Source organism: Pseudoduganella rhizocola (genome assembly GCF_045984285.3).
Taxonomy (GTDB): domain Bacteria; phylum Pseudomonadota; class Gammaproteobacteria; order Burkholderiales; family Burkholderiaceae_D; genus Rugamonas.
Genome location: NZ_JBJQIK030000013.1, coordinates 1 through 56780 on the forward strand (window position 1 = coordinate 1; position 56780 = coordinate 56780).

At 63.9% G+C, this 56780-nt stretch carries 49 protein-coding genes and 2 tRNA genes (1 of these 51 running past the window's edge); 29 read left to right on the top strand and 22 right to left on the bottom strand.

What is annotated here, in order from left to right:
- Positions 1 to 128: 128 nt before the first annotated feature.
- Positions 129 to 905 carry an enoyl-CoA hydratase gene (locus ACJRPG_RS22025; RefSeq protein WP_408002252.1) on the bottom strand — a complete coding sequence of 259 codons (777 nt, stop codon included), beginning with the start codon at positions 903 to 905 and terminating at the stop codon, positions 129 to 131.
- A 75-nt stretch (positions 906 to 980) separates the two neighbouring features.
- Here ACJRPG_RS22025 and ACJRPG_RS22030 point away from each other — a divergent pair, with 75 nt between their 5' ends.
- Both ACJRPG_RS22030 and ACJRPG_RS22035 read left to right on the top strand, forming a co-directional pair.
- A complete protein-coding gene (locus ACJRPG_RS22030) occupies positions 981 to 2252 on the top strand; it encodes an MFS transporter (RefSeq protein WP_408002253.1) in 1272 nt (423 codons plus the stop codon).
- Between the two features lie 52 nt (positions 2253 to 2304).
- On the top strand, positions 2305 to 2742 hold the full coding sequence (locus ACJRPG_RS22035; protein WP_408002254.1) for a universal stress protein: 438 nt from the start codon (positions 2305 to 2307) through the stop codon (positions 2740 to 2742).
- On the opposite strand, the gene mltA is transcribed toward ACJRPG_RS22035, so the two are convergent.
- Entirely contained in the window at positions 2739 to 3974 is a 1236-nt protein-coding gene (gene mltA / locus ACJRPG_RS22040) for a murein transglycosylase A (protein ID WP_408002255.1), read from the bottom strand. The two genes, ACJRPG_RS22035 and mltA, sit on opposite strands and share 4 nt — an antisense overlap.
- Positions 3975 to 4120: 146 nt before the next feature.
- The gene (gene apaG / locus ACJRPG_RS22045) at positions 4121 to 4495 is read right to left on the bottom strand and encodes a Co2+/Mg2+ efflux facilitator ApaG/CorD (RefSeq protein WP_408002256.1); all 375 of its coding nucleotides are present in this window, start codon (positions 4493 to 4495) and stop codon (positions 4121 to 4123) included.
- A 114-nt stretch (positions 4496 to 4609) separates the two neighbouring features.
- Between apaG and rpe the strand changes: the two genes are divergently transcribed.
- The 7 genes from rpe (at position 4610) to trpC (ending at position 10735) form a co-directional block, all read left to right on the top strand.
- Positions 4610 to 5275: a ribulose-phosphate 3-epimerase gene (gene rpe / locus ACJRPG_RS22050; RefSeq protein WP_408002257.1), complete on the top strand. Its 666-nt coding sequence runs from the start codon at positions 4610 to 4612 to the stop codon at positions 5273 to 5275.
- A gap of 2 nt (positions 5276 to 5277) precedes the next feature.
- The gene (locus ACJRPG_RS22055; RefSeq protein ID WP_408002258.1) at positions 5278 to 5973 is read left to right on the top strand and encodes a phosphoglycolate phosphatase; all 696 of its coding nucleotides are present in this window, start codon (positions 5278 to 5280) and stop codon (positions 5971 to 5973) included.
- 190 nt (positions 5974 to 6163) lie between these two features.
- Complete coding sequence (gene trpE, locus ACJRPG_RS22060; protein ID WP_408002259.1) at positions 6164 to 7660, top strand: anthranilate synthase component I; 1497 nt, start codon at positions 6164 to 6166, stop codon at positions 7658 to 7660.
- Between the two features lies 1 nt (position 7661).
- On the top strand, positions 7662 to 8225 hold the full coding sequence (locus ACJRPG_RS22065) for an anthranilate synthase component II (protein WP_408002358.1): 564 nt from the start codon (positions 7662 to 7664) through the stop codon (positions 8223 to 8225).
- 15 nt (positions 8226 to 8240) lie between these two features.
- Positions 8241 to 9278, top strand: coding sequence for an anthranilate phosphoribosyltransferase (gene trpD / locus ACJRPG_RS22070; protein ID WP_408002260.1), 1038 nt, complete (start codon positions 8241 to 8243; stop codon positions 9276 to 9278).
- 9 nt (positions 9279 to 9287) lie between these two features.
- The gene (locus ACJRPG_RS22075; protein ID WP_408002261.1) at positions 9288 to 9932 is read left to right on the top strand and encodes a LysE family translocator; all 645 of its coding nucleotides are present in this window, start codon (positions 9288 to 9290) and stop codon (positions 9930 to 9932) included.
- Between the two features lie 2 nt (positions 9933 to 9934).
- The gene (gene trpC, locus ACJRPG_RS22080) at positions 9935 to 10735 is read left to right on the top strand and encodes an indole-3-glycerol phosphate synthase TrpC (protein ID WP_408002262.1); all 801 of its coding nucleotides are present in this window, start codon (positions 9935 to 9937) and stop codon (positions 10733 to 10735) included.
- A gap of 4 nt (positions 10736 to 10739) precedes the next feature.
- On the opposite strand, the gene ACJRPG_RS22085 is transcribed toward trpC, so the two are convergent.
- The 7 genes from ACJRPG_RS22085 to ACJRPG_RS22115 form a co-directional block, all read right to left on the bottom strand.
- Positions 10740 to 11888, bottom strand: coding sequence for a GGDEF domain-containing protein (locus ACJRPG_RS22085; protein ID WP_408002263.1), 1149 nt, complete (start codon positions 11886 to 11888; stop codon positions 10740 to 10742).
- Positions 11889 to 11907: 19 nt separating this feature from the next.
- Entirely contained in the window at positions 11908 to 13707 is a 1800-nt protein-coding gene (locus ACJRPG_RS22090) for a M61 family metallopeptidase (RefSeq protein WP_408002264.1), read from the bottom strand.
- Complete coding sequence (locus tag ACJRPG_RS22095; protein WP_408002265.1) at positions 13704 to 14282, bottom strand: nucleotidyltransferase family protein; 579 nt, start codon at positions 14280 to 14282, stop codon at positions 13704 to 13706. The genes ACJRPG_RS22090 and ACJRPG_RS22095 overlap by 4 nt, the downstream gene beginning before the upstream one ends.
- A 1-nt stretch (position 14283) precedes the next feature.
- A complete protein-coding gene (locus ACJRPG_RS22100) occupies positions 14284 to 16482 on the bottom strand; it encodes a xanthine dehydrogenase family protein molybdopterin-binding subunit (protein ID WP_408002266.1) in 2199 nt (732 codons plus the stop codon).
- A 10-nt stretch (positions 16483 to 16492) separates the two neighbouring features.
- Positions 16493 to 16951: a (2Fe-2S)-binding protein gene (locus tag ACJRPG_RS22105; RefSeq protein ID WP_408002267.1), complete on the bottom strand. Its 459-nt coding sequence runs from the start codon at positions 16949 to 16951 to the stop codon at positions 16493 to 16495.
- Positions 16952 to 17055: 104 nt separating this feature from the next.
- Positions 17056 to 17781, bottom strand: a complete 726-nt coding sequence (locus tag ACJRPG_RS22110) for a DsbC family protein (protein WP_408002268.1) — start codon at positions 17779 to 17781, stop codon at positions 17056 to 17058.
- An 11-nt stretch (positions 17782 to 17792) separates the two neighbouring features.
- The gene (locus ACJRPG_RS22115; RefSeq protein ID WP_408002269.1) at positions 17793 to 19013 is read right to left on the bottom strand and encodes an FAD-dependent monooxygenase; all 1221 of its coding nucleotides are present in this window, start codon (positions 19011 to 19013) and stop codon (positions 17793 to 17795) included.
- Positions 19014 to 19101: 88 nt separating this feature from the next.
- On the opposite strand from ACJRPG_RS22115, the gene ACJRPG_RS22120 reads away from it, so the two are divergent.
- Positions 19102 to 19177, top strand: a tRNA-Phe gene (locus tag ACJRPG_RS22120).
- A gap of 183 nt (positions 19178 to 19360) precedes the next feature.
- Here ACJRPG_RS22120 and ACJRPG_RS22125 read toward each other — a convergent pair.
- The 4 genes from ACJRPG_RS22125 to ACJRPG_RS22140 form a co-directional block, all read right to left on the bottom strand.
- On the bottom strand, positions 19361 to 19666 hold the full coding sequence (locus ACJRPG_RS22125; protein WP_408002270.1) for a hypothetical protein: 306 nt from the start codon (positions 19664 to 19666) through the stop codon (positions 19361 to 19363).
- A gap of 540 nt (positions 19667 to 20206) precedes the next feature.
- Positions 20207 to 20701 carry a hypothetical protein gene (locus ACJRPG_RS22130; RefSeq protein ID WP_408002271.1) on the bottom strand — a complete coding sequence of 165 codons (495 nt, stop codon included), beginning with the start codon at positions 20699 to 20701 and terminating at the stop codon, positions 20207 to 20209.
- Positions 20702 to 20704: 3 nt separating this feature from the next.
- Positions 20705 to 21754: an AAA family ATPase gene (locus tag ACJRPG_RS22135; RefSeq protein ID WP_408002272.1), complete on the bottom strand. Its 1050-nt coding sequence runs from the start codon at positions 21752 to 21754 to the stop codon at positions 20705 to 20707.
- Positions 21755 to 22118: 364 nt separating this feature from the next.
- Positions 22119 to 23486 (bottom strand): amino acid permease, encoded by a 1368-nt coding sequence (locus ACJRPG_RS22140; protein ID WP_408002273.1) that lies wholly within the window; start codon positions 23484 to 23486, stop codon positions 22119 to 22121.
- Between the two features lie 159 nt (positions 23487 to 23645).
- On the opposite strand from ACJRPG_RS22140, the gene ACJRPG_RS22145 reads away from it, so the two are divergent.
- Positions 23646 to 24473, top strand: coding sequence for a type 1 glutamine amidotransferase domain-containing protein (locus tag ACJRPG_RS22145; RefSeq protein WP_408002274.1), 828 nt, complete (start codon positions 23646 to 23648; stop codon positions 24471 to 24473).
- A gap of 26 nt (positions 24474 to 24499) precedes the next feature.
- Here ACJRPG_RS22145 and ACJRPG_RS22150 read toward each other — a convergent pair whose 3' ends face one another.
- Positions 24500 to 25441 (bottom strand): bile acid:sodium symporter family protein, encoded by a 942-nt coding sequence (locus ACJRPG_RS22150; RefSeq protein ID WP_408002275.1) that lies wholly within the window; start codon positions 25439 to 25441, stop codon positions 24500 to 24502.
- A gap of 104 nt (positions 25442 to 25545) precedes the next feature.
- Here ACJRPG_RS22150 and ACJRPG_RS22155 point away from each other — a divergent pair, with 104 nt between their 5' ends.
- Positions 25546 to 26295: a hypothetical protein gene (locus ACJRPG_RS22155; RefSeq protein ID WP_408002276.1), complete on the top strand. Its 750-nt coding sequence runs from the start codon at positions 25546 to 25548 to the stop codon at positions 26293 to 26295.
- Positions 26296 to 26302: 7 nt separating this feature from the next.
- On the opposite strand, the gene ACJRPG_RS22160 is transcribed toward ACJRPG_RS22155, so the two are convergent.
- Positions 26303 to 26836 carry a DUF2058 domain-containing protein gene (locus ACJRPG_RS22160; protein WP_408002277.1) on the bottom strand — a complete coding sequence of 178 codons (534 nt, stop codon included), beginning with the start codon at positions 26834 to 26836 and terminating at the stop codon, positions 26303 to 26305.
- 141 nt (positions 26837 to 26977) lie between these two features.
- Between ACJRPG_RS22160 and ACJRPG_RS22165 the strand changes: the two genes are divergently transcribed.
- Positions 26978 to 28588 carry a methyl-accepting chemotaxis protein gene (locus ACJRPG_RS22165; RefSeq protein WP_408002278.1) on the top strand — a complete coding sequence of 537 codons (1611 nt, stop codon included), beginning with the start codon at positions 26978 to 26980 and terminating at the stop codon, positions 28586 to 28588.
- A gap of 7 nt (positions 28589 to 28595) precedes the next feature.
- Positions 28596 to 29870: an acetamidase/formamidase family protein gene (locus ACJRPG_RS22170; protein WP_408002279.1), complete on the top strand. Its 1275-nt coding sequence runs from the start codon at positions 28596 to 28598 to the stop codon at positions 29868 to 29870.
- On the opposite strand, the gene ACJRPG_RS22175 is transcribed toward ACJRPG_RS22170, so the two are convergent.
- Complete coding sequence (locus tag ACJRPG_RS22175; protein ID WP_408002280.1) at positions 29871 to 30674, bottom strand: polysaccharide deacetylase family protein; 804 nt, start codon at positions 30672 to 30674, stop codon at positions 29871 to 29873.
- A 158-nt stretch (positions 30675 to 30832) separates the two neighbouring features.
- Between ACJRPG_RS22175 and ACJRPG_RS22180 the strand changes: the two genes are divergently transcribed.
- The 9 genes from ACJRPG_RS22180 to cphA all read left to right on the top strand — a co-directional run bounded on the left by ACJRPG_RS22180 (position 30833) and on the right by cphA (position 43705).
- The gene (locus tag ACJRPG_RS22180; protein ID WP_408002281.1) at positions 30833 to 31654 is read left to right on the top strand and encodes a glycoside hydrolase family 16 protein; all 822 of its coding nucleotides are present in this window, start codon (positions 30833 to 30835) and stop codon (positions 31652 to 31654) included.
- Positions 31655 to 31902: 248 nt separating this feature from the next.
- Positions 31903 to 34830 carry a TonB-dependent receptor gene (locus ACJRPG_RS22185; protein ID WP_408002282.1) on the top strand — a complete coding sequence of 976 codons (2928 nt, stop codon included), beginning with the start codon at positions 31903 to 31905 and terminating at the stop codon, positions 34828 to 34830.
- Positions 34831 to 34904: 74 nt separating this feature from the next.
- Complete coding sequence (locus ACJRPG_RS22190) at positions 34905 to 36440, top strand: tryptophan halogenase family protein (protein WP_408002283.1); 1536 nt, start codon at positions 34905 to 34907, stop codon at positions 36438 to 36440.
- 18 nt (positions 36441 to 36458) lie between these two features.
- Positions 36459 to 37169 (top strand): SapC family protein, encoded by a 711-nt coding sequence (locus ACJRPG_RS22195; protein ID WP_408002284.1) that lies wholly within the window; start codon positions 36459 to 36461, stop codon positions 37167 to 37169.
- On the top strand, positions 37147 to 38166 hold the full coding sequence (locus ACJRPG_RS22200; protein WP_408002285.1) for a cupin-like domain-containing protein: 1020 nt from the start codon (positions 37147 to 37149) through the stop codon (positions 38164 to 38166). Before ACJRPG_RS22195 ends, ACJRPG_RS22200 begins: the two co-directional genes overlap by 23 nt.
- A 13-nt stretch (positions 38167 to 38179) precedes the next feature.
- Positions 38180 to 39688: a tryptophan halogenase family protein gene (locus ACJRPG_RS22205; RefSeq protein WP_408002286.1), complete on the top strand. Its 1509-nt coding sequence runs from the start codon at positions 38180 to 38182 to the stop codon at positions 39686 to 39688.
- Positions 39689 to 39711: 23 nt separating this feature from the next.
- Entirely contained in the window at positions 39712 to 39999 is a 288-nt protein-coding gene (locus tag ACJRPG_RS22210) for a PsiF family protein (RefSeq protein WP_408002287.1), read from the top strand.
- A 176-nt stretch (positions 40000 to 40175) separates the two neighbouring features.
- On the top strand, positions 40176 to 41066 hold the full coding sequence (locus tag ACJRPG_RS22215) for a cyanophycinase (RefSeq protein ID WP_408002288.1): 891 nt from the start codon (positions 40176 to 40178) through the stop codon (positions 41064 to 41066).
- The gene (cphA, locus tag ACJRPG_RS22220) at positions 41063 to 43705 is read left to right on the top strand and encodes a cyanophycin synthetase (RefSeq protein WP_408002289.1); all 2643 of its coding nucleotides are present in this window, start codon (positions 41063 to 41065) and stop codon (positions 43703 to 43705) included. The genes ACJRPG_RS22215 and cphA overlap by 4 nt, the downstream gene beginning before the upstream one ends.
- Here the strand turns inward: cphA and ACJRPG_RS22225 are convergent.
- On the bottom strand, positions 43702 to 45231 hold the full coding sequence (locus ACJRPG_RS22225; RefSeq protein ID WP_408002290.1) for a hypothetical protein: 1530 nt from the start codon (positions 45229 to 45231) through the stop codon (positions 43702 to 43704). The genes cphA and ACJRPG_RS22225 overlap by 4 nt on opposite strands.
- A 70-nt stretch (positions 45232 to 45301) precedes the next feature.
- Positions 45302 to 46408 (bottom strand): mechanosensitive ion channel family protein, encoded by a 1107-nt coding sequence (locus ACJRPG_RS22230; RefSeq protein ID WP_408002291.1) that lies wholly within the window; start codon positions 46406 to 46408, stop codon positions 45302 to 45304.
- Positions 46409 to 46552: 144 nt separating this feature from the next.
- Between ACJRPG_RS22230 and ACJRPG_RS22235 the strand changes: the two genes are divergently transcribed.
- Positions 46553 to 48808, top strand: coding sequence for an SDR family oxidoreductase (locus tag ACJRPG_RS22235; RefSeq protein ID WP_408002292.1), 2256 nt, complete (start codon positions 46553 to 46555; stop codon positions 48806 to 48808).
- A gap of 6 nt (positions 48809 to 48814) precedes the next feature.
- Here the strand turns inward: ACJRPG_RS22235 and ACJRPG_RS22240 are convergent, their stop codons facing one another.
- Positions 48815 to 50770, bottom strand: coding sequence for a hybrid sensor histidine kinase/response regulator (locus ACJRPG_RS22240; protein ID WP_408002293.1), 1956 nt, complete (start codon positions 50768 to 50770; stop codon positions 48815 to 48817).
- Between the two features lie 106 nt (positions 50771 to 50876).
- Here ACJRPG_RS22240 and ACJRPG_RS22245 point away from each other — a divergent pair, with 106 nt between their 5' ends.
- Both ACJRPG_RS22245 and ACJRPG_RS22250 read left to right on the top strand, forming a co-directional pair.
- Positions 50877 to 51860, top strand: coding sequence for a hypothetical protein (locus tag ACJRPG_RS22245; RefSeq protein WP_408002294.1), 984 nt, complete (start codon positions 50877 to 50879; stop codon positions 51858 to 51860).
- Positions 51861 to 51945: 85 nt separating this feature from the next.
- Positions 51946 to 52623, top strand: a complete 678-nt coding sequence (locus ACJRPG_RS22250) for a hemerythrin domain-containing protein (protein ID WP_408002295.1) — start codon at positions 51946 to 51948, stop codon at positions 52621 to 52623.
- On the opposite strand, the gene ACJRPG_RS22255 is transcribed toward ACJRPG_RS22250, so the two are convergent.
- A complete protein-coding gene (locus tag ACJRPG_RS22255) occupies positions 52620 to 53957 on the bottom strand; it encodes a GAF domain-containing protein (protein WP_408002296.1) in 1338 nt (445 codons plus the stop codon). The genes ACJRPG_RS22250 and ACJRPG_RS22255 overlap by 4 nt on opposite strands.
- Positions 53954 to 54457, bottom strand: a complete 504-nt coding sequence (locus ACJRPG_RS22260) for a hypothetical protein (RefSeq protein ID WP_408002297.1) — start codon at positions 54455 to 54457, stop codon at positions 53954 to 53956. Before ACJRPG_RS22260 ends, ACJRPG_RS22255 begins: the two co-directional genes overlap by 4 nt.
- 75 nt (positions 54458 to 54532) lie before the next feature.
- Between ACJRPG_RS22260 and ACJRPG_RS22265 the strand changes: the two genes are divergently transcribed.
- From ACJRPG_RS22265 to ACJRPG_RS22275, 3 genes are all read left to right on the top strand, one after another.
- Positions 54533 to 54608 (top strand) — tRNA-Phe (locus ACJRPG_RS22265).
- Between the two features lie 154 nt (positions 54609 to 54762).
- Complete coding sequence (locus ACJRPG_RS22270; RefSeq protein ID WP_408002298.1) at positions 54763 to 55674, top strand: helix-turn-helix transcriptional regulator; 912 nt, start codon at positions 54763 to 54765, stop codon at positions 55672 to 55674.
- 93 nt (positions 55675 to 55767) lie between these two features.
- Positions 55768 to 56780, top strand: partial view of an NAD(P)/FAD-dependent oxidoreductase gene (locus ACJRPG_RS22275; RefSeq protein ID WP_408002299.1) — the 5' portion only. Its footprint extends 193 nt past the window's final position; the window shows 1013 of its 1206 coding nt (coding positions 1-1013); its start codon is at positions 55768 to 55770; the stop codon falls past the right edge of the window.

The following is a 56780-nucleotide window of genomic DNA, read 5'->3' on the forward strand; positions in this document are numbered from 1 at the left end:
TTCTTCAAACGCCCACACTTATCGACTGTTAATTTTTAAAGATCCTGCTGTGGTCACGAAGCGTTGTGTTCGTGAAGCAGAGAAACGAGATTATGGGGCGTCCCCAGAATCTCGTCAAGGGTCACTTTTCAAAGACCCTCAAAATTTGCGGGTCTTTTTTCGAGGAAGGCATGCATGCCCTCGCGCTGGGCCGGCGTGCCGAAGGCAGCCTGGAACAGGCGGCGCTCATAATTGACGCCTTCCGTCAGCGTAGTTTCGAAGGCGCGGTTCACCGCGTCCTTGATCTGCATGGCGACGGACAGCGACATCGACGCGATCTGCGTGGCCGCGGCCAGCGTCTCTTCGATCAGCTTGTCGGCCGGGACCACGCGCGAGACGAGGCCGATGCGCTCCGCCTCGGCGGCGTCGATGGTGCGGGCCGTCAGCAGCAGGTCCATGGCTTTTGCCTTGCCGATGGCGCGCGGCAGGCGCTGGGTGCCGCCGGCGCCCGGCGTGACGCCGACCTTGATTTCCGGCTGGCCGAACTTGGCGTTATCGCCGGCAATCAGGAAATCGCACATCATGGCCAGTTCGCAGCCGCCGCCCAGCGCGTAGCCGGCCACAGCGCCGATTACCGGCTTGCGCACCTTGAGGATGTGCTCCCAGTTGCGGGTGATGTAGTTGTCGCGGTAGGTGTCCTGATAGGTGTAGTCGGCCATGGCGGCGATGTCGGCGCCCGCGGCAAATGCTTTCTCACTGCCGGTCAGCACGATACAGCCGATGCCGGGGTCCTTGTCGAATGCGGCGAAGGCTTCGCCCAGTTCATTCATCATGCTGTCGTTCAGCGAATTCAGCGACTTCGGGCGGTGCAGGCGGATCAGCGCCACGCGGCCGTGGACTTCCACAATCAGTTCCTGGTATTGCATCAGTGTCTCCTCAAAGGGGAAAGATATCCGCCGATTGTAGCCGCTCGCACACGCGGCTGCTATGATTTGGCATTCATGCTTACCGTTTTCCGCACCCGCTTTTCCGCCTGGCTTTCGCAGGACAACCTGCTGAAGAGCCGGGATTTCAGGAATTACTGGGCCAGCGGCGTGATGGCCCAGGTGGGCAACGTCGTCGGCACCCTCGCCCTGCCGCTCTGCGCGGTGCTGATCCTGCACGCCACGCCCGCCCAGATGGGCATTCTCACCGCCTGCTCGGCCATTCCGTTTGCAGTGTTTGCATTGCCGGCCGGCGTGTGGCTGGACCGTCACTACAAATTGCCTATCCTGCTCGCCAGCAAACTGGTGCAGGCGGCCGCGCTGCTGGTGATTCCGCTTGCTTATTGGCTGGGCATCCTGAGCATGCCCTGGCTGTACGCGCTTGCCGCCCTGCAGGGCACCTGCGCCATCGTGGGCGGCGGCGCGGAACAGGTGCTGCTGAACCTGCTGGTCGGACGCGGCAATATGGTGGAAGCGCAGTCGCGCTTTGCCACCAGCGATTCGGTGGTCAAGCTGACGGCGCCCGGCCTGGCAGGCCTGCTGATCCAGTGGCTGTCCGCGCCGATTGCCCTGATTATCAATGCCGCGGGCTATATATTCTCTTTGCTGCTCATGCGCCGCGTGAAGCTGGAGGAACCCGCGCCGGAACCGAGCGACAAGCATCCGCTGGCCGACATTGCGGACGGTTTCCGCTTCATCTTTACCCAGCGCCTGCTCTGCGTGCTAGTTACCTGCGCCGGTTTCTGGCACCTGATCTATTTCGGCTACGCGGCGATGGCCGTGATTTTCGCCACGCGCGACCTGGGCATGACCGCCGGCCAACTGGGCGCCGCGCAGATTCTGGGCGGCCTGGGCGTAATGTTCAGCGCTTTCGTCATGCGCCCGCTGGACCGCAACTATGGTCCGGGCGTGACTATCCTGATCGGCACCGTCATGAGCTGCGCGGTCTTTATCCTGATGGCGCTGCTGCCTGCGAAACTGTTCGGCAGCTCTACTGCGACCTTTTTCGCCTATGCGAGCCTGACCTTCCTGTTCGACTGCGGAGTGCTGCTGTTCTTCGTGCCCTATGTAGCGCTGCGCCAGAAAGTGACGCCGGATGCCATGATGGGCCGCATGATCTCCACCACGCGCTTCCTTACCACGGCGATTGCGCCGCTGGGGGCGCTCACCACCGGCTATATCGCCAGCCATTCCAGCACGCGCACCGCGCTGGCCTGCGTTTCGGTGGGCGGCCTGGCCCTGCTGGCGGGCATGATGATGTCGAAACAGATCCGAAGCGTGCGCTCCTGAACATGCAGCCGTTCTACACTGGGGCATTGCCAACTTTGCAAGGGCATGCGCCATGTTCGCGAACATCCTGTTTCCCACCGACGGCTCGCCGCAGTCCGAGAAGGCAACCAATACCGCGCTGCGGCTGGCGCAGCTGCACGGGGCGCGCCTGATCGCGCTCTCCGTCGCGCAGCCCTTCCCTTTCGTGCCGCTGGCCGATGGCGGCATCGTGCCCGACACCCAGGTATTCGAGAACCAGATCAATGCCGCCGCGCGCGGCAACCTGGACAAGGTGTCAGCCGCTGCCGCTGCTGCGGGCGTGCCCTGCGAAACGATCCTGTCGACTTCGCACAGCCCGTATGAGGAAATCGTGTCGGTGGCGGAGAAGCACAACTGCGACCTGATCCTGATGGCCTCGCACGGCCGCAAGGGACTGAACAAACTGTTCCTCGGCAGTGAAACGCAGAAGGTGCTGGCGCATACGCACCTTCCGGTTCTCGTACTGCGTTAGGGCTGCGCTTTCGGCAGCAGCACCCACACCTGGCCGCGCTGCTTCATGCGGCCGGCATTCTCCATCGCTTCCGTTCCGAACCCGAAAAAGAAATCGACCCGGATGGCGCCCTTGATGGCGCCGCCGGTGTCCTGCGCCATCAGCAGGCGCTGCAGCGGCACATCGCTGGCCGGCAGCGTGGTGGACAGATAGACCGGCGCACCCAGCACGATCTGGGACGGATCGACCGCCGCCGAGCGCCCGCCGGTCAGCGGCACACCCAGCGAGCCTTTCGGGCCGACGGAAGGGTCGGGCAGCTTCTCTTCGCGGAAGAAGATGTAGCTGGCGTTCGCATTGAACAGCTCCTGCATGCGCGAGGGGTTGGCGGCGATCCAGGCCTTGATGCCTTGCGCGCTGGCCTGTTCCGGGGTCAGCTCGCCCTGTTCGATCAGCCAGCGCCCGATGGCCTTGTAGGGATGGCCGTTCTGGTCGGCGTAAGCCGCGCGTACGGTTTCGCCGGTATCCAGCTGCACGCGGCCGGAACCCTGCACTTCCAGGAAGAAGGCTTCCACCGGATCGTTCACCCACAGCAGCTCCTTGCCCTTGAAGTCGGCGCTCGCGATTTCGGCGCGGCTGTTGTACGGGATGACGCGCTTGCCCTGCAGGCGGCCGCGGAAGCGCTTGCCCTTCAGGTCGGGATAGACGCTGCCCAGGTCGATGGTCAGCAGGTCGTCCGGCACTTTATAGAGGGGCGTCTGGTAGGCGCCTTTTTTCTGGCGCGAGCCGTACAGCAGCGGCTCGTAGTAGCCGGTAATGAGGCCGGAATCGGCGCCGTCAGGCGCGATGATGCGGTGCGGCTGGAACCAGCGCTCGAAATAGCTGCGGATTGCGCCGCCGTCGGCGCTGTCGACCGCCGCAGCCGCACTGCACGGCGCCTGCCAGTCCGCGCGTTTAACGAGCACCCGGCAGGACGCCTGGAAGGCCGGCCAGGCGGCGCGCAGGTCGTCCGTTTCCCAGCCCGGCAAGGCACTGAACGGGGCCGGCAGGTATTCCGTTTTCGACGGAGGCGCGGGCGCCGGTGCAGGCGGCTGCGCCGGCTGTGGAGCGGGTGGCGGCGGTACCGGCTGCGGCGCGGGCTGCACCGGCGCGGGAGGCCGGACCGGGGGCGCGGGCTGCTGGGTGCCGCAGGCGCTCAGCGCGAAGGCGATGACGGAAGCGGCGGCGGCGGGTAAACTACGGCGTGCAAATAACATGGGAGCTGTCTATGTGGTATCTGATGCTTGAGGCGCTGGTGGCGCTCTTCCTGCTGGTGTTCATCGTCTGGTGGACGATGCCCGGCAAGAAAAAAACACCGCCGAAACAGAAGGACAGCGCCGAGTAAATGACTCAACTCATGCGCTCAGTGCAGCGTGCGCGGCAGCGAGAGCACGAATTCGGGAATCTTCGCTTCGAACTGATGGCCGTCTTCCGCCACGCAGAAGTATTCGCCCACCATGGAGCCCTGCGGCGTCTGCAGCGCGGTGCCGCTGGTGTATTCGAACTGCTCGCCCGGCTGCAGCAAGGGCTGGTGGCCTACCACGCCCAGGCCGCGCACCTCTTCCTTGTGATTGTTGGCGTCCACAATCACCCAATGCCGCGAGATCAGCTGCGCGGCTACCGTGCCCGTGTTCTTGATCGTGATCGAATAGGTGAACACGTAATTGGTGCGTTCCGGGTCTGACTGTTCAGGCAGATACTGCGTGCGCACGGACACAGTGAACTCGTATCGGGACATCGACTTTCCTTAGTATTCAATAAGCATTGGCAGTTTAGCATTCCAGGCCAATTCTGACGCGCGCACAAGGTGCGCGTAAAATAGCGCATCTTTTTTATGCAGCCCCATCCCACCATGACTACTTTCCGTATCGCTCCCAGCATCCTGTCCGCCGACTTCGCCCGCCTGGGCGAGGAAGTGCGCAATGTCGTCACCGCCGGCGCCGACATCATCCACTTCGACGTGATGGACAACCACTACGTACCGAACCTGACCATCGGCCCGCTGGTGTGCCAGGCCATCCGTCCGCATGTGCAGGTGCCGATCGACGTGCACCTGATGGTAAAGCCGGTCGACCGCATCATTCCGGACTTTGCGAAAGCGGGCGCGAACATCATTACCTTCCACCCGGAAGCGTCGGACCATATCGACCGTTCGCTGCAGCTGATCCGCGACCACGGCTGCAAGGCCGGCCTGGTGTTCAACCCGGCCACGCCGCTGAGCTACCTGGAGCATGTGATGGACAAGATCGACATGATCCTCATCATGTCCGTGAACCCCGGCTTCGGCGGCCAGTCCTTCATTCCACAGGCGCTGAAGAAAATCGCCGAAGCGCGCCGCCTTATCGATGAATCCGGCCGCGACATCCTGCTGGAAGTGGACGGCGGCATCAAGATCGACAATATCGCCGCGGCAGCGAAAGCAGGCGCCGACACCTTCGTGGCCGGCTCCGCCATCTTCGGCCAGCCCGACTACAAGGCTGTGATCGACGCGATGCGCACCCAGCTCGCAACGGTGTAAGCATGACGGCGGCCCACCCACTGCGCGGCGTACGGGCCGCCATCATTGACCTCGACGGCACTATGCTGGACACGATGCCGGACTTCCACGTCGCCATCAACAATATGCGCAGCGAGCTGTCGCTGCCGCCCATCAGCACGGACCAGATCCGCGTGATGGTAGGCAAAGGCTCGGAGAACCTGATCCGCAGCGTGCTCGCGCTGGACCATCCGTCCGACCAGATCGAGCTGCATTTCCCGAAGGCGATGGATGCCTACCAGCGGCACTACCTCAGCATCAACGGCCTGCACAGCGTGCACTATCCCGACGTGGCGGCCGGCCTGCAGGCGCTGAAGGACGCGGGCCTGCGCCTGGCCTGCGTGACCAACAAGCCGATCGCCTTCGCCCTGCCGCTGCTGAAGCTGAAGGGCCTGGACCATTACTTCGACGTGATCTACGGCGGCGACTCGCTGCCGAAGAAAAAGCCCGATCCCCTGCCCCTGCTGACCGTGTGCGAGGACTTCGGCCTGGCGCCCTCGCAAGTGGTGGCCATCGGCGACTCCTCGAACGATGCCGCGGCGGCGCGCGCGGCGGGCTGCCCGGTGCTGACCGTGCCGTATGGGTACAACCACGGCGAGTCTATACACGAAACGGATTCCGATGGTATAGTTGACACGCTGCTCCACGCGGCTAACCTGATTGGCTTGCACAACCACTAACCATGTTTCTCAACAAAAGACACAATGTCACTCACCAGGGCTCGATTGAGGCCTGGCTATGGCGACGCTGGCAATCCTGGGCTGAATAAACCCTTTCTGATTGCTGCCGTCGGAGCTCGTCTATACATCTCCCCGGCAGGTTTTTTGTAACCCCACCGCCACCACTTCGACCGGCGGAATGGAGAGAAGCATGACCGAACTCGAATTCAAATCCCTCGCGCAGCAAGGCTATAACCGTATTCCCCTGATCGCGGAAGCTTTCGCTGATCTCGAAACGCCCCTCACGCTCTACCTGAAACTGGCCCAGACCCAGAACACCGGCAAGAATACCTTTCTGCTGGAGTCGGTGGTGGGCGGCGAGCGTTTCGGCCGCTACTCCTTCATCGGCCTGCCTGCCAGCACCGTGCTGCGCACCTTCGGCAGCCGCACCGAGATCGTGAAGAACGGCGCGGTGATCGAGACGCACGAAGGCAATCCGCTGGAATTCATCGAACAGTACCAGGCACGCTTCAAGGTCGCGCTGCGTCCCGGCATGCCGCGCTTCTGCGGCGGCCTGGCGGGCTACTTCGGCTATGACACGGTGCGCCATATCGAGAAGAAGCTGGCGAACTCGCAGCCGAAGGACGACCTGGGGCTGCCCGATATCCAGCTGATGGTGACGGAAGAGCTGGCGGTGATCGACAACCTGTCCGGCAAGCTGTACCTGATCGTGTATGCCGACACGGCGCAGCCTGAGTCCTTCTCCAAGGCGCGCCAGCGCCTGAAAGACCTGCGCGCCCTGCTGCGCCGCGGTGTCGATGCGCCGGTCACCAGCGCTTCGGTACGCACCGAAATCATCCGCGACTTCAAGAAGGAAGACTACCTGGCGGCGGTGGCCAAAGCCCATGAGTATGTAATGGCCGGCGACCTGATGCAGGTGCAGATCGGCCAGCGCATCCGCAAGCCGTATGTGGATTCGCCGCTCACGCTGTACCGTGCGCTGCGTTCGCTGAATCCCTCGCCGTACATGTACTTCTATAACTTCGGCGATATGCAGATCGTTGGCGCGTCGCCGGAGATCCTGGTGCGCAACGAGACGCTGCCGGACGGCGACAAGAAAGTGACGCTGCGCCCGATCGCCGGCACCCGTCCGCGCGGCGCCACGCCGGAACGCGATGCGGAACTGGCGAAGGAACTGCTGAACGATCCGAAGGAAATCGCGGAACACGTGATGCTCATCGACCTGGCGCGCAATGACCTGGGCCGCATCTCGGAAACCGGCAGCGTCAAGGTCACCGACCAGATGATCATCGAGAAGTACTCGCATGTGCAGCACATCGTGTCGAACGTGGAGGGCAAGCTGAAAGCCGGCATGTCCAACCTCGACGTGCTGCGCGCCACCTTCCCGGCCGGCACCCTGACCGGCGCCCCGAAAGTGCGCGCGATGGAAGTGATCGACGAGCTGGAAATCTCCAAGCGCGGCATCTACGGCGGCGCCTGCGGCTATCTCTCCTTCGGCGGCGAGATGGACGTGGCGATCGCGATCCGCACCGGCGTGATCAAGGAAGGCATGCTTTACGTGCAGGCCGCGGCCGGCATCGTGGCCGATTCCATCGCCGAGATGGAATGGCAGGAAACCGAGAACAAGGCACGCGCCGTGCTGCGCGCCGCCGAGCAAGTGCAAGATGGCCTGGATGGGGAGTTCTGAAATGCTGCTGATGATCGACAACTACGACTCCTTCACCTACAACATCGTGCAGTATTTCGGCGAGCTGGGCGAAGACGTGCGCACCTTCCGCAATGACGAAATCACGATTGCGGAAATCGAGGCGCTGAATCCCGACCATATCTGCATCTCTCCCGGCCCGAAAGCGCCGGCGCAGGCAGGCATTTCCGTGGAAGTGCTCAAACACTTCGCGGGCAAGAAACCTATCCTGGGTGTCTGCCTCGGCCACCAGGCCATCGGCGAAGCCTTCGGCGGCAAGGTGATCCGCGCCAAGCAGGTCATGCATGGCAAAACCTCCCTCATCGCGCATACGGGCGTGGGCGTGTTCAAGAACCTGCCCAGCCCCTTCACGGTAATCCGTTACCACTCTCTGGCAATCGAACGTTCCTCGCTGCCTTCCTGCCTGGAAGTGACCGCATGGACCGACGACGGCGAAATCATGGGCGTGCGGCACAAGGAATTCGACATCGAGGGTGTGCAGTTCCACCCCGAGTCCATCCTGTCCGAACACGGCCACGCGCTGTTGAAGAATTTCCTCGAACGCTAAGAGAAGGAACAGATCATGCCTATCACCCACCAGGAAGCCCTGCTGCGCTGCATCGAGCACCGCGAGATTTTCCACGACGAGATGCTGCACCTGTTCCGCCAGATCATGAGCGGCGAAATGTCGCCTGTCATGGTCGCGGCGCTGACCATGGGCCTGCGCGTCAAGAAGGAAACCATCGGCGAGATCACCGCCGCCGCGCAGGTCATGCGCGAGTTTTCGACCAAGGTGCCGATGGCCGACACCACCAACCTGCTCGACATCGTGGGCACAGGCGGCGACGGCGCGCATACCTTCAATATCTCCACCGCCTCCATGTTCGTGGCGGCAGCAGCCGGCGCGCGCGTGGCCAAACATGGCGGGCGCAGCGTGTCCTCCTCTTCCGGCAGCGCGGACCTGATCGAATCGCTGGGCGCCAATATCAACCTGAAGCCGGAACAGATCGCGCAGTCCATCGCGCAGACCGGCATCGGCTTCATGTTCGCACCCAACCACCACGCCGCCATGAAGCATGTGGCGCCGGTGCGCAAGGAACTGGGCGTGCGCTCCATCTTCAATATCCTCGGCCCGCTGACCAACCCGGCCGGTGCGCCGAATATCCTGATGGGCGTGTTCCACCAGGACCTGGTCGGTATCCAGGTGCGTGTGCTGCAGCGCCTCGGCGCCCAGCATGCCATGGTGGTCTATGGCCGCGACAATATGGATGAAGTGTCGCTGGGCGCGGGCACCATGGTCGGCGAACTGGTGAATGGCGAGATCCGCGAATACGAAATCCACCCGGAAGACTTCGGCCTGCAAATGACGGCCAGCCGCAACCTGAAAGTGGCCGATGCGGCCGACTCGAAGCGCGTGGTGCTGGAAGCACTGAACGGCGCACCGGGCGCCGCCACCGATATCGTTGCGCTGAATGCGGGCACCGCGCTGTATGCGGCCGGCGTGGCGCCGTCCATCGCCGACGGCATCGACCGTGCGCGCAAGGCCATCGGCTCCGGCGCCGCCATGGCAAAACTGGAGCAGTTCGTGCAGGTGACGCAGGCGCTCGGCGCCGGCAATTAAGGAGCGGCCATGCTGGGTATCCACGACCTCACGCTGTTCATCATCTCCGGCCTGCTGCTGAACATCATGCCGGGACCGGATTCGCTGCTGATCATGACGCGCAGCGCCCAGCAGGGCTGGCGCGCCGGTTCATCGGCGGCGATGGGCATTGCCGCCGGCACCATGGTGCACGTGTTCGCCGCCGCTGTCGGCCTGTCGGCACTGCTGGCCACCTCCGCCACCGCATTCAATGTGGTGAAGTGGGTGGGCGCCGCCTACATCGTCTGGTGCGGCATCGGCATGCTGCGCACGCGTATCAAGGCCACGCCGGACGACGCCGGCGCCACGCCGCCACCGGCGCCGCTGCCTTACCGCCGCATCTTCGCGCAGGGTTTTCTCACCAATGTGCTGAACCCGAAGGTGGCGCTGTTCTTCCTCGCCTTCGTGCCGCAGTTTATCGACGCCGATGCGCCGAACAAGGCGCTGGCTTTCATCGTGCTCGGCTGCATCTTCAACTTCAACGGCACCTTGTGGTGTAACGGCCTGGCCATCTTCACCGCTTTCGCGAGCGCTAAGCTGAAGGTCAAGCCGCTGGTGGCGCTGTGGCTGAACCGTGTTACCGGCTCCATCTTCCTCGCACTGGGCGCGCGCCTGGCGCTGTCCGACCGTAACTGACCATGTCCGACATCCTGAACAAAATCCTGGCCGTGAAGGCCGACGAAGTGGCTGCGGCAAAGAAGTACCGCAGCCTGTCCAGCCTGCGCTCCGAAGTCGAGGGCGACAAGGAGCTGCGCGCCGGCCTGCGCGGCTTTGAAGCGAACCTGCGCAAGCATATCGCTGCCGGCGCCGCGGGCGTGATTGCGGAAGTGAAGAAGGCTTCGCCATCGAAAGGCGTGCTGCGCGAAGATTTCCGGCCGGCCGATATCGCGGCCAGCTATGCCGGCGGCGGCGCTGCCTGCCTGTCCGTCTTGACCGATAAGCAGTTCTTCCAGGGCGCCACCGAATACCTGCAGCAGGCGCGCGCCGCCTGCGCCATTCCGGTGCTGCGCAAGGACTTCATGGTCGATATGTACCAGATCTATGAAGCGCGCGCGATGGGCGCCGACTGCATCCTGCTGATCGTGGCGGCGCTGGACCATGGCCTGATGGCCGAGATGGAAGCCTGCGCCCATGAGCTGGGCATGGATGTGCTGATCGAGTCGCACGACGGCGCGGAACTGGATGCGGCGCTCAAGCTGAAGAGCCGCCTGGTCGGCATCAACAACCGCAACCTGCGCACCTTCGATGTGTCGCTGGATACGACCTTGTCGCTGCTGCCGCGCATTCCCGCCGAAAGGCTGGTTATCACCGAATCGGGCATCCTGAACACGGACGACGTAAAGCGCATGCGCGATGCGAACGTGCATTCCTTCCTGGTCGGCGAAGCCTTCATGCGCGCCGCCGATCCGGGCGCGGAGCTGCGCCGCCTGTTCGCCTGATTCGTCAGGCGTCCACTTCGAGCCGGTCGCGCCCTGCGGCCTTGGCGCGGTACAGGGCGTTGTCGGCCTTGCCCAGCACACCATCCATCTCCGCCGTGGGATTCAGCTCGCAGGCCACGCCGATGCTGGCCGTGAAAGCGGGTAGCCCGTCGGCGCGCGGCGCGCGCAGGATGTCCAGGATGCGCTCGCCCACCAGCACCGCCTGCTCGCGGCCCGTCTCCGGCAGCAGCACGATGAATTCCTCGCCGCCGAAACGGGCCAGCAGGTCGCTGTCGCGCAGCGCGGAGCCGATCAGCCGAGCTGCATTCACCAGCACCTTGTCACCCACCGCGTGGCCATAGTTGTCGTTGATCTCCTTGAAGCGGTCCAAGTCGATGCTGAGCAGCGCCATCTGGCGCTCGCCGCGCCGCATATGCGGCAGCTGCCTTGCATAGGCGTCGGCAAAACCGCGCCGGTTGAGCACCCCGGTCAGCGGGTCACTGACCGCGCGCCGTTCCAGCACGCGGTGCACCCGCTGGTTGGCGACGATGATGAAGGCCAGCGTGGTGAGAATGGTGACGAAGCTGCCAACCACCAGGTAGGCGCTCTGGAAGGGGCCCGGGCTGGCCAGGTCGGTGCTGGCCACTTCGCCATACAGCGCGAGCATGGCGCGGATGAAGGTCATCAGTGTTTGCGCCGCCATCATGCCGCCGAAGACGCGCGTGGCCAGCGTTCTTTCCCCTGCGTGCCACACCACATACAGGTGGCGCACATCGAGGGCGGTGGCCATCAGCCCCATCCAGACTACGCGCGCGCCGAAGTTCGGTTCCACCAGCAGCCAGTACAGCATGCCGCACGCGGCCAGCAATTCCACCGCAGCGAACAATCGCCAGCTGTTGCGCATGCCATAGAATTTTTCGGTGCCGGTCATGGTGAGCCCGGAACCGCCGATGATCAGCAGGTTGCAAGCCAGCAGCGCCACCCATTCGGGCAGGGGACCACGCAGGGCGTAAAACACGGCGGCGACGAACAGCACGCCCATGCCAGCGGCCCAGTGACCCACTCCGCGCACCTCGGGGGGATAGTTGCGGTGGGCGGCGTACAGCACGATGGCCATGCCGCCGCCTAACAGTGTGGTGATGACGAACAGCGTGTAAGCGTCCAGCAAGCGCATTTGACTGCCTGGCCTCCGTCTAAGCGCTCGGGCGCGGCAGCGCACCTGCCTTGCGGGCCGTGTCCAGCGTGAGGGTAATGCCCGGCACGCGGTCGCCCTGCAGCAGCACGGAGAAACGCATCAGCTCATCGCGGCGGAAGGCATGCACTTCCACCGTATCGCCCACCTTGTAGCGTGCCAGCAGCGTGTCCACATTGGCCGGATTGCCGCTCACGCGCAGGCCGTCGATTGCCACCAGCAGGTCGCCGGCGGACAGGCCGGAACGGTGCGCCGCCCCGCCTTCGTGCACACTGGACAGCTTGCAGTCGGCGCCTTCGCGGCCCAGGTTCACGTCCAGGCTCGGTTTCGTGGACTTGCGTTCATCGATGTATTTCACGCCGAATGGCGCCAGCAGCTTCGCCAGCGGCACGTCTTCCGTGCCGCGGATGTATTTCTCGAAGAAGGGTTTGAGCTTCATGCCGCTCACTTCATCGAACAGCGCCTCCACTTCCTGCGGCGTCACGCCGCGGCCCTTCACATGGAAGTCGCGCCCATAGCGCTGCCACAGGGCGAGCATGATGTCGTCCAGCGAACGCTTGCCCGCCGTCCTGGCGCGAATGGTCAGGTCCAGGCCGAGGCCGATCAGCGAGCCCTTGGCGTAGTAGCTGACGATGGCGTTCGGCGCATTCTCGTCCTGCCGGTAGTACTTGCCCCATGCATCGAAGCTGGAGTCGGCCACGCTCTGCCGCGTGCGGCCCGCGCCGCGCAGCACGCCGCCGATGCCCTTGCCCAGCATCTTGTAATAGGCGGCCTCGCTGATCATGCCGGAGCGGACCAGGAACAGGTCGTCGTAATAACTGGTGAAACCCTCGAACAGCCAGAGCAGCGGCGTGTAGTTCTCTACCTGCAGGTCGTAAGGCGCAAACACGGCAGGCTTGATGCGCTTAACGTTCCAGGTATGGAAGTATTCGTGGCTGCACAGGCCCAGGAAGCGGATATAGCCTTCGCTGCGCTCCTTCGATGGCGCTGCGGTGCTGGGCAGGTCGGCGCGTGCGCAGATCAGTGCCGTCGAAGCGCGATGCTCCAGACCGCCGTAGCCGTCGCCGACGGCCAGCGTCATGAAGACGTAGCGCTCCATCGGCGCCTTTTTCGTCTTCGGTTCGAAGAAGGCGATCTGGGTCTCGCAAATGGCCTTCAGGTCCGCACACAGGCGCGGCATGTCGAGGTTGGGCACGCGGCCGGTGATGACGATATCGTGCGGCACGCCATGCGCCTTGAAGGTGGCCAGCGCAAAGTCGCCCATCTCGACCGGGCTGTCGATCAGCTCATCGTAATTGGCGGCGGCGTAGGTGCCGAAGCCGTAGCGTTTTGCCTTCAGTTCCGGCAGCGCCGTGGCCACGCGCCAGCTGCGCGCTGCTTCATGCTGCGGGCGCTGGATGTCCACGATGTGCTGCGAATCCTCATGGCCGAGGGCGCGCAGGAAAACGCTGGTGCCGTTGAAGAAGCCGTGCGTCTGGTCCAGGTGGGCGGCGCGTACCGACAGGTCCCAGGCATAAACTTCGTAGCGCAGCGTCAGCGTGCCCTTGACGGGCGCCGCCTGCCAGGAATGCTTGTCGAGCTTCGTGAGCGCTACCGGCGCCCCGGCCGATTCGGCGCGGATGCTGATGATATTGCGCGAGAACTCGCGGATCATGTAACTGCCGGGAATCCAGGCGGGCAGTGCGAACACCTGGCCTTCGGCGGCCGGCGCCGCAACGGTGAGCGTCACCTCGAACAGGTGGGCCGCGAGGTCTTTGCCGACGATGGCGTAAGTAATGGGTTTATTCGTATTCTTTTTCATTGCAGATCAGCTGGACTGTCGATATCGCGGAAAATGCCGGGATCGTTGACGGCGACTTCCACCACCTCATGCTGTTTCACGATGCTGCGCGCGCCTTCATCTCCATGCAGCGCCAGCAGCTGCGGCAAATGCCGGCGGCTGAAAGCCACCGGGTTGCCGCGTTTTCCCTCACTTGCGGGTGCGGCGATATCCGCGCCCTCTTCCAATGCCTGCGCCAGCGCCGCAATGGTGGCCGGCTGCACATAGGGCATATCGCCCAGCGCCACCACCCAGCCATCGGCATAGCCCGACTGGCGCAGGCCATGCACCAGCGAACAGCCCATGCCCATATCGGCGTCGGCGCATTCGGTAACAAGGCAGCCGAGCGCCGCCAGTTCGGCCGCCGCTGCGTCATCTCCAGGCCGCAGTACCGCAACCACTTCCGGCAGTGCTGCCAGCAGGTGCCGGGCGCTGGCAGCGAGTACCGTGCCGCCCGCGGGCAGCGGCTGCATCAGCTTGTTGCAGCTCCCCGACGCGTCGAAACGGCGCCCGCGCCCCGCAGCCAGCAGCACGCCGACGAGGCGCAGGGAGCCCATCTCAGGCACCTGCAAGGTCGAAAGGCAGCTTGCGCAGGCGCTTGCCGGTGGCCTTGAACAGGGCGTTGGCATAGGCCGGCGCCAGCGGCGGGAAGCCTGGCTCGCCCATGCCGGTCGGCGGTTCGGTCGATGCCGCGATATGCACCGCGACCTGCGGCATGTCCGGCATGCGCGCCACGGTGTAATCGCTGAGCTGCGACTGTTCCACCTTACCATCCTTGAGCGTGATGGCGGCGCCCGGCAGCGTGGTACCCACCGCCATCAGCACGGCGCCCTGCACCTGTGCTTCGATGGTCATCGGGTTCACGGCCTGGTTGCAGTGCACGCCGGCAGTCACCGTGTGCAGCTTGGGCATGCCGTTTTCCACCGAGGCCGTGACCACATAGGCCACCACCGTGCCGAAGGATTCGTGCACCGCAACGCCCCATGCCTGCCCCTGCGGCAGCTGCTTGACCCCGTAGCCGGACTTGCCGACCGCGAGGTCCAGCGCCGCGTGATGGCGTTTGTGGTCGGCCGGAATCAGCTTGCGGCGGTATTCCACCGGGTCCACGCCCGCGGCGCTTGCCGCTTCATCGATCAGGGTTTCCATCACGTAGGCCGTGTGGGTGGAACCTACGGAGCGCCACCACAGCACCGGCACGTTGAGCTTCGTGTTATGTACGCTCAGGTTCATCGGCACCTTGTACGGTTCGCCCATGCCCTCAATCATCGTGGCGTCGATGCCGTCCTTCACCATCATCGGTTCGAAAGGCGTGCCGGCCAGGATGGACTGGCCAACGATGACGTGATCCCATCCAACGATATTGCCCTTGGCATCGAGGCCGATATCGGCGCGGTGCACGTGGGCCGGGCGGTAGTAGCCGCCCTTGATATCGTCCTCGCGGCTCCAGATCAGTTTCACCGGGCCGCTCTTGCCTGCGGCCTTGTAGGCTTTCGCCACTGCGACCGCTTCCACGATGTAGTCCGAAGTCGGTACGGCGCGGCGGCCGAAACCGCCGCCCGCCATCATCGTGTTCAGCGTGACCTGCTCCGGCTTGAGGCCTGCGGTACGGGCTGCCGCTGCCTGGTCCAGGGTCTGGAACTGGCTGCCGGCCCAGATGGTGCAGGAATCGGCTTTCAGGTCGACCACGCAGTTCAGCGGTTCCATCGGCGCGTGCGCCAGATAGGGGAACTCGTAGACGGCCGAGATTTTCTTCGCGGCGCCGGCCAGCTTCGAGGTATCGCCCTTGCGCGCCACTTTGCCCGGCGTTGCCGCCAGCTTGCGGTATTCGGCGAACTGCTTTGCGCTGTCCACCTTCTCCACGCCGCTGGCATCCCAGTCGATCTTCAGCGCGTCGCGCGCCTGCTTTGCCTGCCAGTAGCCGTTGGCGATTACCGCCACGCCATTGCCGCCACGGTCGGTGGCAACCGGCAGCACGGCAATCACGCCCGGCATTTTCTTCGCCCTGGCTGCATCCAGCTTCTTCACCTTCGCGCCGAACACCGGCGGACGCGCCACCACGGCGACCTTGCTGCCTTCCGGCTTGAAGTCCATGCCGAACTGCTGGCTGCCGTTCGATTTGGCGCGCGCATCCAGGCGCGGCGTCGGCTTGCCGATGATGCTGAAATCTTCCGTATTCTTCAGCACCACGTTGGCGGGCACCGGCTGTTTCGCCGCCGCGGCCGCGAACTCGCCATACGTCGCCTTCCGGCCGTTTGGGCCGGTCAGCGTGCCTTTCGAGGTCTTGACCTGATTCGCGGGCACCTTCCACTGCTCGGCCGCCGCGGCAACCAGCATGGCGCGCGCCTTGGCCCCGATTTCACGGTACTGGCCCCAGGAATGGGCCACCGTGCCCGAGCCGCCCGTCATCTGGATGCCGAACGCCGGATCCTTGTACTGGTCGGCCGCGGGCGCCAGCGCGCCGCGCATCTGCGGCCAGTCAGCGTCCAGTTCTTCCGCAATCAGCATGGGCAGGGCGGTATGCACGCCCTGGCCGAATTCAAGGCGGTTCACCTGCACCGTCACCGTGTTGTCCGGCGCGATGTGCAGGAAAGCGTTGGGCTCATAGACCGGCTTCTGCGGCGCCTGCGCTTTGGCGAAACGTCCGCCGCCGCCAACGAAGAAGCTCAATACCAGGCCGCCGCCCGCCACCTTCATGAAATCGCGGCGCGACACGCCGGCGCTGAGCTCAGCGCCCTCCTTCAACCATTCCTTGCGCATGGTGCTCTCCTCAGGCCAGGGTCTTGGCCGCGTCCTTGATGGCCGCGCGGATGCGTTGATAGGTGCCGCAGCGGCAGATATTGCCCGCCATTGCGCTGTCGATATCGGCGTCGGTCGGCGCCTTGTTCGTTTTCAGCAGGGCGGTGGCGCTCATCACCTGTCCGCTCTGGCAGTAGCCGCACTGCGGCACGTCATGCTTGACCCAGGCGTCCTGCACGGCCTTGCCAACGTGGTCCGCCTCCATCGCTTCGATGGTGGTGATCTTCTGGCCGACCGCCGCCGAAATGGGCGTGATGCAGGACCGGACAGGCTGGCCGGCCAGATGCACGGTGCAGGCGCCGCACAGGGCCGCGCCGCAGCCGAATTTGGTGCCGGTCATATTCAGGTTATCGCGCAGCGCCCACAGGATAGGCGTGCTTGGATCGGCATCGACTTGCGTGTCGCGGCCATTGATGTTCAGGGTAAGCATGAAGACTCCTCAGTCTGGCGTGCTGCGTGAAGGGAGAACGGCGTGCCGCACGGGCACGCACAGCCGCGGCGGGTCTCGGCGCCCGCCTCAGTCAGTGACTACTGCTACTGCTTAATCGACGAAAACTTGGACTCCAGCGTCTGCAGGTCAATGGCGCCGGGAATGCGGCTGCCGTCGGCGAAGAAGATTGCAGGCGTACCGTTGACGCGCAGCTTCTGGCCCAGCGCCAGCACCTGTTCATTCGGCGCGGTGCAATTGGCCGGCGCGGCAGGCGCCGCCTTGCCGCTGATCATCCACTCATCCCAGGCCTTGTTGCGGTCCGCCGAGCACCAGATATTCTTGGACTTGACCACGGAGTCCGGCGACAGGATGTTGTACATGAAGGTATATACCGTCACATTGTCGACATCCTTGAGGGCCTGCTGGCGGAAGCGCTTGCAGTAGCCGCAGTTCGGATCCTCGAACACTGCGATCACGCGCTTGCCATTGCCCTTCACCGTCTTCAGCGCCAGTTCCAGCGGCAGGTCGGAGAATTTGATCTTGTTGATATCGTCGATGCGCGCCTGCGTGAGGTCTTCGCTGGTCTTCAGGTTGAAGACGTGGCCGACGATCAGGTAGCTGCCGGTCTTGTCGGTGTAGCGGATTTCGTCGCCCACCCGGATTTCGTACAGCCCCGCATACGGGGTCGCCTTGACAGAATCGATTTTGACGCCCTCGCCGAGGCGGGGCTCCACCGCTTTGCGGATATTCTCTTCCACGGAATTTTCCGCGCCGGCACAGGACATTAACATTGCCGATGCCAGCAACAGCGCGGCCTTACTCTTTCTCATACTTTCTCCGATTATCGCTTGCCCAGGGCATGCGCTATGAGCCGGCGCTTTACCACCGGCAACTTATCCAGCAAGTTTAGCCCGAAATTGCGAACCACGCGCAAAGGTTCGAAATCGGTGCCGAACAGGCGTTCCAGGCCGTCGGTGGTGGCTTGCATCAGCAGCACTTCCTCCTTGCGAGAACGGTCATAGCGGGCCAGCACGCGCTCGTCGCCGATGGAACGGTGTTCCTCGCGTTCCACCACGGCTTTCACCAGGTCCTGCACATCGCTGAAGCCCAGGTTCATGCCGTGGCCCGCCAGCGGATGCACTACATGGGCCGCATCGCCCACCAGCGCCACGCGCGGCGCCACCAGCGAGTGGGGGCGCAGCATACGCAGCGGGAAGGCGCGGACCAGTTCCGGCTGGACCGGCGTCAGCGTGCCCAGTTTTTCGGCAGCAAAGGCCGACAGGCGTGCCGCCAGCGCCGCTGCGCCCTCGCTGCACAGGGTGTCGGCCAGCATGTCCGGCGCCGACCACACCAGCGACACGCGGTTGCCCGGCAGCGGCAGCAGGGCCACAATGCCCTGGTCGCAGGTGAACCACTGGTGCGCCGCGCCGTGGTGCGGCTTCTCGCATTCAAAATTGCTGACCACGCCCTTCTGGCCATAGCTGCGGTAATCGAGGCCGATATCGCACTGGCCGCGCACCCAGCTCTGGGCGCCGTCAGCGCCCACAATCAGCGAAGACTTGATCTCGCTGCCGTCATCCAGCTTCACCGCCGCCACATCTTCCCCGGCCGACAGGGCCACTGCGCGGCCGTGCACGATATGCACGTTCTGGGCGAAACGCAGGGCCGCATCCAGGGCCTGGTTCAGGTTGCGGTCCTCCACGATCCAGGCCAGCGTATTCGCATGGGCGCCGTAGGCGTCGAAATGCAGGCCGCCCGGGCTCTTGCCGTCGCCCTCCACCAGCATGGCATCCACCGGCGCAATGCGCGCCTGGTCCATCGCGCCCCAGACCTTGAGGGAGGACAGCAGGCGGTTCGCGGTGTGGTTCAGGGCGAAGACGCGCACATCCCAGCTCGCATCGTCGCTGGGCTGCTGCGGCGGCGCGGGCGGCGCCAGCATAGTCACGCTCTGGCCGGCCTGGGCGAAGGCCAGCGCCGTGGTCTTGGCGATGGCGCCATCGCCGACAATGCACACCGCCGTCTGAACGTGGTGGCGGGAGGAGGAAGCGGATGGATTGTTCATCCGCCCATTATAGCTTTCACGCCCCGGCAGCGGCCGCGCGCAAATCAGCCTTGCATTTCAGAATCCATCTGCTATAATTCTGCTCCTTGGCCTGGTAGCTCAGTTGGTAGAGCAGAGGACTGAAAATCCTTGTGTCGGTGGTTCGATTCCGCCCCGGGCCACCAAGAATAAAAAGTGAAAACGCCACCTTCGGGTGGCGTTTTTGTTTCTGCCTTCGAACTTGTCCACTGCGGGCCCATTTCCGAGCACTCGGTCGAACCTCCTGTCAGGAAGCCTGGTTTTGCATGGTCGCGGCCGTGCAGTACATATACAAAGAACTGGCCAGTGCTACCGTCACAAAGCTTGCATTACTCGTCATCTTTGCCAGCACCGTCCTCGATAACCAGAACAGTCGGAGTATTCGTCGTCGGCACCCATAAAATCCCAGCAAGACCTGATTGAGTTGCGGCGTCCGGAATAAAACCAGCTCCCGCCCAACCTGCCTTGTGGGCCTCGTCGTGAAACCACTCACGCACTTTCTTGGAGACCCGTTTGGCTTCTTTACTGTCTGGATGATCTTGATTGTAAAGCGCCAGGACACGCTCGTTACTGCAAAGCACTGCAGGCTGATGTTCGGACCGCTTTTTAGGATCGGGAAATTTATACCCTGCCATCTATTTTCCTTTCAGGAATCACTGGAAATGCCAGTCTTGGAATATTATCATAATGCATTAAATATTGCTCAACAGGCACTCCAGAGAGTTGAGCACATCAGACGCACTGGGGTCAGTAGAAGGCCGTCTGCGTTTTATGTCGTAGACATTGGTGGTGGATTAGATGGCGAATCAATCTACCGAGAACCGATACTGACGTCGGCGAGATGCCGCCGAGTATCTCCGTGAGAAGGGAAAGCTGCTCAGTTAGTAATTGAATTTCGCTCCTGGCTTGCGTTACTATGTTTTTTGTCCTGAAGCGCGGCATTTACAGCCGCTTTCAAGCTGCCAACCTCGTTCTCAGCGCTGTAAAGTCGGGCCGCAAGTCATGTATTTAGCTGCCGATACTTTTTAATCGGCGTCTGCAATCACCGCAATCTGACTCTTTCTGTATAGCCTTCTGCTCGTTAGCATCGGCAAACGCACGTTCACCTCACGTTGAATTCAAAAAGACCGCCTTTCATTAAACAACAGCGGTCACCGTACTGGGCGGACTGCTTCTCAAGAGTCAACCCCGAGGCTTCTCTCAATAGGCGCGAGGGCAATGTTGTCGCCTTGATCACGAAACGCATCACCCTTTCTCGCCCTCTGCAATGCTACCTCGACGATTCGCTCGGTTACTCGATCTGGAGTCTTCCACTTCATAACCAATCCACCGTGATCCATGCCATACTCAGCAACAATATCGCGCAGTTGATCAAGGTTAAGTAGTAACAACGCATCTTTTAACTGTTGCTCACCTTCTCGTGCAAGGAGAACAGGGTCGAGGACTGCGGGCGCGCGGCGATTGCTCGGCCGCTTATTCGTTTCTCCAGTAACCTTCGCGTCCCCTCCATCGACGCTATTTTCCTTACCGGATGGAGCTTGCGTAGCGCCTCTCGATCTGTCATCCAGAGAAATTAGGGCGTCCACAATCTGCTGATGAAACAACGGGTTTTTTTCAGCTTCATCGGCAACTATAGATGCCAACTTCAACAATACCTTTCGGAGTTTCATAGGTTATCCCTCCAATCGCTCCCACACTTCGTCGGCGAGCTGATTGAATTGCTCAGCCAAGCCTTCACTACCGGAACCATATTTTTGTTTCAATGTTCGCTTATAGGGTGCGTATTCAGCAGCAGCCGCAATCGCATTGGATTGCTTTATCCGTGTATCGAACACTTCAGGCATCTTCGCGTCGGCCTCGAGGTCACGAAGTACTGTTTTGTGAACTGTAGAATTCGACTGGAATTTCGTTATAACGATGCCGAGTGCCTCGACCTCCTCAGCAATCGCCTTACTGAACTCGGCGACACGTGTGGTGATCTGCGGAATACCATACGTCGAGAGATGATCTGGAATCGTTGGGATAATGTATCCATGTGAGATCCGTAGACCATTAAGTGTGATGATACCGAGATTGGGCGGGCAATCGACGATAACGATATCGTAATCATCAAGCTTGGATTTTACGGCACGCCAGAGAAGGTCAATCGGATTGACCGCATAGAACTTTCCTGACGGTGTGCTAGCGAGTTTATCCTGAACGTCAATTAAATCAAGACTTGACGGTAAGAGGTCAATACGACCTGATGCTGAAACGTCACCAACATTTTTTTGCAATGTGGCTTTGAGATCGAATTTCGGATGCTCAGGATCGAGGGCATCCTTAAACAACTGGGCCAGAGTGCATCCTTCCTTGTTCAGCTCGAGCCATTTATCCTCACCAATCAACATGATGGTTGCGTTGGTTTGCGGATCAAGGTCGATCACAAGTACTTTTTTGCCTGCAACAGCATAACTTTCCGCGAGAGCTACAGAAGTGGTTGTCTTTGCAACGCCACCCTTCAGGTTGATTGTCGATATCACATGTGCCATGCTTTTCTTCCCTTTATTCTTTCTTAACCATAGCCTAATCTGCGAGCGATAAAAGATCGGTCCCGATGCCAGCTCCGCCACCGGTTGCGGAAAATTGACAGCACGCGTCCGCCAGTTGGCGACAGCTTGCTTTGACACTCCCGCCATGGCAGCTATCTCATGAATGCCGACTACTTCGTCCCCGATTTTCATACCGCCCCATCTGTGTACACCGTTCACAGTGTACGATGTACACAACCGCGGCGCAAGAGCTTGTCGTAGTTTCACCACGAAGCGAGGTGAAGCCCGACTAACGGGAAGCCACGGTCCGCGTTGTTCAGTTCGGATTAGTTCGCCTGCAGCTTCAGCTCGGCAAGCGACTTTCCGGCTAGCTTGAGCCCGAGTGCGCCGCCATTTAGGTCTTTCACTTCTCTTCAATGGGGGGCACTTTTCGAGGTCTGTTCCGTTCCAAGTCCTCGAAACTATAGAATTGGACGATCTTCGCGATTCCGCCCCGGGCCACCAAGATCATAAAAACCGCCCATCTGCGGGTGGCGTTTTTGTTTTTTGCGCGCTTTTACTCCCCAATAGCCTCGGGCCTGGCCCGCAAAACACCGAATGCGGGCCGCTTGCGCAGGGCGAAATAGGAAGCGACGATCGCAAGGGTGATCACGCACATGAACCCGAACTGGAAGCGCGTATCGGGATTGAAAGCCTGCGACAGCAGTACCGCGGCCAGCGTCAACAGGGCGATGACATTGCCGAAGGGGTAGAGCCAGCTTCTGGTGCGCGCCCCCTGGCGCATCTTCGCATGCGCCAGGATGATAAAAATCCACACGGTCATGATAAAGGCGCCGCTGCTCTTGGCAAGCGTGAGGAAAAGGTCGCCGCCGCTGGCATAGTGCACTGCCAGGATCGCCACGCACACGGCAAAACTGAGCGCGAGGGCATTCAGGGGAACGCCGCGCTCTGTAGTGCGGCCGAACAACGCCGGTGCGTAGCCGCGCTGGCTCAGGGAATACAGCATCCGCGAATTCGAGAACAGGAAAGAGTTCATCACCGACATGAAGGAGACGAACAGCACCACTTTCATCGCCGTTGCTGCCCAGGGGTATCCGGCAAGGCTGAACAGGGCGACATAGGGCGACTTCAGGTTGACGGTATCGGTCCAGGGCAGGCACAGGATCAGGATGGACACGGATCCCACGTAAAACACCATGACCCGGAACAGCACGCTGCGGATGGCCTTCACCACACTTTCCCGCGGCTTCTCCGATTCGCCGGCCGCCACGGCTGCGATTTCGCTGCCACCGAGCGAAAAGATTACCACCGTTACCCCCGCCAGCACCGGCAGGACCCCATTCGGCATGAACCCGCCATGCGCCGTCAGGTTGCTCAGGCCCGGCGATGGAACACTGTCCTGCAGGTTTAACAGAATCGACACGCCCAGCACCATGCAGATCAGGATGGAGCTGATTTTTGCGAACGAAAGCCAATACTCGGCCTCGCCGAAAGAACGCACCGAGTAGAGATTGCTGGAGATGACGATCACGAGCATGAGCAAGGCCCCGGCCCACACAGGCAGCCCGGGCAAAAAGTCATTCAGGATCGCGCCGAGCAGGATGGCCTCGATGGTGATGGTGATCATCGACTTGAACCAGTACAGCCAGCCTACCGAGTAGCCCGCCCATTCGCCCAGGTACTGGCTGGCGAAGGTGGAGAAGGAGCCGCTGTCGATGTTCTTCGCGGCCATTTCACCGAGCATGAACATTACGAGGATGACGACAAAGCCGCCGATCAGGTAGGACAGGATGGCGGCCGGGCCTGCAGTGGCAATCAGCGCTCCCGATCCAACAAAAAGCCCCGCGCCTATGACGCCGCCCAGCGCGATCATTGTGACGTGGCGTTGCTTCAGGCCATGAACCAGGGCGTTTGCATGCTTCATACGGCTCCTTCTGAACGGGAGTGAAGATGATCGCGCCATCATACTGCGCAAACCATTACCCGATGTAACAAATCAAGTGCGCCATAGCGCATTTACGACAGATCACGCATGCAATACGCTGCAGTCATCGGGCTTCGCCCTTTCACTCAGGAGATGCAAATGAAAAAGATCATCATGGCCGGCCTGCTGGCCGCCGCTGCTGGTTTCGCCAATGCCGGCAACGTACTGGTGGTGCTGTCGGACCAGGACAAGCTGGACCTCAAGGACGGGAAAGTGATGGAAACCGGCTTCTTCCTCAACGAGCTGATGGAGCCGGTGCAGACCTTCATCGCGGCCGGCCACACGGTGGTGTTCGCCACACCCAGCGGCAAGGCTCCGTCGGCCGACCAGAAATCGGACGATGTGAACTTCTGGGGCGGCAATGAGAAAGCGCGCCAGGAAAGCAAGGCGCTGCTGGCGACCCTCAAGCTGACGTCGAAGTCCGGCTCCCCGGCGATCAGCCTGGCCGAGGTGAAGAAAATCGGCTACGACAAGTTTGACGCCGTGTTCGTGCCGGGCGGCCATATCCCCATGCAGGACCTGTTGAAGAACAGGGAACTGGGCGCGCTGCTCACCCACTTCCACGATCACCAGAAAGTCACCGGCCTCACCTGCCACGGCACCATCGCGCTGCTCTCGGCCATTCCGGATGCTCACGGCTATGTCGGGAAACTGGAAGCCGGCCAGCGTCCGCCGCCTTCACAGTGGATCTACAAGGGCTACAAGATGACCGCCTTCACCAATGAAGAGGAAGAACAGGCCAAGGGTTTCCTGAACGGCGGCAAGATGAAACTGTTCCCGCAGGACGGCCTGGTGGCAGCCGGCGCCAATTTCCTTGAAGCCAAACCATGGAGCACGAACGTGGTGGAAGACCGCGAACTGGTCTCCGGCCAGAATCCGCAGTCGGCCAAGGCGGTGGCGCAAGCCATGCTGAAAAAAATGCGCTGAGCGCGCGCCCTGCCGGCCGCCAGTTGCTAGCGCAGCGTCCCGGCGGCCGGTTTCCCCACTGCCGCCGCAGCCTGCCGCCGCATCAGCCAGGCAAAAAGCAGCCCTCCCGCATACATCAGCACACCGTACAGGGCGCCCGGCACCGCCATCTGGTCCTGCTGCAGCACGGTGCTCGCGATGACCAGCGCCAGCGTGGCATTCTGTACCGATGTCTCTATGCCGAGCGTGACCGACTGCCGTTGCGACAGGCGCGCCAGCCGGGCCATGCCGAAGCCGACCGCCAGCATCAGCAGGTTCAGCGTAATGGCAAAGGGCGCCAGCGTGCTGAAATTATCGCGCAGGGCCGCCCAGTTCTTCAGCACCGCGCCCAGCACGATGACGACGAACAGCACGGTGGCGATCCTGGTCGCCACCGGTTCGATACGCAAGGCGCGCGCCGTCCATCGATGGCGGACGAACATGCCCAGGGCGACCGGCAGGCCGAGCATGATAAAGATCTGCCCCATCATCATCCCGGCCGGCACCTGCACCGTCTGCACGGCGCCGGCAAAGTGGCCGAGCGCGAAGGAAACGATCAGCGGCAGCGTAAAGATGGTGAGCACGCTGGCCACCGCCGTGAAGCTCAGTGCCAGCGCTACGTCGCCGCGCGCCAGGTAAGTCAGGAGGTTGGAAGTGGTGCCGGTTGGGCAGGCGGCAAGGATCATGAAGCCGACCGCGAACACCCCGGCCATGCCGCTCACCTTGATCATCGCGAAGCAGACCAGCGGCAGCAGCACGAAATGGCATAGCACGCCGATCAGCAGTGCGCGCGGCTGGCGCACGATGCGGCTGAAGTCGCCGGGCGTCAGGCCCAGCCCCAGCGAAAACATGATGATTGCCAGCGACAATGGCAGTAATACCGTTGAAAGCAGATCTCCTTGCACAAGGTTCTCCCCGAGCGGTTGAATGACGATGACCGTCGCCATCATACTGTTCTTATTGCAGCCTGAGGCCCTCGCCCGCCTCGGGATGTACTCAAGAATCAAATGTAGTGATATAGTTCACTACAACACCAAATCATGCGGAGGACGTAGTGGGACGAATTACGGGCACGCTGGCACTGGTGCTGGCCGCTGCGGCGGGAACGGCAGCGGCGCAGCAGCCTGCGGCGCCGCAGGCAGTGGAAATCAAGGGCGTGCGCAATCCGGAACTGAAAACCTACCGGGTGATGCTGGCCGGGCTGGATGCTTTCGACGACTACCATGCCTTCGCACCCAATGCGCCGGAAGTGCGCTTCCGGCTGCGCTCCCGGGTGGACAAGGACACGAATCTTGACGATCTGGCGATCAGGCTGAGCGGCGATACCGTATCGCTGCCCCTGCCGCTGGACGAGAATAAATCCTTCGCCCTGCCGCGCAATGAACAGGCGGAAAGCGAGGACGCCGAAATCGTGGCGAACAAGCCGAAAGGCGGCATCCGCTGGCAGCCGGACGTGCGCACACCGGGCGTGCCGGACGGCATGCGGCGGCTGGGCGACCTGCGCCTGGAATGCCGCGTGCTCATTGCCACTGCCAAGAAGGAGATCGGCTTCATGCTGACGGCCTTCATCAACTCGGTGCTGCTGACGACCGACTGGTGCGGCGACGAGAAGATTCAGCTGGCGACGCCGGTGCCGAAGAAAATTGCCGGTGCCACGCTGCTGCACGACGGCCAGCGCATCGCGCTGAAGATTGCCGACCGCGGCAAAGGCTACCTGCCGCCGCTGGCCGACAAGCGCTATCCGGACGATGCGCTGATCGAGGTGGTTCCGGCCGCGGAGCAGGAAACAACCGCACCCCCCTAGGCTGGGCTCACCACATCAGGTCGTCAGGAATCTGGTAGGCCGCGTACGGATCGTCCTCGTCCACCTGCTGGGCCTTCTTGGCGCGCACCACCAGCGCCGCATCGCGCTCGGCGATCTTGTCCGCGATCACGGCCGGCACCAGCTCGAAGGCGCCGCCCAGGCACACGATGGCCAGGCGGCCCGCCTGCAAATGCTGCTGCACCTGCGCCGACACGTAAATGCGCTCGATCTTCGTGCCGTGCGTGAAGTTATAGGCGATATCGCCATTGCCCTTACCCTGCCGGTTCTGCTGCACCATCTGCGCGATCTGCGCCGCAATGGCCTTCTGCTGTGCGGCCGCATCGCGCTGCGCATTGTGTTCGCGCGCCCTCTCCGCATTCTTGCGCTGCAGCTCCAGCGCCGCCTCGCGCGCCTCGTCCACGCTCTCGACGCCGGCACGGCGCTCTTCCTTCTTCTGTTTTACCTTCTGCTGGTGGGCCTGGGTTGCCTTCTTCTTGTCCACCAGGCCGGCTTTCAGCAGCTGGTCCGCCAATGAAACCATGTCTTACTCCAAAAATAATGTGCGTTACCCGCAGCATAGCAAAGCGCTAGTGTAACTTCCATGCAACAGAGGGTTGATTGACTTGGTTCCGCCACAGATGCATGCTGGTTTAAAACACATAAAAACCAGAAGGAGATGGCCATGAACATTTCATTCCTGCACTCGGCAAGCGTTGCAAAGAAACTGGCGGTGCTGAACGCCAGCGCCATCCTTGGCATCACCCTTCTCACGGCCGTCTTCCTCAGCTCGGAAGGCAAGCTCATTCTGGCGGAGCGGCAGGCCAATGTGAAGCAGGCAGTGGAAACGGCCTACGGCATCGTTGAGCATTATCACCGCGAGGAGACCAGCGGCAAGCTGCCGCGTGCCGAAGCCCAGAAGTTCGCGATGACGGCCCTCAAGGGCCTGCGCTACGGCGGCAACGAGTACTTCTGGATCAACGATATGCAGCCGCGCATGATCATGCATCCGATCAGGCCGGAGCTGGACAACAAGGATCTCAGCGCCAACAAGGACCCCAGCGGCAAGCACCTGTTCGTGGAATTCGTCAATGTGGTGAAGGCCAAAGGCGAAGGTTCGGTGGACTACCTGTGGCCGAAGCCGGGCAGCGACAAGCCGGTGCCGAAAGTCTCCTATGTCAAAGGCTTTGCGCCCTGGGGCTGGATCGTTGGCACCGGGGTCTATGTGGACACGGTGGACGCCACGGTGCGCGGCCGCGCCATCGAGTTCGCACTGGGCGCCATTGTGCTGTCCGCCATCCTGCTCGGCATTGGCGTGCTGATCGCGCGCGGCATGCTGCGCCAGCTGGGCGGGGAGCCGGACTACGCGTCGGGTATTGCGCGCACCATCGCGGGCGGCGACCTCACCGTGCCCATCGACGTGAAGCGCGATGATGAGGACAGCATGGTCAACGCGCTCAAGTCGATGCGCGACGACCTCGCCCGCCTCGTCAGCTCGGTGCGCAGCGCTACCGAAAGCATCGCCACCGCCTCGCGCGAAATCGCCAGCGGCAATGCGGACCTGTCGGCCCGCACTGAAAGCCAGGCCAGCTCGCTGGAAGAAACCGCGGCTTCGATGGAAGAACTCACCGGTACCGTGAAGCAGAACGCGGAAAGTGCGCGCGAAGCCAACCAGCTGGCGGCCACCGCCGCCGAAGTCGCACAGAAAGGCGGCGCCGTGGTGGCGCAGGTGGTGGATACCATGGCCTCCATCGATAGCTCCTCGCGCAAGATCGTGGATATTATCAGCGTGATCGACGGCATCGCCTTCCAGACCAATATCCTGGCGCTGAACGCTGCCGTGGAAGCGGCGCGCGCCGGCGAGCAGGGACGCGGCTTCGCCGTGGTGGCCAGTGAAGTGCGCAACCTGGCGCAGCGCAGCGCGGCCGCGGCCAAGGAAATCAAGGACCTGATCGGCGCTTCGGTGGAGACCGTCTCGGCAGGCAATGCGCTGGTGGCGCAGGCCGGCAAGACCATGGACGAAGTGGTGGCCAGCGTGCAGCGCGTGAGCGCCATCATCGGCGAGATCAGCAATGCCAGCGGCGAACAGAGCGCAGGCATCGGCCAGGTCAACCAGGCCATCGTGCAGATGGACTCGGTAACGCAGCAGAACGCCGCGCTGGTGGAACAGGCCGCGGCCGCCGCCGAAAGCATGCAGCAGCAGGCCGCGCAGCTGCTGGCTGCCGTCGGCGTATTCCGCGTGGAGGCGCAGCAGCAGGCGCCTTCCCGCTCCCGCCTTCCGGCCCTGAGGACCTGAACGACAGATGAAGAAAACACTGCTGCTGTCCCTGCTATCCATCGCCCTGCCGCTGCAGGCCGCCGAAAGCTGGTTGCTGAAACTTGAGCGCTGGGGCAACCCATCCTATATGACCCTGCACCTGCAGGATGAGCAGGGCAAGCTTTCGGGCACGCTGGATGGGGACAGCCTGAGCGGCACGCGCCAGGGCAAGACGCTGGCGTTCACAGTGACCGACAAAGCCGGCCGGCGCTACAGCTACCAGGCCAGGGCCGCCGCCGCCGGCCTTGAAGGCAGCGCCGACTTCCCCGACACCAACGATGCGCAGGCGCGCGCCCGGCACAGCTTCACCGCGCGCCGCCTGCCGGAGCGCATGTCCAGCGCGCCGCAACTGCACGAATTCCGGCCGAAGGACTATTCCAATGAGTTCAGCGCCACGCGCCCGCCGGTGCTGACCATATGGCCCGGCGACAGCGTGCACACCAGCACCATCGATTCAGGCGGCGTGGACGAGCATGGCGTGACGCGCGCCCTGTTCGGCAATCCGCAGACCGGCCCCTTCTTCGTCATGGGTGCGGAAGCGGGCGACACGCTGGTGGTGCAGCTGCGCCGCCTGCGCCTGAACCGCGACTATGCCGACAGCCTGGACAGTATTGTCGGGCGCGCCCAGAGCACCGGCCTGGCGGCACGCGCCGCGGCGCTGGGCAAGCCGGTGCGCTGGAAACTGGACCGCGAAAAAGGCCTGGCCAGTCCGGAAGGCGGGAGTCCTGCACTGCGCGGGCTGGCGGTGCCGGTGCGGCCCATGCTCGGTGGCCTCGCGGTGGCGCCGCCCGACGGTCCGCCATTCTCCACCGGCGATACCGGCCGCTTCGGCGGCAATATGGATTTCAACGAGGTGGTGGAGGGCAATACGGTCTACCTGCCGGTACAGCAGCCGGGCGCCCTGCTCTACCTGGGCGACGCGCACGCGCTGCAGGGCGATGGCGAAACCTCGCAATACGCGCTGGAAACGTCGATGGACGTGGAATTCACGGTACAGCTCATCAAGGGCAAGGCCATCGGCATGCCGCGCGTGGAATCCCCCACGCAGATCATGACGCTGGGCCAGGCCGGCTCGCTGGATGATGCGCTGCGCATCGCCACCGCAGGCATGACGCAGTGGCTGCAGCAGGACTACGGCCTGAGCCTGCAGGACAGCGCCATCCTGCTGGGCAGCGCCGTCCAGTACTCCGTGGCCAACCTGGCCGGGCGCAGCGTGGGCGTGGCGGCAAAACTCAACAAGTCGCTGCTGCCGCGGCGCTGATCATTTGGCCCGCACCTTGCGCACGTGCTTCATGATGCTGAGGAAGGTGTCGGTCCAGTAGGTCTTGCGGTTGGCCGCCAGGTAGGCCACCAGTTCCTCGTGCGCCTCTTTCGAGATGGTAAGGTAGTCGCCGCCGATGCCGTGGAAGGTGAAGTTGACCATGGTGCCGCGTTCGGCCGCCTGCTTCACGATATCGATCAGCTGCCGGCCGGTGAGCCCTGAAGGCGCGGCGACCGGCACCGCCTGCGTGTCCAGCGCGGCCATGGACGGCATCACGGCCGGTCCGTTGCCGGCCTTGATGCCGAGGAATTGGGCCTGCACGGCGGGCAGGTAGTTGCCGTCCTGCGCCTGCAGGTCGCCGCAAGGCGTGGTCAGCGTGCGTTCGCGCCGGCCATCGATCGCATACAGCATGGTATTCCCCAGCTCGATCTGGTCCTTCATCTGCGCCACCGTGGTGGTGTCGAGGTCGCGGTGCGCCTGCACCCATTCCCGGTCTTTCTTCGAATGCGAGCACTGGTGGAACAGTGTGTGGTTGCCCAGCTCATGCCCCTTCTGCGCCGCCGCACGCCACTCGGCCAGGCGCTTGTCCACCGCCGGGTTCGACAGCTGCAGGTAGAAGGTGCCGTGCAGGCCATGCCGGTTCAGCGCCGGAATCGCATTGTCGAGCTGGGAATCGAGGGAGTCGTCATAGGCCAGGCTGACGGCGGCGCGCGCCCCGTTGGGCCAGGCGAAGGGGGCGTCGGCCGCCCAGCCGGAGGCGCACAGCAAGCTGCCCAGCAGGGCGGCGGCGAGGTGAAGCTTCATTTCATGACCTTTCATCTGGAAACGTTACCAATATTGCACCGGCCAAGTTTGGCGTGTCAACAACACATTGCTGTGCTGCGGATTGACGTTGCAAGTGCTGCGGTGCTATACCTGTAAGCATAAATGGAAACCATTCCAATCAAACGGAGACCGGCAGTATGAAGACCCTTCTTCTCGGCTGCGCCCTGCTGGCTGCTGCAGGCGGCGGCCTGGCGCAAACCAGCTTTCCGCCGGGCGGACTGCCCGAGGGCTACAAGCTGGTGTGGGCCGATGAATTCGAGAAGGACGGCCTGCCCGATCCCGCCAAATGGGACTACGACACCGAGTTCAACGAACGCGGCTGGTTCAACAACGAGAAACAGTACTACACAAAAGCCCGCCTGGAGAATGCCCGTGTCGCCGGCGGCAAATTAATCATTTCCGCGCGCAAGGAAGAACTGCGCAGCATGGTGGACTGGGGCGGCCAGAAATACAGCTCGACGCGCCTGGTCACGCGCGGCAAGGCGAGCTGGACCTACGGCTTTATCGAGGTGCGCGCCAAACTGCCTTGCGCCGTCGGCAGCTGGCCCGCCATCTGGATGCTGGGCACCAAAGGCAAGTGGCCGGAAGACGGCGAGATCGACATCATGGAGCACCTCGGCAAGGAGCCCAACGTGGTGCTCGGCAGCATCTACACGGGCGCCTACAACTGGCCGAAGAACACGCCGATTACGACCAAGACCAAGGTGCCGGATGTGTGCGGCAGCTTCCACAACTACCAGCTGACCTGGACGCCGGAATCCGTCGTGATCGGCGTGGACGGACGCAATTTCCAGCAGCTGCGCAATGCCGGCGACGGCGACTACCAGAAGTGGCCATACGACTCGCCGCAATACCTGCTGCTGAACCTCGCCGTGGGCGGCGACCTGGGCGGGCCGGTAGACAACAGGAGCTTCCCCTGGGCTTTCGAGATCGACTATGTGCGCGTTTACCAGCGTTAACCCGCAGCTGAGCTTTGTAGTAAAACAACGTAAAACTGGTCAGAAAGGAATAATCCGTTGACATTTAATTTCAGCAAAACTAATATCTAGCAAAGTTAAGATGGAAACGTTTCCACGTCAGTCTGAAGTCCGGCGCGGAAACCGAAGGGCGAGAGATCCGGTCCAAGTACCGGAAGCAAATCAGGTTAGCAATAATCGATAAAAACATAGGAGACCAAATGCAATATCCCAAGGCAAGACTCAAACTCATGAGCCTGGCAGTTGCCAGTGCCTGTGCGGCGTCCGCCGTACCGGCATTCGCTCAGCAAACCGTCGAGACGCCAACCGCGAGCGGCGACGTGCAGACGGTGGTGGTGACGGGCATCCGCAGCAGTATGGCCTCCTCGCTGAACATGAAGCGCAATTCCGACGGTATCGTCGACGGCATCGTGGCAGAGGACATCGGTAAATTCCCGGATACCAACCTGGCGGAATCGCTGCAGCGTATCTCGGGCGTGTCGATCGACCGTTCGAACGGCGAAGGCTCCAAGATCACCGTGCGCGGCGTGGGCCCCGACTTCAACCTGGTGCTGCTGAACGGCCGCCAGATGCCGACCTCGAACCTGGGCGACCGCAACGGCCGCGCCTTCGACTTTGCGAACATCGCATCGGAAGCGATCTCGCAGATCCAGGTGTACAAGACCTCGCGCGCTGAAACGCCGACCGGCGGCATCGGCGCCTCGGTCAATGTGATGACCGCGCGTCCGCTGAGCACCAAGGGCACGCTGGCTTCCGTGGGCGTGAAGGCGGTGCACGACACCTCCGGCACCAACCTGCCGGGCGACGTGCGCGAAGGCATGGACAAGGTTACGCCGGAAATCTCGGGCATCTACAGCACCACCAGCGCCGACGGCATGTGGGGCGTGTCGGTCAGCGCCAGCTACCAGGAACGCAACTCCGGCTTCAACCAGGCTTCCGTGGCCGGCGGCTGGCGCGGCCCGTTCCGCGGCGATGAAAACAACTGGGGCACGATTCCTGCCGCAGGTTCGCCGGGCGTAACCAACCATCCGAAGCCTACCGACGTGTACTCGGTACCGCAGAACATCAACTACAACATGAACGGCATCCAGCGCCAGCGTACCAATGGCCAGCTGGTGCTGCAGTTCGCGCCGAACAAGGACATCACCACGACGCTGGACTACACCTACTCGGAAAACAAGATCCAGACCCGCAAGCAGGATCTGTCCGCGTGGTTCAACTTCGGTCCTTCCACCAGTTCCTGGGGCAATGGCCCGGTCGCCGCACCGCTGGTCTACACCGAAATCCTGGACGGCAACAGCGACATCGCGATGGGCGCCGGCAAGTTCGCGACCAAGACCGCCAACAATTCGGTGGGCTTCAACGCGACCTGGAAAGTCAACAACGACATCAAGCTGGAATTCGACGCGCACAAATCGACCGCCGAATCGAAGGCTGACAGCCCATGGGGTTCCAGCAACACCATCGGCACCGCCAGCATGAGCCGCGGCAATACCTCGGGCGACTTCACGGCCGACTTCCCTGTGCTGAGCATCCAGGGCGCCGACTATGCGCGCGCACCGATGCAGGTGACCGGTTCCGTGTTCGACAACGGCTATATGAAGGGCGAAGTGGAACAGGCCCAGTTCAAGGGCCGCTGGAAGGTGCTTGAGTCGTCCTCGCTGAACTTCGGCGTGTCGGCCACCACGGTGAACAACCGCTCGGCCTTCTCGAACCAGCAGCGCGATACCTGGACCGGCGCCACCAAGCCTTCGGACTACCCGGCCAGCATGTTCCATCCTGAATCGCTGCGCAGCTACTTCGACAATATGGGCGCCGGCGTGAACAACCCGGCCCTGTTCAACAACTTCTTCACCTTCAACTTCGACGAGATGCGTGCACTGGCGGCCAAAGTCAGCGGCCATCCGGAACTGTACGAGATCAAGAAGGAGTTCACGACCGACAGCCGCACCGAGGAAAAATCGAAATCGGCCTTCCTGCAGTTCAATACCGACTGGGATACGGCCCTGCCGTTCCACACCGCGATCGGCGTGCGCTGGGAGAAAACCGACGTCTATTCGACCGCACTGGTGCCAACCGCCACCGGCATCAACTGGGTGTCGAACAACGAGCTGCCAATCACCTTCGGTGCGCCAAGCTTCACGAACCTGACCGGCAAATATCACCACCTGCTGCCAAGCTTCGACTCCGATCTCGACCTGCGTGACGACATGAAGGTGCGCTTCAGCTACGGCGAAACCATCGGCCGTCCGCGCTGGGACCAGATCCAGGGCGGCCAGGTGCTCGATACGCTGGCCCGCGTGAACGGTGGCACCGGCAACCAGGGTAACCCTGCCCTGCTGCCAGTGAAGTCGAAGAACCTCGACCTGTCCTACGAGTGGTACTACGGCAAACAGAACTTCTTCTCGGTGAACTACTTCAAGAAGGATCTGGAGAACTACGCCGGCCAGTCGAAACAGACGCTCACCCCGTTCAACCTGCACACCCCGGTGGGCGGCAAGTACTGGAATGCGGCGATTGCGGCAGGCTGCACGGCGGGCGATACCGGTTGCATCCGCAACTACATCTTCCGTAACTTCGCCGGCCAGCCTGGCGTGGTGCGCGGCCCGGATGACGGTGCAGGCAACCCGACCGGCACCATCACCGGCCAGCCGTCGGATCCGATCGCCAGCTTCGAGATCAACAGCTACTCGAACCAGAAGAAGGCCGACCTGTCCGGTGCTGAAGTCAACGTGCAGCATATGTTCGGCAACAGCGGCTTCGGTATCGCTGCCAACTACACCTATGTGCACTCGGGCCTGAAGTACAACAATGCATCGCCGGGCGAGCAGTTCGCACTGGTGGGCCTGAGCGATTCGGCCAACCTGGTGGGTATCTTCGAAAACGCCAAGTGGTCGGCACGTGTGGCCTACAACTGGCGCGACAAGTTCCTGTCCTCGACCTTCGATTCGGCAGGTCCTAACCCGAACTACACCGAGCCATACGGCCAGCTGGACATCAGCGTCGGTTATAACTACTCCGACAAGCTGAGCTTCCAGGCGGAAGTGATCAACGCCACGGACGAAGTGCAGCGCATTCATGGCCGCACCAAGAACCAGGTGCTGTTCATGAACCAGAATGGCCCACGCTACATGATCGGCGCACGCTACAAGTTCTGATCGAAAGTGTTGTAGCAAAAAGGCCGCGGCTAGTCCGCGGCCTTTTTTACAGTTAGACTTGCAGAATGAGCAGCATGATCAGACAGGTAGTCATTGTGGGTGGGGGGTCGGCCGGCTGGCTGGCCGCCGGCGTTCTTGCGGCCGCACACCAGACGGCACAGGGGGGCCTGCAAGTCACCCTGGTCGAATCGCCCGATATTCCGCCGATCGGCGTGGGCGAAGGCACTTGGCCCAGCATGCGCGACACGCTGCACCGCATCGGCGTGTCCGAATCCGATTTCTTCCGCGAGTGCGACGCCTCGTTCAAGCAGGGTTCCCTGTTCCGGCAGTGGATTACCGGCGCGGCGGACGACTACTACTTCCACCCCTTCGTGCTGCCGCAGGGCTATGGCGAAGCCAATCTGGCCGCGGAGTGGCAGGCCCGCTTCGGGCAGGTCCCGTTCGCCGACCTGGTGAGCTTCCAGCCCCATTTGTGCGTCAACGGACGCGCGCCGAAGCAGCCCGGCACGCCCGAATTCGCGGCGGTGGCCAATTACGGCTACCACCTGGATGCGGGCAAGTTCGGCCTCTTCCTGCGCAAACACTGCCTGGAAAAGCTGGGCGTGCGCTTCGTGCCCGACAATGTGACCGGCATCCGCTCGCATGACAACGGCGATATCGCCGCCCTGGAAACGCGCGAACACGGCCTGCTGGAAGGCGACCTGTTTGTGGACTGCACCGGCATGCGCTCCATGCTGCTCGGCCAGCATTACGGCGTGCCCCTGCTCTCGCAGAAGCATGTGCTGTTCAACGACAGCGCGCTGGCGGTGCAGATTCCCTACCCGGCAGAAGACACGCCGATCGCCTCGCAGACCACCTCCACGGCGCAAAGCAACGGCTGGATCTGGGATATCGGCCTGCCGACCAGGCGCGGCATCGGCCATGTGTATTCCAGCGCCCACACCAGCGACGACCAGGCCGAGGCCGAACTGCGCGCCTATATCGCGCAGGAGGGCGGGCCCACCGATATTCCGCAGCCGCGCAAGCTGTCCTTCGATCCCGGCTACCGTGCCGAATTCTGGCACCGCAACTGCGTGGCCATCGGCCTGTCCGCCGGCTTCATCGAACCGCTGGAAGCCTCCGCCCTGGCCGTGGTGGAAATGTCGGCGGCCATGCTGGCCGACGAAATGCCGGTCACGCGCGAAGAGATGGCGATCGCCGCGCGCCGCTTCAACGACGCCTTCACCTACCGCTGGGAACGCGTGATCGACTTCCTCAAGCTGCACTATGTGCTGAGCAAGCGCAATGATTCGCTGTACTGGCAGGACAACCGCAACACCGTGCCCGAACGGCTGGCCGAGCTGCTCACGCTGTGGCGCCACCGTTCGCCCTCGCGCTATGATTTCTACCGCATCGAGGAAGTGTTCCCCTCGGCCAGCTACCAGTACATCCTGTACGGCATGGGCTTCCGCACCGAGCCAGGCAGCACTGCCGCCATGCCGGGACAGGCGGCAGCGGCCGACGGCTACTTCGCGGAAGCGGCCAAGCTGACCCGCAGGATGCTGGGCGCGCTGCCGTCCAACCGTGAACTGCTTGACCATATCCGGCGCCATGGGCTGCCGAAAATCTGAGAACAAAGAGAGACAACAATGCCCAACCCAGTTTTGCTGAATAACGTCCAACACAAGGACCTGCGCGTCATCACCAAACGCGGTGCGCAATATGGCGACAACATCATGTTCGCCCTTACCTTCCCATCCGAATTCCGCAGCCTGCAGGCGCACTACCCCATCGTGTTCCGCAAGACCGATGACGGCACCAGCTTTGAAGCGGTGGCCCTGTTCGGCCTGCAGGAAGGCGAAAACCTGTTCCTGGGCGAGGCAGGCTGGGATGCCAGCCAGGTGCCGCTGATGGTGGAGCGCCAGCCCTTCCTGATCGGCCGCAACGGCGATGAGCTGATGGTGCACGTGGACCTGGACAGCCCCCGCGTCAGCAGCACGGAAGGCGAACCGGTGTTCCTGCCGCACGGCGGCAACAGCGAGTTCCTGGACCGCATGAATTCCGCCCTGCTCACCATCCACCAGGGCCTGCAGGCCGCCGGTCCCTTCATGGCCGCGCTGAAGGAATACGAGCTGCTGGAATCCTTCGTGCTGGACGTGACGCTGGACGACGGTTCACAGGGCCGCATGTCTGGCTTCTATACCATCAACGAGGACCGCCTGGCCGTGCTGCCGGCCGAAGCGCTGGACCGCCTGCACAAGGCCGGCTACCTGCAGGCCATCTTCATGGTGGTATCCTCCATGTCCCAGTTCCGCCCCCTGATCGAGCGCAAGAACCGTGTCCAAGCTGCCGCCCGCTAGATATGTACGCGATGTCGAAGGCTACACGCCGCACACGCTGACCGACGAAATACTCGCTTCGACCGAGCCGCTGCTGCTGCGCGGCCTGGTGAAGCAATGGCCGATGGTGAAGGCGGCCCTGGAATCGCCGCAGGCGGCCGATGCCTACCTGCGCCGCTACTACCGCGACGCCACCGTGGTGGCCATGCTGGGATCGCCGGAGATGGGCGGCCGCTTCTTCTACAACGACACGCTGGACGGCTTCAATTTTACGCCCGTGCGGGTGCGCCTGGACGGCGTGCTGGGCGAGCTGCGCGGCCACTACAACGACGTGAAGCCGCCCGCCATCTACGTGGGCTCCACCACGGTGGAAACCTGCCTGCCCGGCTTTGCCGAAGAAAACTGGATGGACCTGGGCGACCGCGCCGCGCTGATGAGCATCTGGATCGGCAACCAGACCCGCATCGCGGCCCACTACGACCTGCCGGACAACCTGGCCTGCGTGGCGGCCGGCCACCGCCGCTTCACGCTGTTCCCGCCGGCGCAGTTAAGCAATCTGTATATCGGGCCGCTGGACTTCACGCCGGCCGGCCAGGCCATCAGCCTGGTGGACTTCGCCAATCCGGACCTCGAAAAATTCCCGAAATTCGCCGAAGCATGGCAGCATGCGCAGGTAGCCGAGATGCGGCCGGGCGACGCGCTGTTCATCCCCAGCATGTGGTGGCACCATGTGGAGGCGCTGGACCGCTTCAATGTGCTGATCAACTACTGGTGGCGCGCCACGCCGGAATACATGGACACGCCGACCAATGCCCTGATGCATGCGCTGATGACCATCCGCGACCTGCCGAAGGAGCAGCGCGCGGCATGGCAGGAGCTGTTCCGGCACTACGTGTTCGAGGCCGACGAGAATACCGCCGCCCATATCCGTCCCGAAGCGCGCCGCGTCCTGGGGCCGCTGGACGGCGACGCCACGCGCATGCTGCGCGCGCAACTGCTGCAAAGAATGAACCGCTGAGAGGAGACAGACCGTGCAACACCAATCGACCAATACCGAGCGCCGCCCGATCCGCCGCATCGTCATCGCCGGCGGCGGCACTGCCGGCTGGATGGCCGCCGCGGCGCTTTCCAAGACGCTGGGCAAGAACCTGGACATCAAGCTGATTGAGTCCGATGAAATCGGCACCGTCGGCGTGGGCGAAGCCACCATTCCCACCCTGCTCACCTTCCACAGCCTGCTGGAGCTCAACGAGCAGGAATTCATGGCCGCCACCAACGCCACCTTCAAGCTGGGCATCAGCTTCGAGAACTGGCGCAACGTCAACGAAGACTATATCCACTCCTTCGGCATGACCGGCACCGACCACTGGACCGCCGGTTTCCAGCACTTCTGGCACAAGGGCCGCGAGCGCCGCCTGGCCACCGACTATGGCGACTACTGCCTGGAACTGAAGGCCGCGCAGGAGCGCCGCTTTGCCCACCTGCCGAACAACGGCCTGAATTACGCCTACCACCTGGATGCATCGCGCTATGCGCAATACCTGCGCAGCTTCTCCGAGAAGTTCGGCACCCAGCGCATCGAAGGCAAGATCGCGGAAGTGAAGACCGATCCCGTGAGCGGCGACATCCGCTCGCTGCGCCTGGAGTCGGGCGACGAGATCGAGGGCGACCTGTTCATCGACTGCACCGGCTTCCGCAGCCTGCTGATCGGCCAGACCCTTGGCGTGGAATACGAGAACTGGAACCACTGGCTGTTCAACGACAGCGCGGTGGCAGTGCAGACCGCCTCCGTCAGCGACGCCGTGCCTTACACCCGCTCCATCGCACGCGACGCGGGCTGGCAATGGCGCATCGGCCTGCAGAACCGCGTGGGCAACGGCCATGTGTTCTCCAGCCGCTACATGGACGACGAAACGGCCACCCGCGTGCTGATGGCCAATGTGGAAGGCGAGGCCCTGGTGCAGCCGCGCGTGATCAAGTTCACGCCCGGCCAGCGCAAGCAGGTATGGAAGAAGAACTGCGTGGCCATCGGCCTGTCCAGCGGCTTCCTGGAGCCGATTGAATCGACCAGCATCCACCTGATCCAGCGCGGCATCATCCGCCTGATGCAGATGTTCCCGACCAATGGCATCTTCCAGAGCGATATCGACGAATACAACAAGCAGGCCAACTACGAGATCGAGCATATCCGCGACTTCATCATCCTGCACTACAAGGTCACGAACCGCTACGACACCCCGTACTGGCAGGCCTGCAAGGACCTGGACATCCCCGAGTCGCTGCGCCACCGCATCGAGCTGTTCCGCGAGACGGGCCGCGTATTCCGCATCCCGAACGAGCTGTTTGCCGAGAACTCCTGGGTGCAGGTGATGCTGGGCCAGGGCATCATGCCGCTGCAGCACCACCAGACCGCGGACCTGATGGGCGACGCCGAGCTGGCGCACTTCCTGGACAGCATCAAGTCCCATGTGCACAAGGTGGCGATGCAGCTTCCCTCCCACCAGGCTTATGTGGAACAATACTGTCGCGCGCCCATGTAGGCCGCTCTTTATGGGGAACCACAATGAAAAAACTGCTCGTACTGTGTGCTGTCTTCCTGGCCAACACCGCGTTTGCGGCGGATGCCCCGGCGAAGAACTCCCAGCAAACCAAGATGGCCACCTGCAACGCCGAGGCGGCTGGCAAGAAAGGCGATGAACGCAAGGCTTTCATGAAGGAGTGCCTGAGCGCCAAACCGGCGGCGCCCATGACGCAGCAGGACAAGATGAAGCAATGTAATGCGGACGCCGCCGGCAAGAAGGGCGACGAGCGCAAAGCCTTCATGAAGGACTGCCTGAGCGCGAAGAAGTAAGCAGCACCGGCTCCGTGAAACGCCACCCTTCGGGTGGCGTTTTTGCTTTCTGGACAGATTTTTTACTGTCATTGTCACACACCGTAATCTGAATCTTACAAAGTGCCGGCGCGCGCGCCGCTGGCTGGCAGTTGGGCCCGCCCCCCATACTGGCTTCCCGAACAATAAGGAAGCATATGGAAACCCGGCATGCAGAACATGGCTGCCTGTTCATCATCGGCGGCGATGAGGGCGGGAAGGCGCGCAAGCGCCTGCTGTCCCGTTTCGTCGATCTCGCAGGCGGCAGCGACAAGCGTTTCCTGCTGATTGACGCCGCCAGCGAAAACCCGCAGAAGATGGCGCGTCCCTACCACGAGGCGCTCGATGAACTGGGGGTGCGTGAGCACCGCTCGCTGGCCGTATGCTGCCGTGCCGACGCCAACGATCCCGATATCGCGGCGCAGGCAGCGGAAGCCGACGGCATCCTGATGACGGGCGGCGACCAGAAACGATTACTGGCCGCGATCGGGGGGACTGCCCTCGATCGGGCCATCCATGCAGCGCTCAAGGAGCGCGGCGCCTGCGTGGCGGGCACCAGCGCAGGCGCTTCCGCCATGAGCGGCCATATGCTGGCCGGCGGCCACGTGGACCTGAGCCCGGAACGCGGCGCGGTGACGCTGGCCGCCGGCCTGGGCCTGGTGCAGCAGGTGGTCATCGACCAGCACTTCGCCCAGCGCCAGCGCCTGAACCGCCTGCTCAGCGTAATCGCCCAGAATCCCTGGCTGCAGGGCGCGGGCATCGACGAAAACACCGCCCTGGTCGTCGAGCGCGGGGTGGGCATTGAAGTCGTCGGCGAGGGCAGCGTCACGCTGGTCGATGGCAAGGACGTCATTTCCGATATCGCGGATATCCGCGAAGGCTGTACCCCGCAGATGCTGGGCGTGAGGCTGCATCTGCTTCCCGCAGGTTCCTGTTTCATGCTGCCGGACGCTCCGGCGCCACGCCGCATCAGCGGCGATGCGCGCCAGGCGCCGGAAGTACTGAGCGAATTCATACACCATCTCGTCAAAAGGAACCCCATCTCATGAAAATCATCGAACAGCGCCTGCTCCGCGGACGCAACTTCTATACCCAGCGCGCCTGCCTGCTTACCGTGCTCGATCTCGGCAGCCAGCAGGCGCTGAACACAGCTGCGCTGCCCGGTTTCAATGAACGCCTGCTGGCCATGCTGCCTTCGCTGTACGACCACCGCTGCTCGGTAGGCAAGTACGCGGGCTTCGTGCAGGCGCTGCGCGGCGGCACGCACCTGGCCCACGTGGTGGAGCATGTCACGCTGGCCCTGCAATGCGAAGCCGGTACACCGGTGGATGCGGGCCGCACGCATGCCGTCAACGGCCAGCCGGGACGCTACCGCGTGGTCTGCGCCTACCAGCTGGAACAGCTGGCGCAGGAGGCCTGTGAGGTGGCGATCGAACTGGTGACGGCACTGGCTGAAGGCCGCGAATACCCGCTGGAGGAAGCCCTGGCGCGGCTGCGCGATACGGCTGACCGGCAGGCCATCGGCACCAGCACGGGCGCCATTGTGGATGCGGCCAAGGCGCGCGGCATTCCGGTCAGCCGCATTACGCCGGAAGCCAATCTCTTCGTGCTGGGCTGGGGCGCAAAACAGAAACGCCTGCAGGCCACCATCACCGCCGACACCGGCCACATTGCCGTGGACATCGCCAGCGACAAGCAGCTCACCAAGGCGCTGCTGCAGGAGGCAGGCGTACCGGTGCCGGAAGGCGGCGTTGTGCGAACGCTGGAAGAAGCGCAGCGCCTGGCGCGCAAGCTGCGCGGCACCGTCACTATCAAGCCGCTGGACGGCAACCACGGACGCGGCGTCACCACGCGCTGCGGCACGCCGGAAGAAGTGGCGCTGGCCTTCGAGCGCGCGCGCCAGCATGGCCGCCGCATCATCGTCGAGCGCTTCGTCAGCGGCCAGGACTACCGGGTGCTGGTGGCGGGGGGCAAAGTGGTCGCCGCCGCGCTGCGCCGCCCGCCCTGCGTGACGGGCGACGGCAAGTCCACCATCCGCGAGCTGGTGGAACGCGAGAACCTGAACCCGGCACGCGGCGATGGCCACAGCAATATCCTGACCACGATTCCGCTCGACGGCCATGCCGAAACCCTGCTGCAGTCGCTGCAGATGAGCTTCGACAGTGTGCCGCCGGAAGGCCTGGTGGTCACGCTGCGCGGCAATGCCAACCTGTCCACCGGCGGCACCGCCGAAGACGTGACGGACCAGCTGCCGCCTGCCACACGTTCGCTGTGCATCCGCGCCGCGCGCAAGGTAGGCCTGGACGTGGCAGGGCTGGATATCGTCTGCGAGGACATTGGCCAGCCGCTGGCGGCACAGGGCGGCGCCGTCATCGAAGTGAACGCGGCGCCGGGCATCCGCATGCACCAGTACCCCAGCGCCGGCACGCCGCGCAATGCGGGTGAAGCGATTGTGGACGGCATGTTCGGCAACAGCGATGGCCGCATTCCCATCATCGCCATTACCGGCACCAACGGCAAGACCACCACCACGCTGATGCTGGACCACAGCATCCGCATGGCGGGCATACGCACTGGCTGCACCACCACCGAAGGCGTGTTCATCGACGGCGAATGCGTGCGCGAAGGCGACTGCGCGGGCTACTGGTCCGCGCGCACCGTGCTCAGCGCGCCCGAAGTGGAGTTCGCCATGCTGGAGACGGCGCGCGGGGGCATCCTGAAACGCGGCCTGGCCTTCGACCAATGCGACGTCGGCGTGGTGCTGAACGTGACGGCCGATCACCTGGGGCTGGACGGCATCGACACGATGGAAGACCTGATCCGCGCCAAGGGCGTGGTGGCGCACGCGGCGCGCCGCGCCGTGGTGCTCAATGCCGAGGACCAGGGCTGCATCGCCATCGCCGCGGAACTGGCTGCGGGAGTGGAACTTATCTGGTTTGCCTGCGACCCTGAAACACCGCTGCTGCTGCAGCACCTGGAGCGCGGCGGCCGCGCTGCCTACCTGCAGGACGGCGCGCTGATCCTGGCCGACGGCCAGCGCCGGCACCGCCTGTGCTGGGCCGAGGAAATGCCCGCCACGGTGGATGGCTGCGCACGCCACAACATCGCCAACGCGCTGGCCGCGGCGGCGGCCCTGCTGGCCAGCGGCCTGCAGGTGGCGCAGATCGCCGACGGCCTGGCCTCCTTCGTCTCGGACGGCAAGCGCAACCCGCTGCGCACCAATGTGTATGAAGCGCGCGGCGTGAAGATCGTGGTCGATTACGCCCACAACCCGGCGGCCTACCTGGCGCTGGCCCATATGGCGCGCGGCATGGCAAGCGGGCGCACCATGGCCATCGTGACGGCGCCGGGCGACCGCCGCGACGAAGACCTGCGCATGATCGGGGAGCTGTGCGGCGAGGGCTTCGACGAGGTGATCGCCTATGAATCGCCAACGGAGCACCGCGGCCGCCTGCCGGGTGAACGCGCCACGCTGATGCTGGAAGGCGCACGCCGCCGTTCGCGCAGCGGCGCTGCGAGCCTGATCCTCGACAGCGACAGCGCCGTCAACGAAGCGCTGGCGCGCTGCCGGCCAGGCGACGTGCTGGTATTCGCCTGCGGCACCTCCGTCGATGAACTGGTGCAGGCGCTGCGCCTGTCCGATCCGGAAAGCGCGGAGCGCATCGCCCTCGAAGCCGGCACGCGCTAAGACATCTGGGCGCCTTTCAAACGCCGCCTGGCGCAGGGGCCTGTGCCGCCCGCCTTGTTCCGTCCCCCCTGTGCCAGCAAACCGAGCTGGTGCAGATATAGCGCCTGGGTCGCATACCACGCTGAACCTGCGGCCATGCGCCCGCTGGCCAGGCAGCCCAGCAGGCGTGGCCACAGGAAGCCTGCGTTAAGCAGCGCTGACGGCCGCTGCGCCAGCAGCGAACACGCCAGGCGGCGGGCGAAGCGTGCATCCAGGGCCGCGGCGCCGGGCGCGGGCGCCTCCTTGTCCTCATATGGAAGATGCGCCAGCCGGGGGTAAGCGCGCGCGATGGCATCGCTGTGCAGCGCATGGTCCGCCACCAGCCCGATGGGCATGCCGGCCAGCAGGTCGAACAACTCATGGTCCAGGTAGGGTGCGTGTACCGACAGGCCACCCAGCAGCCCGAATGGCACCAGCGCGATTTCGCGCCGCGTGCGGTTCCAGAAATAGAAGGAAGATATCGGGTTGGGCCGCTCCAGGTGCAGCGCCACTTCGGCCGCAAGATGTTCGACCGCCAGCTCCCGGCTAATGCCGCGCAGCAGCGGCGCAGGCAGCAGGCGGGCCAGCACCTGTTCGTCCGCTTCAAGCAGGCCGTTGGCGATGGCCTGCGGATCGCAGGAGCCGAACAGGGCGCGGCTGCGCGGCGATACGAACAGCCCGGCGGACAGCACGTCGCCGCCGATGCCGTCGTAGAGCGGCAGCTTCCGCTGCAGCAGGTAATCCATCGCCGCCAGGTACCACGTATGTTCGTCGGAGCAGAAGCCGGTGAGCAGGTTCTTGCGCTGTTCGGCTTCGAAGCGGCAGGAAGGCTGGGGCAGCACCACATGCGCCAGCCCCAGTTCGCGCGCCAGCAGGGCCGCGATGCGCACGTCTTCCCCGCCGCGTGGCGGAAAGTGCTGCGTTGTCAGGCACTGGGCGGGCTGGTACCCCTGCTGCAAGAGCTCGAACAGGATATGGCGTGAATCGCGGCCCCCGCTGAGGGGCATGATCCATTCGGAGCCGGCCGGTGCACGGCGCGCAACGGACTGGCGGAACAACGCGACGTAGGCGTCAATGGCCGCATCGCGCCGCAGGGACTGCGTGGGCGCCGCAGCCCTGCCCTGCGATGTCAGGTGCAGCGTGCCGTTCCAGGACAGCGAGGCCGCCGGCGGCAAGGCGCGGATATGGCGGAAAGGCGTGTCCTCACCGATGAAAAAGCCGAGGCGCAGGAAGACGGCCAGCGCGGCATGGTCCAGCGCCGTATCGGCGCCGCACGCGATCAAGCGGGGAATCGAAGGCGACAGCCCCACCGCATCCGGCCCGCTGTAGCGGTACAGCGGATACAAGCCATAGCGCTCATTGGCGGCCGTTAGCGTGGCGCCGTCCCAGTTCCACCAGGCCCAGATGCCGTCCGCGGCGCCCACCCGGTGGCCCAGCGCGCAGCTGGCGCTTCCCTCGAAACGCAGGCCCGCCGCGCCGCGCCGGGCAAAGCAATATGGCATGTCCATGAAGGCCTCCTCCGGGCCATTGGACAGCAAAGGCGCGCTCGCCTGCTGATGCGGATCAAGCCTTGCGGCCTTAATGCTTCTGCGCGGGCGGCTGGCCGTGCTGCGGCGGCTGGTCGAAGGGCGGCAGTTCGCCCTGCCGGTCGTCCGGATCGCGCACGATCATGCGCATCGGGTAGGCGAAGTCGATGCCGCGCTCCTCGAAGGCGCGCACCAGGTCGAGGAAGATGGCCTGCTGCGTATCGACGAACACAAAATAGTCCGGCGACTTGATCCAGTACACCACCTCGAAGTTCAGCGACCATTCGCCCAGCGAGAACAGGTGGGCGCGTTCGAAGTCGGCGGTGGCCTTCTGGTTCACGATAATCTCCTTGATCAGCTGAGGAATCGCCGCCAGCTGCTCGGCGCCGGTGCCGTAGCGCACCCGCACCTGGAAGGCGGCGCGCCGCGTATGCATGCGCGTCTGGTTGCCGATGCGGGCCTTGAGGATGTCGCCGTTGGAGAAGATGATCTGGTCGCCGCCCAGGCCGCGCAGGCGCGTGGTCTTCAGGCCGATATATTCCACGGTGCCCAGCTGTTCGCCGACGATGATGAAATCGCCCACCACGAAAGGCTTGTCCAGCACAATGGACAGGGAGGCCAGCAGGTCGCCCAAAATGTTCTGCACCGCCAGCGCCACCGCGATACCGCCGATACCCAGGCTGGCCACCAGGGTGGTGATGTTGAAGCCCAGGTTATCGAGGATCATCAGCACGAAGACGACCCACACCACCATGCGCAGCACGAAGTCGATGATGGCGGCCGAGGTGGCGCCTGCGGTGCTGTCGGTACTGGAGCGCAGGCGCGCGCGCCAGCTGCGCACGGCGGCATCGCCCCAGAAGGCGGCCTGCAGCAGCATGGCCGTGACGGCGATGCGCCACAGCGCTACCTCGTATTTGCGCGGCAGGTCGAGCAGCAGGCTGCCCAGGTAGAGCGACACCACCACCATGAAGACCGGATAGGTCGAGCGCAGGATGCGCGCCAACCAGTCGTCGACCTTGGTTGCCGTGCGCTGGGCGATGGCATCGAGCCGGCGCAGGATAAAGCATTTGCTGACGTACATGAGCACGGAGGCGCCCAGTGCGACGGCCAGTGCGACGCCCCACTCCTGCAAGGAATTGCCCAGCAAAACATACCTCATCTGTGCTCCCGCATGCAAAGGTCAGGCGCGATAGTTTACCCAAGGCTTGCCCTGCCAGCCTGTTCGATAACGCAAGGCAAAGCTGCGCCGCACAATGACAAATGCCTGCATACTTTTCCGCACGTTCGACTAGCTAAGCAAAAAATGACTTCAACCAACGATGTGAACCAGCGTCAGGCGATCGAACTGTGGGGCGGCCTCGAAGCGACCGTTAACCGCGTACGCGATCAATATTTCAGTCAGATGGACCAGAACGGCCATGCCGGCCGGCTCAGCGATCTGGACCGCTTTGCGGCGCTTGGCATCAAGGCCCTGCGCTACCCCGTGCTGTGGGAGCTGATTGCGCCGGATGGCCTGGACAAGGCCGACTGGTCCTGGCCCGATGAGCGCCTGCCTGCCTTGCGCGACCTCGGTGTCCAGCCCATCGTGGGCCTGGTGCACCACGGCAGCGGCCCGCGCCATACCAGCCTGGTGGACGATAACTTCGCCGAAGGCCTGGCCGAATACGCAGGCGCCGTAGCTCAGCGCTATCCCTGGGTGGAGTACTACACCCCCGTCAATGAACCCTGCACCACCGCCCGCTTCTGCGCCCTGTACGGCCTGTGGTATCCGCATGCGCGGGACGACCTGTCCTTCCTGCGCGCGCTGATGAACCAGTGCAAGGGCGTGGTGCTGTCCATGCGCGCCATCCGCAAGGTCAATCCGGATGCCAAACTGGTGCAGACCGATGACCTGGGCAAAACCTACAGCACGCCGGAACTGGGCGAGTGGGCCGACTTTTATAACGAGCGGCGCTGGCTGGCCTGGGACCTGCTGTGCGGCATGGTCGGACCGGAGCATGCGCTGTGGGACTACTTCATCGGCAGTGGCATCAGCGCCGAGGAACTGCAGTGGTTCCGCGATAACAGCTGCCCGCCGGACATCGTGGGCGTCAACTACTACATCACCAGCGAGCGCTGGCTCGACCATCGCGGCGAGCGCTATCCGAAGCAGTATGTCGGCGTGCACGGCTTTGCCGATATCGAGGCGGCGCGGGCGCTCGCCACACCGACGCCCGGCGTCGGCCCGCTGCTGCAGGAAGCGTGGGAGCGCTACAGCCTGCCGCTGGCCGTGACGGAAGCGCATATCGACGCCAACCGCGAAGACCAGCTGCGCTGGCTGATGGAGGTGTGGCAGGCCGCGCAGGACGTGCAGCGCGCCGGCGCCGACATGCGGGCCGTAACGGTGTGGGCCCTGCTCGGCTCCTTCGACTGGAACTGCCTGGTGACGGAATGCCGCGGCTATTACGAAAGCGGCGCCTTCGACCTGCGCGGTCCGGAACCGCGGCCCACCGCCGTGGTGCGGCTGATGCGCGAGCTGGCCTCCGGCCGCACGCCTTCGCATCCGGTGCTGCAGGGCCAGGGCTGGTGGCGGCGTCCCGGACGCTTCCTCTGCCCGCCCGTGGCCACCAGCACCAGCATTGCAGCGCTGCCCGGCGAACGGCGCGGCGCCCAGCACACGGTGCAGCCTATCCTGATCAGCGGCGCCACGGGCACCCTGGGCAGCGCCTTCGCCCGCATTTGCGCAGAGCGCCACCTGGCCGTGCATGTGCTGAACCGGCAGGAGATGGACATCGCCGACCCGGCGTCGGTGGAAGCGGCCATCCGGCGCTACAAGCCCTGGGCCATCGTCAACGCCGGCGGCTATGTGCGCGTGCACGACGCGGAGAAGGATTCCAGCCGCTGCCTGCGCGAGAACGCGCATGGTCCCGTGGTACTGGCCGTGGCCTGTGCGCGCCACAATATCCGCCTGCTCAGCTTCTCCAGCGACCTGGTGTTCGATGGCAGCAAGGGCAGCGCCTATGTGGAAAGCGATCCGGTGTCGCCGCTCAATGTTTACGGCCAGAGCAAGGCCGAAGCGGAGCGCCGCGTACTGGGCGTGAATCCGGATGCGCTGATGGTGCGCACCAGCGCCTTCTTCGGCCCCTGGGACCGCCATAACTTCGTCACACTGGCGCTGCAGGCGCTGGGCGAAGGCCGCAGTTTTTCAGCGGCGGAAGACCTGGTGGTATCGCCCACCTATGTGCCGGACCTGGTGCAGGCCTGCCTCGACCTGATGATCGATGGCGAATCCGGCATCTGGCACCTGAGCAATGGCGAAGCGGTGAGCTGGGCCGGGCTGGCGCAGCGCGCCTGCGCCCTGGCCGGCATTCCGGACAAGCGCCTGCAACTGCTGCCATCCAGCGCGCTGGAGTTCAGCGCCGCGCAGCCGCGCTTTTCCGCGCTGGGCAGCGAACGGGGACGCATGCTGCCTGCGCTGGACGATGCGCTGGAGCGCTACCTGAAGGCAGTGGCGGAAGAGCAGCAGCGCGGCGCCATGCAGCCCGGCGCCGCCCAGGCGGCGCACTACGGCAGCAACTGAATGGCATCAGCCCGGCATCCTCAGGTGCCGGGCCAGGTCGGCCAGGCGGTAGGGCTTGCTCAGCAGGACGAAGTCGCCGATGCCTTCATGCTGGCTGCGCAGCGCCGGCAGCGGATAGCCGGAAGCGAGAATGATCTTGATGGCCGGGTAGCGTTCCCTTACTTGCCGCGCCAGCTCGATGCCCGTCATCCCGTTCGGCATCATCACATCGCTGAACAGCACGTCGATGGCGGCATCGCGCTCCAGCACGCGCAGTGCTTCGCGGCCGTCGCCGGCGGCCAATACCTCATAGCCCATCGCATGGAACAGTTCCGTCGCCAGCTCCATCACCAGCGCATCGTCTTCCACGATCAGCACCCGGTCGGGGCGCGGGGCGACGGCTGGAACGCCTGCTTCCGTCTCCAGTGCGGCCGGGAGGTAAAGGCTGATGGCGGTGCCCTGCCCCGGCGCCGTGGTGATGTCCACTTCGCCGCCCGACTGCTTGATGAAGCCATATACCTGGCTCAGGCCCAGGCCGGTGCCCTTGCCGGGCGGCTTGGTTGTGAAGAAGGGTTCGAGCGCGCGTTCGCGTACCTCCGGCGGCATGCCGGCGCCGGTGTCGCGCACGGTCACGCACACATAAGGACCGGCGCCCAGGCCGGGCACCTGGCCTTCCGCCAGCGTGACGCTGCGCGTTTCGAGGAACAGCGCGCCGCCCTCCGGCATGGCGTCGCGCGCATTGACCACCAGGTTGAGCAGCGCCGCCTCAAAGCGCGCCTCGTCCACCATCACCGTCTCCAGCTTTGGCGCCAGGTCGATGCGGAAGTTCACCAGCGGGCCGCTGGCGCGCCGCAACACCGGCTCGAAGCTGCCGATCAGGGCATTCAGCTGGTGCGGCGCCGGTTCCAGCGGCTGCTGGCGCGCGAAGGACAGCAGCTGCTGGGTAAGCAGGGCGCCGCGTTCCACGGCGCGGCGCATGCTGTCCAGCACACGCAGGTTGCTGGCGCCGCCGCCCGCGTTCTGCGCCTGCACCGACAGGATATCGATACCGCTGGACACCACGGCCAGCAGGTTGTTGAAGTCATGCGCCACGCCGCCGGTCAGCTGGCCCACCGCCTCCATCTTCTGCGACTGGAACAGGGCATTGCGGGCCTGCTCGAGCGACTCGGCGGCCTTGCGCTTCTCGGTGATATCGCGGGTGATCTTGGCAAAGCCGATCAGCCGGCCGTCCTCGTCGCGGATCTGGTCCAGCACCGCGCTGGCCCAGAAGCGCGTGCCGTCCTTGCGCACGCGCCAGCCCTCGCTTTCGAAACGGCCGTCGCGCCGCGCCGTTTCCAGCGCCCGCTCCGGCAGGCCGGCCGCGCGGTCTTCGTCGGTGAAGAAGCGGCGAAAATGGGTGCCCACTACCTCTTCCCTGGTGTAGCCCTTGATGCGCTGCGCGCCGATGTTCCAGTTGGTGATGAGGCCTTCCGGCGACAGCATGTAGATGGCATAGTCCGTCACGCCCTGCACCAGCAGGCGGAAGCGCTGCTCGCTTTCGCGCAGCGCTTCCTGCGCCCGCATGCGCTCCGTGATGTCGCGGGTAATCTTGGCAAAGCCCACCAGCTCGCCCGCCGCGTTGCGGATCGGGTCGATCACCACGTTGGCGAAGAAACGCGTGCCGTCCTTGCGCATGCGCCAGCCCTCGCCCTCGAAGCGGCCCTCGCGCATTGCAATGGCCAGCGCGCGCGCCGGCAGGCCGCTGGCCCGGTCTTCGTCGGTATAGAAGCGGGAGAAATGCTGGCCGAGAATCTCGGCCGCCTGGTAGCCCTTGAAGCGCTCTGCGCCCGCATTCCAGCTGCTGACATAGCCGTCCATGTCCAGCATATAGATCGCGTAGTCGCTGATGCTGGCCACCAGCATTTCATAACGCTGCTCGTAGTTCGCCAGCGTTTGACGGCGCTCCAGCGGGTTCGCCACGGTTGGCGTTCGGTCATTCGTCATGAGATTTTTTCGCTATCCTGCCAGTACGGCCAAACCCATTCTACCGCCCACTGCGGGGTGGCCCGTGGACGCTTGGCCGGCCATTTTCCTTGTCCTGAACAAACCGATGAAATACCTCTTTTTACTCGCGGCATTCTGCATCACTTGCAATGCAATGGCCCAGGTGCAGAGCGTAACCGTGTCATCCACGCGCGATCCGGTTGACAAATCCTACCGCAAAATGCTGCGCGGCATGGATCGTTTCGAATCGGAGCAAAGCAAGGCGCCCGGCGCCGTGCTGCGTTTCCGCCTGCTGCCACGGCTGCCGGGCACGCGCATGGACGGCATCGCCATGCAGGTGGTGGGCGACACCGTCACCCTGCCGGTGCCGGTGGGGCCGGACAACAGTTTCACGCTGGAGCGCAATGCGCAGGCGCAGCGCGAGGACGCCGCGCTGGTGGCAAACCGCCGCACCGCCAGCATGACCTGGCGCGCGGATGTGCGCAGCCCCGGCGTGCCGCCAGGCCAGCGGCGCCTGGGCGATCTGCGCGCCGAATGCCTGGTGGGCGTCGAGGCGGGGCTGGTATCGAATAATGCCCACCTGCTCCGCTGGCTGTCCGACATGCTCACCAGCCCGGAACGCGTCTGCGGCGACGAACAGGGCAACTACCTGTTCTTCGCCGAGCGGCCGCTGTTCGCCGTGCACCTGCGCGCCGGCACGCGCACGGCCACCCTGCCCTTCCACCTGCAGTATGCGGGCGGCACGCTGCCCGCCGCCGACCTGCCCTACTGCGACTGCCAGGTACTTCTGGACCGCAGCTACCATGCTCCCATCTGGGACCGCAGCTGGCCGGACGATACCCTGCTCAGTTTCGAATACATGGACGAGCCGCCCGCCCCGGACGCCCTGGCCGCTGCCGGCATTGAGGCCGGCCAGACGGAGGTGCAGGTGCGTGCGCTGCTGGGCCCCGCTACGGAAGTGCGCTTCGCCAGCGGCATGCAGGCCTGGCTCTACCCTGAAGCCGCGCGCCGTGCGCGGCACAGCGGCCCCGAAACCATCGTGCTGTTCGGCGCCGACGGCCGCGTGCTCAAGAGCTTAAGAAGTTTTTAAGAAGCGCTGAGGGAAGTTTTAAGAATGCGCCGCGTGGCGCCTCGCTACCATGCACACCTCGAATCTGACACCCCTTGAGGAAGCCATGAGCGATCTGCACGCCACCCGACTGAATATCTACAACCCGATCCACAAGGCGCTGCGCGCCTTCATGAGCGACACGCTGCAGCGCAGCGGCCGCATCGATGCCGCCGACGCGGCCGATGTGGCGAACAGCCTGCAGCAGCTGCGCGGCCTGCTGGACTTCATGCGCGGCCACCTGAAGCACGAATCCGAATTCGTGCACCCGGCAATGGAAGCGCGCGCCCCCGGCTCCACCGGCACCGCGGAAGCCGACCATGTGCACCACCTGTCCGATATCGCCAACCTGGAGATGCTGTGCGACCTGGTTGAAGCATCGAAACCGGCCGCCCGCGCAGTGCAGCTGGGCCACCTGCACCGTGCGCTGTCGGTGTTCGTGGGCGAGAACCTGGTGCACATGAATATGGAAGAAACGGCCAACAACGCCGTGCTGTGGGCGCACTATTCGGATGAAGAACTGATGGCGATCGAGCAGGCCATCGTGGCCACCATCGCGCCGGAGGAGATGGCGTTTTCGATGAAGTGGATGATCCCGGCCCTGAATCCGGACGAACGCGCCGCCCTGTTCAAGGGCATGCGCGCCGGCGCCCCGGCGCCGGTGTTTGCGGGCCTGCTGCAGATGGCCACCGACATGCTGGAGGAAAGCGACAGCCGCAAGCTGAAGATGGCGCTTGCCGTCTAGGCGACTTCCACCAGCTGCAGCGGGCGCTGCACATTCAGGCGGAACTGCCCGCGCCCGGTCTTTTCCAGCGCGACGCCCGCATCGCGCTCGGCCAGGCGGCGCGCCAGCAGCACCAGGCGCGCTTCCAGATTGTCGTTCACGTCCGGCAGGCGCAGGCGCGGATCGATGCGCAGCTCGCGGTTGCTGAAGCTGCTGCGGCCCTGCTGCGCGAAGTCCTGCATCAGGCACCACAGCACACGCCCCGCCACGCCCTTGATCAGGTAGTCCTCGCCGAAGAACACGCTGTCGCTCGCGGCAAAACGCCGCACCAGCAGTGGCGCGCCTTGCAGCGGCGCCTGCACCGCGGGCGCGGGCTGCACCGCTTCCGCTTCCTGCCCCTGCATGATGTGCATGGCCATCGCCAGCTGCGCCGCCAGCGTGACGAGAGCATCTTCATCGTCGTAGGTAAAGCGCAGGTCCTGCGGGCTCTCCACATACAGCACGCCCATCAGCCGGTCGCAGCCGAGGATGGGCACCGCCATCTGGCTGCGCGATTCCGGCAGGCCGGGCAAGGGAATCTCCTGCGCCAGCGCATCGGCCATCGGGCTGCCGCGCCAGGCCTCGCGCACCGCGCGGCCATAGCCGTACTCTGAAGTCATATGGCTGATGCGGATCGGGGTGCGCTCGCGCGCCGCTACGCCGATCACGCCTTCGCCCAGTGCGATTTCGGAACCGATGCCCGACTCGGGATAGCCATGGCTGGCCACCGTGTACAGGCTTGCGCTGGGCGCGTCGTACATCAGGATCACCGCGTTCGGAATGCCGAATTTCTCATCGAGGCAGCGCAGCATTTCATCGAACAGGCCGGCCAGGTCGCGGCACTCGCGCAGGCGCTCGCTGGAGCTGCGCAGCTCCGCCAGCCGGTTCAGCGTGGACAGCGGCGGCGGCACCTGGGCGCCCTGCACACACTGCATCTCGGTCACGCGGTAGACGTCGGACCCGAGCAGCTGGAACACGCCGCTCATGCCCACATGGGAAGCGATGCCGGCCAGCTTGGCCTTCATGCTTTCAAACAGGGAGCCGCTGGTTTCCGTGCGCAGGAACTCCAGCGTGAGCTGGTACTGCGCGGCCGTCAGGGGGCTGATCACCATCAGGCGCGCCTTGCGGCTGGTCAGGATATTGCTGCGCGTCTTGTTGAAGAACTGGTAGGACAGCGCGATGTGCTGCGGGTCCACGTATTGCACCTGCGTGAGATAGGACACGTTCGGCATGCCGCTCGCATCGGCTGTGGCGATCACCGCCGGAATCAGGCCTTCGAAGCACTCGCGGATCGCATCGAGACGGACCGCGCTCATTCCCCGCTCTCCAGCGGCTTGCCGGCATTCGGCCCCGGCGTTTGCGTATAGGCTTCGGTGGGCTTGAAGCTCAGGCCCACCAGTTCACTATCCGGCGCGGCCAGCAGTGTGCGCACCATGTCCTCGCGGAAGCCGATCGTGCCCAGCTCCTCGACGAAAGCATCGCGGTAGGCATGCACCAGCGCCAGGTCGGCGGCGCTGAGCGCGGTGACGCGCGCATTGCGGCTCTTGATCTGCAAGGTACGGTGGGTGGAGGGCCGGGTAAACACCGCGGCGATGGCGCCGTTGGCGAAGATATCGCGCTGCACCTGCTGCGATTTCGCTTCCGGCACAAAAATAGTCACTTGGCTGCCGTCATCGGCCACGCGGCAGCCGATACCGCGCACCAGCTGCGGCAAACCGTCCGCGCCGCAGCTGCCGATGCTGATCGACACGCCGCCGCGCATGAAGGCAATCTGGCCGGCATCCAGCAGAGGGGAATTATTGGCAGGGACAGTCATGCCCCGCATTCTATCGCAGCCGGGCGGCGCGGGCACTTGGCGGAAGCCGCCAGCCCTGCTATAATTGCGCGCCTTGGCCTGGTAGCTCAGTTGGTAGAGCAGAGGACTGAAAATCCTTGTGTCGGTGGTTCGATTCCGCCCCGGGCCACCAAGAACATGCCAAAGAAACGCCAACCTTCGCCGGTTGGCGTTTTTTTTTGCCTGATCAACATAGCAGGGCTAGCTGTCACAAAGTGGCGGGTGCCGCCGTCTTGCAGGGCATGGGAGCGCAAAGGGCGCCTCCCCCTACACTGCAAGCCCGAAGCATGACAACGCCACCGACCGCAAGCGATCATTCCAGATATCCACCGGCAGCGCCCGCCGACCAGGAGATGGCGCGGGTGCTGGGGACCACGCCATTCCGCATGACGCTGGACCAGTCCGGCGCAGGCATCGCCCACTGGAAACATGGCCCCTTGCACGACGTCATCCTGCCCATGACCCACCACGTCATCATGGCTTACAACGGCATCGTGCAGCGCATGCAGCGGCGGTCGGGAAGATCGACTGTGATCGGAACGGTTCGTCCCGGCGTGGTGATCATTATTCCGGAAGGCTCAAGCTCCCGGTGGGATGTTCCAAAACCTGTGGATATCGTTCAGCTCTATCTTCCGCGTGCATCGCTGGCGCGCATCGCCGGGGAAGCCGGGATCGCCACCCCGGTCGAACTGCTGGAGCGCACGGCGCAGCCCGATCCCATCACATCCCGCTTGCTCCTGAGTGCGTCCGACTTCCTGGAAGGCAACGAGGTACTTGATACGCTGTTCAGGCAGCAGCTGATCGACCTGCTGGCCACCCGCCTGCTGGCCGCGCACACCGGGGCCCCGGCAACGGCTCAGCCGGCCAGGGGCGGGCTGGCGCCGAAGGCCCTGCTGCGCGCCATCGAACGCCTGCGCTCGGACAGCGACACCGACGTTTCGCTCGCGGCGCTGGCAGCGGAGGCCGGCCTGTCACGCTTTCACTTCTGCCGCGCCTTCAAGGAAAGCACAGGGCTCGCGCCCCATGCCTGGCTGCGCCAGCACCGGCTGGAACAAGCCATGAACATGCTGCGGGACACCGACGCCTCCGTCATGTCGGTGGCGGCGGCGCTTGGCTATGCCTCCCAATCCGCCTTCTCCGCCCGATTCCGCAAACTGACCGGCGAAACGCCGAGCGATTGGCGGCGGCGCGCGCGTTAGCAGCAATCGCGCTACAAGCAGCGCAATCGCTCTGCAGCGGCCGCGCGCGGCAGGCTACATGATGACTGTGTCCATCAACATAGGAGAAGTCACATGCGACTCGTCATCATAGGGGCCGGCTTCGCCGGCATGTACGCCGCGCTTTCCGCAGCCCGCCTGCGCGATATCCGGGGCGCATCACCGCAAGAACTGGAGATTGCGCTGGTCGCTCCGGAACCGACGCTGGTGGTACGCCCCAGGCTCTACGAACCCAATCCTGAAACCCTCACCGCACCGCTGCTGGAGCTGTTCAATGCCATCGACGTCGTATATGTGCAAGGCAGTGCCGAGACGGTCGACGCCACCTCCCGCACGATAGGCATCGCGACTGCGGAAGGGGAGCGCAAATCGCTCTCCTACGACCGCCTGGTGGTGGCCTCGGGCAGCCGGCTGTTTCGCCCGGACATACCCGGCCTCGCCGAGCACAGCTTCAGCGTCGACTCGCTCGACGACGCGGTCGCCCTCGACAAGCACCTGCATGGCCTGGCCGGGCGTCCCCCCACGAACGGACGCAACACGGTGGTCGTGGTCGGCGGCGGCTTCACCGGTATCGAAGCGGCGACGGAACTGCCCGCGCGGCTAAGCGGCATTCTCGGCAACGACGCCAGGGCCCGCGTCATCATCGTCGACCGCAACAAGGTGGTCGCGCCCGACATGGGCCCGGAGTCCCGCCCCGTCATTGAGGATGCGCTGCGCAAGCTCGGCGTGGAAACCCGCCTCGGCGTCGGCGTCACCTCGCTCGACAAGTCCGGCATTACCTTGTCCAGCGGCGAACACATCGGGACCGAGACCGTGATCTGGGCGGCCGGCATTCGCGCCGCCCCGCTGACCGAGCAAATCCCCGCCGAGCGCGACAACTCCGGGCGGCTGCTGGTCGACCGCGACCTGCGTGTGCCGGGCGTTCAAGGCGTGTTCGCCACCGGCGACGCGGCCCGCGCCGCTTGCGACGACGAGGGCCACTACGCATTGATGTCCTGCCAGCACGCTACCCGGATGGGCGCGTTTGCCGGTAACAACGCGGCGGCCGAGCTGCTCGGCGTGCCGGCCAAACCCTACCACCAGAAGGC

Excerpts from the sequence above, each read along its gene's own strand:
- ACJRPG_RS22025 (WP_408002252.1), bottom strand. The coding sequence starts at position 905 with ATGCAATACCAGGAACTGATTGTGGAAGTCCACGGCCGCGTGGCGCTG.
- ACJRPG_RS22030 (WP_408002253.1), top strand. The coding sequence starts at position 981 with ATGCTTACCGTTTTCCGCACCCGCTTTTCCGCCTGGCTTTCGCAGGAC.
- ACJRPG_RS22035 (WP_408002254.1), top strand. The coding sequence starts at position 2,305 with ATGTTCGCGAACATCCTGTTTCCCACCGACGGCTCGCCGCAGTCCGAG.
- mltA (WP_408002255.1), bottom strand. The coding sequence starts at position 3,974 with ATGTTATTTGCACGCCGTAGTTTACCCGCCGCCGCCGCTTCCGTCATC.
- apaG (WP_408002256.1), bottom strand. The coding sequence starts at position 4,495 with ATGTCCCGATACGAGTTCACTGTGTCCGTGCGCACGCAGTATCTGCCT.
- rpe (WP_408002257.1), top strand. The coding sequence starts at position 4,610 with ATGACTACTTTCCGTATCGCTCCCAGCATCCTGTCCGCCGACTTCGCC.
- ACJRPG_RS22055 (WP_408002258.1), top strand. The coding sequence starts at position 5,278 with ATGACGGCGGCCCACCCACTGCGCGGCGTACGGGCCGCCATCATTGAC.
- trpE (WP_408002259.1), top strand. The coding sequence starts at position 6,164 with ATGACCGAACTCGAATTCAAATCCCTCGCGCAGCAAGGCTATAACCGT.
- ACJRPG_RS22065 (WP_408002358.1), top strand. The coding sequence starts at position 7,662 with ATGCTGCTGATGATCGACAACTACGACTCCTTCACCTACAACATCGTG.
- trpD (WP_408002260.1), top strand. The coding sequence starts at position 8,241 with ATGCCTATCACCCACCAGGAAGCCCTGCTGCGCTGCATCGAGCACCGC.
- ACJRPG_RS22075 (WP_408002261.1), top strand. The coding sequence starts at position 9,288 with ATGCTGGGTATCCACGACCTCACGCTGTTCATCATCTCCGGCCTGCTG.
- trpC (WP_408002262.1), top strand. The coding sequence starts at position 9,935 with ATGTCCGACATCCTGAACAAAATCCTGGCCGTGAAGGCCGACGAAGTG.
- ACJRPG_RS22085 (WP_408002263.1), bottom strand. The coding sequence starts at position 11,888 with ATGCGCTTGCTGGACGCTTACACGCTGTTCGTCATCACCACACTGTTA.
- ACJRPG_RS22090 (WP_408002264.1), bottom strand. The coding sequence starts at position 13,707 with ATGAAAAAGAATACGAATAAACCCATTACTTACGCCATCGTCGGCAAA.
- ACJRPG_RS22095 (WP_408002265.1), bottom strand. The coding sequence starts at position 14,282 with ATGGGCTCCCTGCGCCTCGTCGGCGTGCTGCTGGCTGCGGGGCGCGGG.
- ACJRPG_RS22100 (WP_408002266.1), bottom strand. The coding sequence starts at position 16,482 with ATGCGCAAGGAATGGTTGAAGGAGGGCGCTGAGCTCAGCGCCGGCGTG.
- ACJRPG_RS22105 (WP_408002267.1), bottom strand. The coding sequence starts at position 16,951 with ATGCTTACCCTGAACATCAATGGCCGCGACACGCAAGTCGATGCCGAT.
- ACJRPG_RS22110 (WP_408002268.1), bottom strand. The coding sequence starts at position 17,781 with ATGAGAAAGAGTAAGGCCGCGCTGTTGCTGGCATCGGCAATGTTAATG.
- ACJRPG_RS22115 (WP_408002269.1), bottom strand. The coding sequence starts at position 19,013 with ATGAACAATCCATCCGCTTCCTCCTCCCGCCACCACGTTCAGACGGCG.
- ACJRPG_RS22125 (WP_408002270.1), bottom strand. The coding sequence starts at position 19,666 with ATGGCAGGGTATAAATTTCCCGATCCTAAAAAGCGGTCCGAACATCAG.
- ACJRPG_RS22130 (WP_408002271.1), bottom strand. The coding sequence starts at position 20,701 with ATGAAACTCCGAAAGGTATTGTTGAAGTTGGCATCTATAGTTGCCGAT.
- ACJRPG_RS22135 (WP_408002272.1), bottom strand. The coding sequence starts at position 21,754 with ATGAAAATCGGGGACGAAGTAGTCGGCATTCATGAGATAGCTGCCATG.
- ACJRPG_RS22140 (WP_408002273.1), bottom strand. The coding sequence starts at position 23,486 with ATGAAGCATGCAAACGCCCTGGTTCATGGCCTGAAGCAACGCCACGTC.
- ACJRPG_RS22145 (WP_408002274.1), top strand. The coding sequence starts at position 23,646 with ATGAAAAAGATCATCATGGCCGGCCTGCTGGCCGCCGCTGCTGGTTTC.
- ACJRPG_RS22150 (WP_408002275.1), bottom strand. The coding sequence starts at position 25,441 with ATGATGGCGACGGTCATCGTCATTCAACCGCTCGGGGAGAACCTTGTG.
- ACJRPG_RS22160 (WP_408002277.1), bottom strand. The coding sequence starts at position 26,836 with ATGGTTTCATTGGCGGACCAGCTGCTGAAAGCCGGCCTGGTGGACAAG.
- ACJRPG_RS22165 (WP_408002278.1), top strand. The coding sequence starts at position 26,978 with ATGAACATTTCATTCCTGCACTCGGCAAGCGTTGCAAAGAAACTGGCG.
- ACJRPG_RS22170 (WP_408002279.1), top strand. The coding sequence starts at position 28,596 with ATGAAGAAAACACTGCTGCTGTCCCTGCTATCCATCGCCCTGCCGCTG.
- ACJRPG_RS22175 (WP_408002280.1), bottom strand. The coding sequence starts at position 30,674 with ATGAAGCTTCACCTCGCCGCCGCCCTGCTGGGCAGCTTGCTGTGCGCC.
- ACJRPG_RS22180 (WP_408002281.1), top strand. The coding sequence starts at position 30,833 with ATGAAGACCCTTCTTCTCGGCTGCGCCCTGCTGGCTGCTGCAGGCGGC.
- ACJRPG_RS22185 (WP_408002282.1), top strand. The coding sequence starts at position 31,903 with ATGAGCCTGGCAGTTGCCAGTGCCTGTGCGGCGTCCGCCGTACCGGCA.
- ACJRPG_RS22190 (WP_408002283.1), top strand. The coding sequence starts at position 34,905 with ATGATCAGACAGGTAGTCATTGTGGGTGGGGGGTCGGCCGGCTGGCTG.
- ACJRPG_RS22195 (WP_408002284.1), top strand. The coding sequence starts at position 36,459 with ATGCCCAACCCAGTTTTGCTGAATAACGTCCAACACAAGGACCTGCGC.
- ACJRPG_RS22210 (WP_408002287.1), top strand. The coding sequence starts at position 39,712 with ATGAAAAAACTGCTCGTACTGTGTGCTGTCTTCCTGGCCAACACCGCG.
- ACJRPG_RS22215 (WP_408002288.1), top strand. The coding sequence starts at position 40,176 with ATGGAAACCCGGCATGCAGAACATGGCTGCCTGTTCATCATCGGCGGC.
- cphA (WP_408002289.1), top strand. The coding sequence starts at position 41,063 with ATGAAAATCATCGAACAGCGCCTGCTCCGCGGACGCAACTTCTATACC.
- ACJRPG_RS22225 (WP_408002290.1), bottom strand. The coding sequence starts at position 45,231 with ATGGACATGCCATATTGCTTTGCCCGGCGCGGCGCGGCGGGCCTGCGT.
- ACJRPG_RS22230 (WP_408002291.1), bottom strand. The coding sequence starts at position 46,408 with ATGAGGTATGTTTTGCTGGGCAATTCCTTGCAGGAGTGGGGCGTCGCA.
- ACJRPG_RS22235 (WP_408002292.1), top strand. The coding sequence starts at position 46,553 with ATGACTTCAACCAACGATGTGAACCAGCGTCAGGCGATCGAACTGTGG.
- ACJRPG_RS22240 (WP_408002293.1), bottom strand. The coding sequence starts at position 50,770 with ATGACGAATGACCGAACGCCAACCGTGGCGAACCCGCTGGAGCGCCGT.
- ACJRPG_RS22245 (WP_408002294.1), top strand. The coding sequence starts at position 50,877 with ATGAAATACCTCTTTTTACTCGCGGCATTCTGCATCACTTGCAATGCA.
- ACJRPG_RS22250 (WP_408002295.1), top strand. The coding sequence starts at position 51,946 with ATGAGCGATCTGCACGCCACCCGACTGAATATCTACAACCCGATCCAC.
- ACJRPG_RS22255 (WP_408002296.1), bottom strand. The coding sequence starts at position 53,957 with ATGAGCGCGGTCCGTCTCGATGCGATCCGCGAGTGCTTCGAAGGCCTG.
- ACJRPG_RS22260 (WP_408002297.1), bottom strand. The coding sequence starts at position 54,457 with ATGACTGTCCCTGCCAATAATTCCCCTCTGCTGGATGCCGGCCAGATT.
- ACJRPG_RS22270 (WP_408002298.1), top strand. The coding sequence starts at position 54,763 with ATGACAACGCCACCGACCGCAAGCGATCATTCCAGATATCCACCGGCA.